The 57,671-nt window shown below is 40.9% G+C and carries 49 protein-coding genes and 2 tRNA genes (2 of these 51 cut by a window edge); 19 read left to right on the top strand and 32 right to left on the bottom strand.

All coding sequences use genetic code 11. The features are described 5' to 3' along the window. The 4 genes from tuf to nusG form a co-directional block, all read left to right on the top strand. Positions 1-1,090, top strand: the 3' portion of a protein-coding gene (gene tuf / locus IQ13_RS17125) for an elongation factor Tu (protein WP_144887863.1). It extends 98 nt beyond the left edge of the window; only the last 1,090 of its 1,188 coding nucleotides appear in the window; its start codon lies beyond the left edge, outside the window; it ends in the stop codon at positions 1,088-1,090. Between the two features lie 92 nt (positions 1,091-1,182). Then, positions 1,183-1,253 (top strand) — tRNA-Trp (locus IQ13_RS17120). Between the two features lie 93 nt (positions 1,254-1,346). Continuing rightward, positions 1,347-1,544, top strand: coding sequence for a preprotein translocase subunit SecE (gene secE, locus IQ13_RS17115; protein ID WP_129129814.1), 198 nt, complete (start codon positions 1,347-1,349; stop codon positions 1,542-1,544). A 3-nt stretch (positions 1,545-1,547) separates the two neighbouring features. Then, the gene (nusG, locus tag IQ13_RS17110; RefSeq protein ID WP_129129813.1) at positions 1,548-2,114 is read left to right on the top strand and encodes a transcription termination/antitermination protein NusG; all 567 of its coding nucleotides are present in this window, start codon (positions 1,548-1,550) and stop codon (positions 2,112-2,114) included. A 71-nt stretch (positions 2,115-2,185) separates the two neighbouring features. On the opposite strand, the gene IQ13_RS17105 is transcribed toward nusG, so the two are convergent. Then, positions 2,186-2,674, bottom strand: a complete 489-nt coding sequence (locus IQ13_RS17105; protein ID WP_199758302.1) for a hypothetical protein — start codon at positions 2,672-2,674, stop codon at positions 2,186-2,188. A 292-nt stretch (positions 2,675-2,966) separates the two neighbouring features. Between IQ13_RS17105 and rplK the strand changes: the two genes are divergently transcribed. The 11 genes from rplK to IQ13_RS17050 all read left to right on the top strand — a co-directional run bounded on the left by rplK (position 2,967) and on the right by IQ13_RS17050 (position 19,938). After that, the gene (gene rplK / locus IQ13_RS17100; protein WP_144887862.1) at positions 2,967-3,410 is read left to right on the top strand and encodes a 50S ribosomal protein L11; all 444 of its coding nucleotides are present in this window, start codon (positions 2,967-2,969) and stop codon (positions 3,408-3,410) included. Positions 3,411-3,435: 25 nt separating this feature from the next. Next, positions 3,436-4,128, top strand: a complete 693-nt coding sequence (gene rplA / locus IQ13_RS17095) for a 50S ribosomal protein L1 (RefSeq protein WP_144887861.1) — start codon at positions 3,436-3,438, stop codon at positions 4,126-4,128. A 28-nt stretch (positions 4,129-4,156) separates the two neighbouring features. Beyond that, on the top strand, positions 4,157-4,684 hold the full coding sequence (gene rplJ / locus IQ13_RS17090) for a 50S ribosomal protein L10 (protein ID WP_144887860.1): 528 nt from the start codon (positions 4,157-4,159) through the stop codon (positions 4,682-4,684). A gap of 150 nt (positions 4,685-4,834) precedes the next feature. Beyond that, complete coding sequence (gene rplL / locus IQ13_RS17085) at positions 4,835-5,209, top strand: 50S ribosomal protein L7/L12 (RefSeq protein ID WP_144887859.1); 375 nt, start codon at positions 4,835-4,837, stop codon at positions 5,207-5,209. Positions 5,210-5,329: 120 nt separating this feature from the next. Then, a complete protein-coding gene (locus tag IQ13_RS17080) occupies positions 5,330-7,378 on the top strand; it encodes a T9SS type B sorting domain-containing protein (protein ID WP_144887858.1) in 2,049 nt (682 codons plus the stop codon). A 246-nt stretch (positions 7,379-7,624) separates the two neighbouring features. Further along, on the top strand, positions 7,625-11,437 hold the full coding sequence (gene rpoB, locus IQ13_RS17075; protein ID WP_144887857.1) for a DNA-directed RNA polymerase subunit beta: 3,813 nt from the start codon (positions 7,625-7,627) through the stop codon (positions 11,435-11,437). A 121-nt stretch (positions 11,438-11,558) separates the two neighbouring features. Further along, the gene (gene rpoC, locus IQ13_RS17070) at positions 11,559-15,848 is read left to right on the top strand and encodes a DNA-directed RNA polymerase subunit beta' (RefSeq protein ID WP_144887856.1); all 4,290 of its coding nucleotides are present in this window, start codon (positions 11,559-11,561) and stop codon (positions 15,846-15,848) included. A gap of 270 nt (positions 15,849-16,118) precedes the next feature. Beyond that, positions 16,119-16,736, top strand: a complete 618-nt coding sequence (locus tag IQ13_RS17065) for an OmpH/Skp family outer membrane protein (RefSeq protein ID WP_144887855.1) — start codon at positions 16,119-16,121, stop codon at positions 16,734-16,736. A gap of 57 nt (positions 16,737-16,793) precedes the next feature. Further along, on the top strand, positions 16,794-18,227 hold the full coding sequence (locus tag IQ13_RS17060; protein ID WP_144887854.1) for an APC family permease: 1,434 nt from the start codon (positions 16,794-16,796) through the stop codon (positions 18,225-18,227). A 1-nt stretch (position 18,228) separates the two neighbouring features. Beyond that, positions 18,229-19,224 (top strand): bifunctional heptose 7-phosphate kinase/heptose 1-phosphate adenyltransferase, encoded by a 996-nt coding sequence (locus tag IQ13_RS17055; protein ID WP_144887853.1) that lies wholly within the window; start codon positions 18,229-18,231, stop codon positions 19,222-19,224. 48 nt (positions 19,225-19,272) lie between these two features. Then, entirely contained in the window at positions 19,273-19,938 is a 666-nt protein-coding gene (locus IQ13_RS17050; protein ID WP_144887852.1) for a 2-C-methyl-D-erythritol 4-phosphate cytidylyltransferase, read from the top strand. A gap of 43 nt (positions 19,939-19,981) precedes the next feature. Here the strand turns inward: IQ13_RS17050 and IQ13_RS17045 are convergent, their stop codons facing one another. From IQ13_RS17045 to IQ13_RS17025, 5 genes are read right to left on the bottom strand one after another with little or no spacing between them, the layout of a single operon-like run. After that, the gene (locus IQ13_RS17045; RefSeq protein WP_144887851.1) at positions 19,982-20,899 is read right to left on the bottom strand and encodes a GNAT family N-acetyltransferase; all 918 of its coding nucleotides are present in this window, start codon (positions 20,897-20,899) and stop codon (positions 19,982-19,984) included. Further along, a complete protein-coding gene (locus tag IQ13_RS17040; protein ID WP_144887850.1) occupies positions 20,899-23,748 on the bottom strand; it encodes a M1 family metallopeptidase in 2,850 nt (949 codons plus the stop codon). The genes IQ13_RS17045 and IQ13_RS17040 overlap by 1 nt, the downstream gene beginning before the upstream one ends. A gap of 42 nt (positions 23,749-23,790) precedes the next feature. Next, positions 23,791-25,365 carry a M1 family metallopeptidase gene (locus tag IQ13_RS17035; protein ID WP_144887849.1) on the bottom strand — a complete coding sequence of 525 codons (1,575 nt, stop codon included), beginning with the start codon at positions 25,363-25,365 and terminating at the stop codon, positions 23,791-23,793. A 10-nt stretch (positions 25,366-25,375) separates the two neighbouring features. Further along, complete coding sequence (locus IQ13_RS17030) at positions 25,376-26,791, bottom strand: sugar transferase (protein ID WP_144887848.1); 1,416 nt, start codon at positions 26,789-26,791, stop codon at positions 25,376-25,378. 5 nt (positions 26,792-26,796) lie between these two features. After that, on the bottom strand, positions 26,797-27,765 hold the full coding sequence (locus IQ13_RS17025; protein WP_144887847.1) for a Gfo/Idh/MocA family protein: 969 nt from the start codon (positions 27,763-27,765) through the stop codon (positions 26,797-26,799). 173 nt (positions 27,766-27,938) lie between these two features. Between IQ13_RS17025 and IQ13_RS17020 the strand changes: the two genes are divergently transcribed. Beyond that, positions 27,939-28,012, top strand: a tRNA-Asp gene (locus tag IQ13_RS17020). Between the two features lie 223 nt (positions 28,013-28,235). Here the strand turns inward: IQ13_RS17020 and IQ13_RS17015 are convergent. From IQ13_RS17015 to IQ13_RS16890, 26 genes are all read right to left on the bottom strand, one after another. Then, positions 28,236-28,544: a helix-turn-helix domain-containing protein gene (locus tag IQ13_RS17015; RefSeq protein WP_144887846.1), complete on the bottom strand. Its 309-nt coding sequence runs from the start codon at positions 28,542-28,544 to the stop codon at positions 28,236-28,238. A 10-nt stretch (positions 28,545-28,554) separates the two neighbouring features. After that, positions 28,555-28,848, bottom strand: coding sequence for a hypothetical protein (locus tag IQ13_RS17010; RefSeq protein WP_144887845.1), 294 nt, complete (start codon positions 28,846-28,848; stop codon positions 28,555-28,557). A 5-nt stretch (positions 28,849-28,853) separates the two neighbouring features. Next, positions 28,854-29,615 (bottom strand): hypothetical protein, encoded by a 762-nt coding sequence (locus IQ13_RS17005; RefSeq protein WP_144887844.1) that lies wholly within the window; start codon positions 29,613-29,615, stop codon positions 28,854-28,856. Between the two features lie 40 nt (positions 29,616-29,655). Continuing rightward, the gene (locus IQ13_RS17000) at positions 29,656-30,876 is read right to left on the bottom strand and encodes a hypothetical protein (protein ID WP_144887843.1); all 1,221 of its coding nucleotides are present in this window, start codon (positions 30,874-30,876) and stop codon (positions 29,656-29,658) included. Positions 30,877-30,940: 64 nt separating this feature from the next. Then, positions 30,941-31,726: a conjugative transposon protein TraN gene (gene traN, locus IQ13_RS16995; RefSeq protein WP_144887842.1), complete on the bottom strand. Its 786-nt coding sequence runs from the start codon at positions 31,724-31,726 to the stop codon at positions 30,941-30,943. Between the two features lies 1 nt (position 31,727). Then, positions 31,728-33,068 carry a conjugative transposon protein TraM gene (traM, locus tag IQ13_RS16990; protein WP_144887841.1) on the bottom strand — a complete coding sequence of 447 codons (1,341 nt, stop codon included), beginning with the start codon at positions 33,066-33,068 and terminating at the stop codon, positions 31,728-31,730. Further along, positions 33,058-33,564, bottom strand: a complete 507-nt coding sequence (locus tag IQ13_RS16985) for a hypothetical protein (protein ID WP_144887840.1) — start codon at positions 33,562-33,564, stop codon at positions 33,058-33,060. Before IQ13_RS16985 ends, traM begins: the two co-directional genes overlap by 11 nt. Positions 33,565-33,566: 2 nt before the next feature. Beyond that, on the bottom strand, positions 33,567-34,184 hold the full coding sequence (traK, locus tag IQ13_RS16980) for a conjugative transposon protein TraK (protein WP_144887839.1): 618 nt from the start codon (positions 34,182-34,184) through the stop codon (positions 33,567-33,569). Between the two features lie 67 nt (positions 34,185-34,251). After that, on the bottom strand, positions 34,252-35,370 hold the full coding sequence (traJ, locus tag IQ13_RS16975) for a conjugative transposon protein TraJ (protein WP_242009578.1): 1,119 nt from the start codon (positions 35,368-35,370) through the stop codon (positions 34,252-34,254). A 111-nt stretch (positions 35,371-35,481) separates the two neighbouring features. Further along, a complete protein-coding gene (locus IQ13_RS16970; protein ID WP_144887837.1) occupies positions 35,482-36,099 on the bottom strand; it encodes a TerB family tellurite resistance protein in 618 nt (205 codons plus the stop codon). After that, positions 36,096-36,716, bottom strand: a complete 621-nt coding sequence (locus tag IQ13_RS16965) for a hypothetical protein (protein ID WP_144887836.1) — start codon at positions 36,714-36,716, stop codon at positions 36,096-36,098. The genes IQ13_RS16970 and IQ13_RS16965 overlap by 4 nt, the downstream gene beginning before the upstream one ends. A gap of 30 nt (positions 36,717-36,746) precedes the next feature. Next, on the bottom strand, positions 36,747-37,430 hold the full coding sequence (locus IQ13_RS16960) for a conjugal transfer protein TraI (RefSeq protein WP_144887835.1): 684 nt from the start codon (positions 37,428-37,430) through the stop codon (positions 36,747-36,749). Between the two features lie 106 nt (positions 37,431-37,536). Further along, positions 37,537-37,917 (bottom strand): hypothetical protein, encoded by a 381-nt coding sequence (locus tag IQ13_RS16955; protein WP_144887834.1) that lies wholly within the window; start codon positions 37,915-37,917, stop codon positions 37,537-37,539. Between the two features lie 11 nt (positions 37,918-37,928). Next, a complete protein-coding gene (locus tag IQ13_RS16950) occupies positions 37,929-40,367 on the bottom strand; it encodes a TraG family conjugative transposon ATPase (RefSeq protein WP_144887833.1) in 2,439 nt (812 codons plus the stop codon). Beyond that, entirely contained in the window at positions 40,351-40,686 is a 336-nt protein-coding gene (locus tag IQ13_RS16945; protein ID WP_144887832.1) for a DUF4133 domain-containing protein, read from the bottom strand. Before IQ13_RS16945 ends, IQ13_RS16950 begins: the two co-directional genes overlap by 17 nt. A gap of 9 nt (positions 40,687-40,695) precedes the next feature. Next, positions 40,696-46,200 (bottom strand): helicase-like domain-containing protein, encoded by a 5,505-nt coding sequence (locus IQ13_RS16940; protein ID WP_144887831.1) that lies wholly within the window; start codon positions 46,198-46,200, stop codon positions 40,696-40,698. After that, positions 46,166-46,501 carry a hypothetical protein gene (locus IQ13_RS16935; RefSeq protein WP_144887830.1) on the bottom strand — a complete coding sequence of 112 codons (336 nt, stop codon included), beginning with the start codon at positions 46,499-46,501 and terminating at the stop codon, positions 46,166-46,168. Before IQ13_RS16935 ends, IQ13_RS16940 begins: the two co-directional genes overlap by 35 nt. A gap of 157 nt (positions 46,502-46,658) precedes the next feature. Continuing rightward, complete coding sequence (locus IQ13_RS16930) at positions 46,659-46,988, bottom strand: DUF4134 domain-containing protein (RefSeq protein ID WP_144887829.1); 330 nt, start codon at positions 46,986-46,988, stop codon at positions 46,659-46,661. A 93-nt stretch (positions 46,989-47,081) separates the two neighbouring features. Then, positions 47,082-47,543: a hypothetical protein gene (locus tag IQ13_RS16925; RefSeq protein ID WP_144887828.1), complete on the bottom strand. Its 462-nt coding sequence runs from the start codon at positions 47,541-47,543 to the stop codon at positions 47,082-47,084. A 94-nt stretch (positions 47,544-47,637) separates the two neighbouring features. Then, positions 47,638-48,516, bottom strand: a complete 879-nt coding sequence (locus IQ13_RS16920; RefSeq protein WP_199758301.1) for an RteC domain-containing protein — start codon at positions 48,514-48,516, stop codon at positions 47,638-47,640. Positions 48,517-48,756: 240 nt separating this feature from the next. After that, the gene (locus tag IQ13_RS16915) at positions 48,757-49,302 is read right to left on the bottom strand and encodes a hypothetical protein (RefSeq protein WP_144887827.1); all 546 of its coding nucleotides are present in this window, start codon (positions 49,300-49,302) and stop codon (positions 48,757-48,759) included. 15 nt (positions 49,303-49,317) lie between these two features. After that, a complete protein-coding gene (locus IQ13_RS16910; protein WP_144887826.1) occupies positions 49,318-49,788 on the bottom strand; it encodes a hypothetical protein in 471 nt (156 codons plus the stop codon). 21 nt (positions 49,789-49,809) lie between these two features. Further along, a complete protein-coding gene (locus tag IQ13_RS16905; RefSeq protein ID WP_144887825.1) occupies positions 49,810-52,728 on the bottom strand; it encodes a TrlF family AAA-like ATPase in 2,919 nt (972 codons plus the stop codon). A gap of 123 nt (positions 52,729-52,851) precedes the next feature. Further along, positions 52,852-53,109 carry a hypothetical protein gene (locus IQ13_RS16900; RefSeq protein WP_144887824.1) on the bottom strand — a complete coding sequence of 86 codons (258 nt, stop codon included), beginning with the start codon at positions 53,107-53,109 and terminating at the stop codon, positions 52,852-52,854. A 77-nt stretch (positions 53,110-53,186) separates the two neighbouring features. After that, positions 53,187-54,218, bottom strand: coding sequence for a nucleotidyl transferase AbiEii/AbiGii toxin family protein (locus IQ13_RS16895; protein ID WP_144887823.1), 1,032 nt, complete (start codon positions 54,216-54,218; stop codon positions 53,187-53,189). Position 54,219: 1 nt separating this feature from the next. After that, positions 54,220-54,822 carry a DUF6088 family protein gene (locus tag IQ13_RS16890; protein WP_144887822.1) on the bottom strand — a complete coding sequence of 201 codons (603 nt, stop codon included), beginning with the start codon at positions 54,820-54,822 and terminating at the stop codon, positions 54,220-54,222. Between the two features lie 362 nt (positions 54,823-55,184). Between IQ13_RS16890 and IQ13_RS16885 the strand changes: the two genes are divergently transcribed. The 3 genes in view from IQ13_RS16885 to IQ13_RS16875 are tightly spaced (at most 5 nt apart) and all read left to right on the top strand, a layout consistent with a single transcriptional unit that may run on beyond the window. Then, positions 55,185-55,742, top strand: coding sequence for a restriction endonuclease subunit S (locus tag IQ13_RS16885; RefSeq protein ID WP_158637429.1), 558 nt, complete (start codon positions 55,185-55,187; stop codon positions 55,740-55,742). A 5-nt stretch (positions 55,743-55,747) separates the two neighbouring features. Next, a complete protein-coding gene (locus IQ13_RS16880; protein ID WP_144887820.1) occupies positions 55,748-57,316 on the top strand; it encodes a type I restriction-modification system subunit M in 1,569 nt (522 codons plus the stop codon). Between the two features lies 1 nt (position 57,317). Further along, on the top strand, positions 57,318-57,671 hold the beginning of the coding sequence (locus tag IQ13_RS16875; RefSeq protein ID WP_144887819.1) for a nucleotidyltransferase domain-containing protein. Its footprint extends 870 nt past the window's final position; 354 of the gene's 1,224 nt are visible here — the first part of the coding sequence; it begins with the start codon at positions 57,318-57,320; its stop codon lies beyond the right edge, outside the window.

The raw sequence follows: 57,671 nt of genomic DNA, 5'->3' as shown, positions 1-57,671 counted from the left end.
AGACATCCTTTCTAAGAAAGGTCTGGCTCAGGCAAAGAAATATGATGAAATTGATGGTGCGCCTGAAGAAAAAGAGCGTGGTATCACTATCAATACTGCACACGTAGAATACCAAACAGCAAACCGTCACTACGCACACGTAGATTGTCCTGGTCACGCTGACTACGTAAAAAACATGATCACTGGTGCTGCGCAGATGGATGGTGCTATCCTCGTAGTAGCTGCAACTGATGGTCCTATGCCTCAAACAAAAGAACACATCCTTTTGGCACGCCAGGTAGGTGTACCTAAGATTGTTGTGTTTATGAATAAAGTAGATCTGGTTGAAGATGCTGAACTTCTTGAACTGGTTGAAATGGAAATCCGTGACCTGTTAAGCTCTTATGGCTTTGATGGTGACAATACTCCAATCATCCAAGGTTCTGCTACCGGCGCTTTGGCTGGCGAAGCTAAGTGGGTTGCTAAAGTAGAAGAATTGATGGAAGCTGTAGATACTTACATTCCTCTGCCTCCCCGTCCGGTTGATATGCCATTCCTGATGAGTGTTGAAGACGTGTTCTCAATCACTGGTCGTGGTACTGTAGCTACTGGTCGTATCGAGCGTGGTATCATTAAAGTAGGTGAAGCTGTTGAAATCGTTGGTTTGATGGAAGCTCCAATGAGTTCTACTGTTACCGGTGTTGAAATGTTCAAGAAACTCTTAGATCAAGGTCAGGCTGGTGACAACGCAGGTCTCCTCCTCCGTGGTATTGAGAAGAAAGATATCCGTCGTGGTATGGTTATCTGTGCTCCTAAATCTATCACTCCTCATACTGAGTTTAAAGGTGAAGTTTACGTATTGAGCAAAGAAGAAGGTGGTCGTCACACTCCGTTCTTCCAAAAATACCGTCCTCAGTTCTACTTCCGTACAACAGACGTTACTGGTGAAGTAGAATTACCAGCAGGTACTGAAATGGTTATGCCTGGCGATAACACAAACCTTACTGTAAAACTTATCCAGCCAATTGCGATGGAAAAAGGTTTGAAGTTTGCGATTCGTGAAGGTGGCCGTACAGTAGGTGCAGGTCAGGTAACTGAAATTTTAAAATAAGCTAAGGCAGGGCTTTTAGCTTTAGTAAATGATGTACATTTGCAACATATAACTAAAAGCTGTTCCGTTAAAGGAATAGCTTTTAGTTTTCTACGGGCATGGTGCAACGGTAGCATACGGGTCTCCAAAACCTTTGATCTGGGTTCGAATCCTAGTGCCCGTGCGAAGTAAATCTGAAAATTCATCAACAGTCCGGTTGTTTTAACCGGGTTGTTGGTGAATTTGGTTTTCAACTTCACAAAATCAAATTACACTGATGAACAAAGTATCCGCTTATTTCAGAGACTCTTACAGGGAGTTGCTCGAAAAAGTAACCTGGCCTACCTGGCAGCAATTACAACAATCTACAATGATTGTGCTTATTGCTACACTCATCATTACCGCTATTGTTTGGGTAATGGATCTTGGTATTGCCAGCGCACTTCAATTCTTTTATTCATTCTTCAAATCGTAATCTATGTCAGAAACCGCCAATGTGGAAACCAGCAAGTGGTATGTGCTTCGTGTCGTGAGCGGCAAAGAGAAGAAGGTGAAAGAGTACCTTGATAAAGAAATTTCACGAAATGGATGGAGCCATATCGTAAAACAAGTCTTTCTTCCGGTTGAAAAAGTGTATAAAGTTGCTAACGGTAAAAAAGTTGTTCGTGAGCGCAACTTCTATCCCGGCTATGTAATGATTGAGGTTGAAAATGGTAAAATGGGTGACGACATCCGTGAAACCATCAGCAACACCAGTAATGTTATTCATTTCCTTGGTAAAGAAAATCCCATTGCTTTACGTAAAGCAGAAGTAAATAAAATGCTGGGTAAAGTGGATGAAATGGCTGATGCAACCGGTATGACGATGAGTGAGCCATTTATTGTTGGCGAAACCATCAAGATCATTGACGGACCATTCAACGACTTTAACGGTGTAATTGAAGAAGTAAACGACGAGAAGAAAAAGCTCAAAGTTGCAGTAAAAGTATTCGGACGTGCAACACCGGTTGAACTCAATTATATGCAGGTTGAGAAATTAGCTTAAGAAATACTATTTGATTCTAATAAAAAACCCACTCATTTGAGCGGGTTTTTTTATGCGTTAACATGTAGCTTTTATGCCTGTGCTTCTGAACCGTTTGATTCTTCTGCTGCAGGAGCTTCTGCTAATGGAAGTTCTGCCTGAACAGGTTCCGGAGCTGGTGCGGGAGCAGGAGCTTCAACAGCTGGTGCTGCTGCTACTTTTGCTTTAGCCGCTTTTTTCTTTGGAGCTGCTTTTTTAGCTGCTGGCTTTTTGGCTACTGCTTTTTTGGGAGTTGCTTTTTTTACAGCTTTTTTAGGAGCTGCTTTCTTTACTGCCTTTTTAGGAGCAGCTTTTTTAGCCGTTTTTTTCTTAGCGGCTTTCTTTACAACTTTCTTAATTGCTTTTTTAGGAGCCGCCTTTTTAGCTACTTTCTTTTTTGGGGCTGCCGCTTTTTTTGCTTTTTTAGCAGCTTTTTTGGGGGCTGCTTTTTTTGCTGCTTTTTTAGGAGCAGCTTTTTTAGCCACCTTCTTTACTGCTTTTTTAATGGCTTTTTTTGCAGCTTTTTTCTTTGCTTTTGCCATGTGTGTTACGTTTTTAGAGTTGTTTTTGGGAGTAATTGTGAATTGAATTGAAAAATTAAAGTAAAATAATCAGTCAGTAAAAAAATCATCTCTTTTTTTTATAACTAATTCTTAGAGCAAACATGCTGCAGCGCTTACTTTTGTTACAAAAGCAGCGTAAAATTCTTCTTCAAACCCTTTGCTGGTAAGGAAATGCGCCTTACCTTTGCCGTCCCAAAAAGTTCTTTAGAAGAATTATTTGTTTGGGAGTTCCGATCGGTTTCGGAACGTTATCACCAAAAAAACTTTTACAATGGCAAAAGAAATCACAGGATTTGTGAAGCTGCAGGTAAAAGGTGGTCAGGCAAACCCTGCGCCTCCTGTAGGTCCGGCCCTTGGTTCGAAGGGTCTTAACATCATGGAGTTCTGCAAGCAGTTTAATGCAAGAACTCAAGACAAAATGGGTAAAGTACTTCCCGTTTTGATCACCGTTTACTCCGACAAGTCGTTCGACTTCGTTATTAAAACTGCACCTGCTTCAATTCAATTAATGGAAGCAGCAAAAATCCAGAAAGGTTCAAAAGAATCAAATCGTGCAAAAGTGGGTAAAGTTACCTGGGCTCAAATCGAAGCAATTGCTAAAGATAAGATGCCTGACCTCAACTGCTTTACACTGGAAAGTGCTATGAGCATGGTTGCCGGTACTGCACGCAGCATGGGTTTAACTGTTGACGGTAAAGCTCCTTGGGAAAACTAAATTATTCACCTCAAATTTTTGAAACATGTCTTTGACTAAGAAAAGAAAAGTAGCAGAAGCAAAGGTGGATAACAATAAAGTTTATTCCCTGAAAGATGCTTCAACACTCGTAAAAGAAATTAACTGCACTAAGTTCGATAGCTCTGTTGACGTTCACGTTCGCTTAGGTGTTGATCCTAAGAAAGCAGACCAGGCTATCCGTGGTACAGTAACATTACCACACGGTACTGGTAAAACAAAACGTGTACTCGTTCTTTGTACTCCTGATAAGGAAGCTGATGCGAAAGCAGCAGGTGCTGATCATGTAGGATTGGATGAGTTCATTACTAAAATTGAAGGCGGCTGGACAGATATCGATGTAATCATTGCTACTCCTGCTGTAATGCCTAAGATTGGTAAACTCGGTAAAGTGTTAGGTCCTCGTAACTTAATGCCAAACCCCAAAACTGGTACTGTTACAAACGATGTAGCAGCAGCAGTAAACGAAGTAAAAGGTGGTAAGATTGCATTTAAGGTTGATAAAGCGGGTATCGTTCACGCTTCTATTGGCCGAGTAAGTTTTGCTCCGGAAAAAATTGCTGAGAACACACAAGAGTTCCTCAATGCACTGGTAAAAGCAAAACCTTCTACTGCAAAAGGTACCTACCTGAAAAGCGTTTACATGGCAAGTACAATGAGCCCTGCCATTAATGTTGACACAAAATCATTCATGAACTAATCCTTTCAGGGTTATTAAAACTAAAATCATGACAAAAGATCAAAAAAATGAAGTGATTGAAGTGCTGAAAGGCAAGTTCAGTCAATACAATAACTTCTACATTACCGATACAGAATCGTTAACTGTAGAGCAAGTGAGCAAACTGCGCCGTGCTTGTTTCGATAAAAATGTTGAAATGAAAGTGGCTAAGAACACACTTATTAAAAAAGCATTGGAATCTTTGGATGCTGAGCGTTACACTGGTGTATTTGATGCATTGAATAATGTAACAGCTTTGTTGTTTTCAGAAAATCCAAAAGAACCAGCTTTGATCATCAGCTCATTCCGTAAGGAAAGCAACGGTGAAAAGCCAGTGTTGAAAGCTGCATTTATCAATGGTGATGTTTATGCCGGCGATAATCAGTTGAAAGCGCTGACACAGATCAAGACGAAGAACGAGCTCATCGGCGAAGTTATCGGCTTGCTCCAGTCTCCTGCAAAACGTGTTATTGCTGCATTGCTGCATAACGCTGAAACAAAGGGAGAAGCAACTGCTGAAGCTGCACCTGCAGAATAAGTATGAAGAACGAAGTTGGAAGTACGTACTTCGTACATCTAATTTTGTACTGAAAAATAGTAACCAATGCCTCTGAGGTTCAAATGGGGTACAATTAATAACCATCCGCCGGACTCCTGAAGAGAATGAAGGCGGTTAAAAAGTAAAACAATGGCAGATATTAAAGCATTAGCTGAATCATTAGTAAGCTTAACAGTTAAAGAAGTTCAGGAATTAGCAGACGTTCTGAAAGCAGATTACGGTATTGAACCAGCTGCTGCAGCTGTAGTAGTTGCTGCAGGCGACGGTGGTGGCGCTGCTGCTGCTGAAGAAAAAACTTCATTCGATGTAATCCTGAAGAGCGGTGGTGCTTCTAAACTGAACGTAGTTAAGATCGTTAAAGACTTAACTGGTCTCGGTCTGAAAGAAGCAAAAGACCTCGTTGACGGTGCACCAAAACCAGTTAAAGAAGGTGTTTCTAAAGCAGAAGCTGAAGATATCGCAGCTAAGCTGAAAGAAGCAGGTGCTGATGTTGAGATTGCTTAATGCATTTCTTACAATAAGTTGAACCCCGACCAATGTGTCGGGGTTTTTTGTGCGCAACGTTTTACAAATGGCGATTGTCTACAGTCAAACACGGCTATTTTTGTAGCCGCAAGCAAGTACATGAATAATAAGCAACACTTATCTCAGTTTTTTCTTCTTACCATTTTCCTGTTTTGTTTCTGTGCCGGATTTACAGGCAAATTACAGGCACAATGCACAACACTTGGGCAAACACCTGCAACTGCATTTCCGGTTTGTGGTACCGGTGTGTTTTTGCAAAACAATGTTCCAAGCTGTCAAAACAATGAGATTATTGTTCCCGGATGTAATCCCAATCAAAACAGGTATTACGATGTCAATCCATTCTGGTACAAGTTCACTTGCTTTACATCGGGTAGTCTTGGTTTTTTAATTGATCCCATTAATACAAGCGATGATTATGACTGGCAGATATGGGATGTTACCGGTATTGATCCGAATACAGTTTACAGTAATACAGGTCGTGTAGTAGCGGCTAACTGGTCGGGGTTGACTGGGCAGACAGGTACAGCTTCAAACGCAAGTTCTTTGATTGAGTGTGGTTCGTATGGAGGCAATAATCCCCCCAAGTACAGTCGCTTGCCAAATATTGTTGCGGGCAAAACATATTTGCTGATGATCAGCAATTTCTCTAACTCGCAAAAAGGATACAAGCTTTCATTCGGTGGAGGAACGGCAGTAATTACCGATCCGAAAGAACCACTGATGCAGCAAGTCCGCACCAATTGTGCGGCTAATGAACTTCGCCTGAAACTTAACAAGAAAATGAAATGCAGCTCCATTGCAGCGAATGGAAGTGACGTTGTTGCATTTCCCGGTAATATAACGGCAACGAATATGCGCCCGATCGGCTGTAACAGCAGTTTCGAAACCGATTCGGTAGTAATCACCTTATCGCAACCGTTACCTCCCGGCAATTATGCGCTGCAATTGAAAAACGGAAGCGATGGCAACACTATCCTTGATGTATGCGATCGGTCAATACCAACAACCAATACCGTCCCGTTTACTGTAATAGCATTGCAACCAACAGCATTCGATAGTATTGCTCCGGTAAGCTGTGCACCAAATAGTGTTCGTTTTGTATTTAAAAAATTGATTCGCTGCAGTTCAATTGATGCATCCGGTTCAGACTTTAGTATTACGGGCACCTATCCTGTAACAATAACCGGTGCCAGAGGTAATTGCAATGCAGATGGATTAACGGGTGACATTATTGTAACATTTGCCCAGCCTTTGCAACAAGCAGGAAATTTTACCATTGCACTTCGCTCTGGGTTTGATGGCAATACCATTGTTGACGAATGCAGCCAGGCAACGCCTCCATCACAATTAAGTTTTTCTGTTTTAGATACTGTAAACGCCTCGTTCACCTACAACATTGCTTACGGTTGCCAGGCAGATACGGTCTTATATACGCATCCCGGTGGTAATGGCATTAACAGCTGGCAATGGAATTTTGCAGCAAGCGGATCAGGTAATCAACAACAGGAGCAAATTATTTATAACAGTTTTGGAACCAAGAAAGCTACGTTGATTGTATCGAACGGTTTCTGCAGCGATACAAGTGCGCAGGATGTTCGTCTTAATAATTTCCTGCAGGCGGAATTTGATGTAAACCGGTTTATTTGCCCTGATAGCTTATTGTTGGTAAATCCGGCTCCAGTTACCGAAAGACCTTTACAATTCTTGTGGCAGTTTGGCGATGGTACTACAAGTACCGATTCGCTTCCGTTGCCGCATTTGTATCCGTCGAACACAAACGAAGTAAAATACACTGTAACCTATACCATTACGAACGATCTTGGGTGCAGCAGCAGTATATCGAAAGAGGTTATCCAGTTACGCACCTGCAGAATTGATGTGCCGACTGCATTTACTCCCAACGGCGACGGGTTAAACGATTTCTTTGGTCCATTGAATGCATTAGCAGTAGAGAATTTGCAGTTTAGAATTTATAACCGCTGGGGTGGGCTGGTATTTGAAACAAACGACTGGACCAAACCATGGGATGGGAAAGTGAACGGCGTGGCACAACCTGCGGCTAATTATGTTTGGACCTTAACGTACAAAGATCTCGTAACCGGAAAAGATGTTAGCCGAAAAGGAAGTTTTATACTCATTCGATAAAGTAGATGGGGGTAGTTGGCTCTGCTAAACTGCCAACTTTTCCCAACTCTGACAAAACGGGGACAAATGCTGCCAATCAAATTTTGTTCCAACGCACAATATCATTAACTTTGCCTCCCTAAATTTAGGCTGAATAGCAAGTTGGCGCCCAATTACAGTCATAAATAACTGAAAATCAATTTACTTGTCTTTGCAAAAAGACGGTGAGCTATTCGTGTGCACAAACTTAAAAACCGGTAAGAACATATGTCTTCATCAAGAGTTGCAGCAAGCAAGAGAATTAATTTCGGAAAAGTTAAGCACCTTGCAGAAATTCCCGACCTGCTCGGCATTCAGATTCAATCTTTTAAAGAGTATTTCCAGCTGGAAACCACGCCTGATAAGCGTAACATTGAAGGGTTGTTCCGTGTATTCAAGGAAAACTTTCCTATTACCGATACACGTAACATTTTCGTTCTGGAATTCTTAGATTACTTTATTGATCCTCCCCGTTATTCTATTGAAGAATGTATGGAGCGTGGATTAACATATGCGGTTCCTCTCAAGGCCAAACTCCGTTTGAGCTGTAACGATGAGGAGCACGTTGATTTCCAGACCATCGTTCAGGATGTGTTTTTAGGAAATATCCCTTACATGACTCCCCGTGGTACATTCGTGATCAACGGTGCTGAGCGTGTAGTGGTATCTCAGTTACACCGTTCTCCTGGTGTATTCTTCGGTCAGTCTATTCACCCCAACGGAACCAAGATCTACTCGGCTCGTGTAATTCCGTTCAAAGGTGCCTGGATGGAGTTTGCTACAGACATCAACAACGTAATGTATGCGTACATCGACCGTAAGAAAAAGTTCCCTGTAACTACTTTATTACGTTCTATTGGCTTCGAAACAGACAAGGACATCCTTGAACTGTTTGGTATGGCTGATGAAGTAAAAGCAGATAAAAAAGCATTGGAAAAATACGAAGGCAAGCGTTTAGCTGCCCGTGTACTCCGTAGCTGGGTAGAAGATTTCGTAGACGAAGATACCGGTGAGGTTGTGAGCATTGAGCGTAACGAAGTGGTATTGGAGCGTGATTCTATTCTTGACGCTGAAGCGATTGAAATGATCAGCGAAATGGAAGTGAAGAGCGTATTCGTTCAGAAAGAAGAAGTGAGCGGCGATTTCGCAATCATCTACAACACATTAAACAAAGATACTTCGAACAGTGAGTTGGAAGCGGTACAGCACATCTATCGCCAGTTGCGTGGTGCTGATGCTCCTGATAACGAAACTGCACGTGGTATTATCGATAAATTATTCTTCAGCGATAAGCGTTACGATCTCGGTGAAGTTGGTCGTTACAAGATCAACCGTAAGCTTGGCTTAAACTTCCCGATTGAGAAGAAGGTATTGACGAAAGATGATATCATCGCCATCATCAAATACCTGGTGAAGTTAACCAACGCTAAAGCTGAAATTGATGATATCGATCACTTGAGCAACCGTCGTGTACGTACAGTGGGCGAGCAGTTGTATGCTCAGTTCGGCGTAGGTCTGGCACGTATGGCCCGTACCATCCGTGAGCGTATGAACGTACGTGACAACGAGGTATTTACTCCGGTTGATCTGATTAATGCAAGAACATTGTCATCAGTGATCAACTCGTTCTTCGGTACATCACAGTTATCACAGTTCCTTGATCAGACAAACCCGCTTTCTGAGATCACACACAAACGTCGTATCTCCGCACTCGGACCCGGTGGTTTGAGTCGTGAAAGAGCAGGTTTCGAGGTGCGTGACGTACACTACAGCCACTATGGTCGTTTGTGTACAATTGAAACGCCTGAAGGTCCGAACATCGGTTTGATCTCTACTCTTTGCGTACACGCTACAGTAAACGATATGGGCTTTATTGAAACGCCTTATCGTAAAGTAGAAAATGGTAAAGCCGATGTAAAAAATCTTACTTACCTGAGTGCAGAAGAAGAAGATACAGCGAAGATTGCTCAGGTAAATATCGACATCGACGATAAAGGAAACATCATTGAAGAAAAAGTTCGTTCACGTGAAAGTGGCGACTTCCCGATTCTTGAAAGAGCAGAGGTGGAATACATGGACGTTGCGCCTAACCAGATTGTTGGTTTGAGTGCGTCACTGATTCCGTTCCTTGAGCATGATGATGCCAACCGTGCATTGATGGGATCGAACATGCAACGTCAGGCAGTGCCGCTTGTACGTCCGCAGGCGCCTATCGTAGGTACAGGTTTGGAAGCAATGGCAGCTCGTGACAGCCGTATTCAGTTAAACGCTGAAGGTAAAGGTGTAGTTGAGTATGTTGATGCAATTGAAATTCACGTTCGTTACGAAAGAAGCGAAGAGCAACGTTTGGTAAGCTTTGAAGATGATCTGAAAATCTACAAGCTCACGAAGTTTATCAAAACAAACCAAAGCACTTGTATTAACCTGAAACCTTGCGTTAAGAAAGGACAGGCAGTAAAAGAAGGCGACTTCCTTACTGAAGGTTATGCAGTGAAAGATGGCGAACTGGCATTGGGTCGCAACCTGAAGGTAGCGTTCATGCCATGGAAAGGTTACAACTTCGAGGATGCCATCGTAATCAACGAAAAAGTTGTGAAAGAAGATCTCTTTACTTCTGTACACGTTGAAGAATACGAACTCGAAGTACGTGATACGAAATTGGGTGAAGAAGAATTAACTCCGGATATTCCAAACGTAAGTGAGGAAGCAACAAAAGATCTCGATCAGAACGGTATCATCCGTATTGGTGCAGCTATCAAAGAAGGTGATATCCTCATTGGTAAGATCACACCTAAAGGAGAAAGCGATCCAACTCCTGAAGAGAAATTGTTGCGTGCCATCTTTGGTGATAAAGCAGGTGATGCAAAAGATGCTTCACTGAAAGCTCCAAGTGGTACAGAAGGTGTGGTAATTGATAAGAAACTTTTCCAACGTGCGAAGAAAGATAAGAATGGTAAGATCCGTGAAAAAGCATTGCTGGAAAAAGTAGAAAAGATTCACGAAAAGAATACAGCGGATTTACTGGATGTATTGCTGAGCAAATTGTTATCGTTGCTGAAGGATAAAACTTCTGCAGGCGTTAACAACAACTTCGGCGAATCATTAATTGGTAAAGGCGCTAAGTTTAACCAAAAGAACCTTGCTGGTATTGACTATGCAAACGTTAATCCTTTAGGTTGGACAGGTGATGCAGTAACTGACGAATGGATCAACCAATTGTTGCACAACTACAACATCAAATACAACGAGGAACTCGGCCGTTACAAGCGTGAGAAGTTCAACATCTCTATTGGTGATGAATTGCCAGCCGGTGTATTGAAACTTGCTAAAGTTTACTTGGCTGTTAAGCGTAAACTGAAAGTGGGTGATAAGATGGCGGGTCGTCACGGTAACAAAGGTATCGTTGCAAAAATCGTTCGCCAGGAAGATATGCCGTTCCTTGAAGACGGTACTCCGGTTGACATCGTATTGAACCCGCTTGGTGTACCTAGCCGTATGAACCTTGGACAGATTTACGAAACTGTACTTGGTTGGGCTGGTGAAAAATTAGGTGTGAAGTTCGCTACACCAATCTTCGATGGTGCTACGGTTGAAGAAATTGCAGGACATATTGCTGAAGCAGGTTTACCAACCTTCGGTCATACATTCCTTTACGATGGCGAAACAGGTGAGCGTTTCCACCAGAAGGCAACAGTTGGTATCATTTACATGATCAAACTGCACCACATGGTTGATGATAAGATGCACGCCCGTTCAATCGGACCATACAGCTTAATCACACAACAACCGTTGGGTGGTAAGGCACAGTTCGGTGGTCAGCGTTTTGGTGAAATGGAGGTATGGGCATTGGAAGCATACGGTGCGTCTAACATCCTGCAGGAGTTACTTACAATCAAATCGGATGACATCATGGGTCGTGCAAAAACTTATGAGGCCATCGTTAAAGGTGATAACGTTCCAAGACCAGGTGTTCCTGAATCATTCAACGTATTGGTTCATGAATTAAGAGGCTTGGGCTTAGACCTGAAATTTGAAGAGTAATTCCGGTTACCGGTTGCCAGTTACTGGTTACCGGTTTCCTGTTGTTCCGGCGAACAGTTGAAGTACAATAACCGGAATGTAGCAAATGGTACTTCGTAAATCTAAAATCGAAAATAAACATATGGCATTCAGAAAAGATAATCGTCAGAGGCCAACGTTTTCTAAAATCACCATCGGACTTGCATCTCCCGATACCATCCTGGAACGCAGTTTTGGTGAAGTATTAAAGCCCGAAACAATCAACTATCGTACATACAAACCTGAGCGTGATGGTTTGTTCTGCGAAAGAATTTTCGGACCGGTAAAAGATTTCGAATGTGCTTGTGGTAAGTACAAGCGAATCCGTTACAAAGGCATTGTGTGCGACCGTTGCGGTGTAGAAGTAACAGAAAAGAAAGTACGTCGTGAGCGTATGGGCCACATCAAACTGGTGGTGCCTGTAGTACACATCTGGTACTTTAAATCGTTGCCAAACAAAATCGGTTACTTACTCGGTGTTAGCTCTAAGAAATTAGAGACCATCGTTTACTACGAACGCTATGTGGTTATTCAAGCCGGCGTTAAAGAAAATCTCAACACAGGTGATTTGTTAACAGAAGAGGAATACCTCGATCTGTTGGATACATTGCCAAAAGATAACCAGTACCTGCCCGATGAAGATCCTCAGAAATTCATTGCGAAGATGGGTGCTGAAGCTGTACACGATCTGTTAGCCCGCATTGATCTCGATCAATTGAGCTACGATCTGCGTAACGCAGCTGCAACTGAAACTTCACAACAACGTCGTGCAGATGCGTTGAAGCGTTTAAGTGTTGTGGAAGCTTTCCGTGATGCAAACCAACGTATCACTAACCGTCCTGAATGGATGGTGATGCAATACATCCCCGTTATTCCGCCGGAACTGCGTCCGCTTGTTCCTTTGGATGGTGGTCGTTTCGCATCATCTGATCTGAATGACTTATACCGTCGTGTAATTATCCGTAACAACCGTTTGAAGCGTCTCCTCGAGATTAAAGCTCCTGAGGTAATCCTTCGTAACGAAAAACGTATGTTACAGGAAGCCATCGATTCATTGTTCGATAACAGCCGTAAATCAAATGCGGTGAAAGCGGAAGGTGGTCGTGCATTGAAATCGTTGAGTGATGTATTGAAAGGTAAACAAGGTCGTTTCCGTCAGAACTTGCTCGGTAAGCGTGTTGACTATTCTGGTCGTTCGGTTATCGTTGTAGGTCCTGAAATGAAACTGCATGAGTGCGGTTTACCAAAAGATATGGCTGCTGAATTGTTTAAACCATTCATCATCCGTAAACTGATTGAAAGAGGTATCGTAAAAACAGTGAAGTCTGCACGTAAACTGGTAGACAAGAAGGAAGCTGTAGTTTGGGATATCCTTGAAAATATTCTGAAAGGTCACCCGATCATGTTGAACCGTGCCCCCACGCTTCACCGTTTGTCGATCCAGGCGTTCCAGCCAAAGTTGATTGAAGGTAAAGCCATTCAATTGCACCCGCTCGTATGTTCTGCGTTTAACGCCGACTTTGATGGTGACCAGATGGCGGTACACGTTCCGTTAAGCAATGCTGCGATTCTTGAAGCACAATTGTTGATGCTTGCTTCGCACAACATTCTTAACCCGCAGAACGGTCAGCCGATCACCCTTCCTTCACAGGACATGGTACTCGGTTTGTACTACATTTCAAAAGGAAAGAAAACAACCGATACAGAAATTGTAAAAGGACAGGGTAAAGCTTTCTATTCTGCAGAAGAAGTAATCATTGCTTACAACGAAAAGCAGGTTGATCTTCATGCATGGATTAAAGTTAAAGCCAACGTACGTAATGCCGAAACAGGAGAGTTGACTTACAAGTTGATTGAAACAACTGTAGGTCGTGTCATCTTTAACCAGTTTGTACCGAAAGAAGTTGGTTTCGTAAACGCATTGTTAACAAAGAAAAACCTTCGTGAAATCATTGGCGATATCATCGAAATCACCAACGTTCCAAAAACTGCGAAGTTCCTTGATGATATCAAGACGCTCGGTTTCCGCACAGCCTTCCAGGGTGGTCTGTCGTTCAACATCAATGACCTGATTATTCCTGAAATCAAAGCTGAGCTCGTAGAAAACGCACAAGGTGAAGTAAACGAAGTTTGGGACAGCTATAATATGGGTCTTATCACCAACAACGAACGTTACAACCAGATCATCGATATCTGGAGCCGTGTGGATACACGTGTAACTGAAACGTTGATTCGTGAAATGGCTTCTGATAAGCAAGGTTTCAATTCGGTGTACATGATGCTTGACTCAGGTGCACGTGGTAGTAAGCAGCAGGTAAAACAGCTCGCTGGTATCCGTGGTCTGATGGCGAAACCTCGTAAGAGTGGTTCTACAGGAAGCGAGATCATCGAAAACCCTGTATTGAGTAACTTTAAAGATGGCCTGAGCGTATTGGATTACTTCATCTCTACGCACGGTGCCCGTAAAGGTCTTGCCGATACGGCGTTGAAAACAGCGGATGCGGGTTATTTGACTCGTCGTCTCGTAGACGTTGCACAAGACGTTGTAATCAACGATGAGGATTGCGGTACACTCCGTGGTATTGCTACAAGTGCATTAAAAGATAACGAAGATATTATTGAACCATTGAGCGATCGTATTGAAGGCCGTACATCATTACACGATGTGTATGATCCGCAAAGCGAAGAGCTGATTGTTGCAGCCGGCGAACAAATTTCTGCAGCCATTGCAAGAAAGATTGAAGAAGCAGGTATTGAAACAGTTGAAATCCGCTCGGTATTGACTTGCGAAAGCAAGCGTGGTGTGTGTGTAAGATGTTATGGCCGTAACCTTGCAACTGGTGCTACGGCACAGAAAGGTGATGCGGTTGGTATCATCGCTGCGCAGTCAATTGGTGAGCCTGGTACACAGCTTACATTGCGTACCTTCCACGTGGGTGGTGTTGCGGGTTCTGCATCAGTAGAATCTTCATTGCCGGCTAAATTTGATGGTACCATTCAGTTCGATGGATTACGTACTGTAACTGCTACCAACAACGAAGGTGAGAAAGTACAGATGGTAATCGGTCGTACAGGTGAGGTGCGTATCATGGATGTGAAGAATGACCGCTTATTGATCACGAATAACATTCCTTACGGTGCTACACTTACAGTGAAAGATGGTCAGCAAATCAAGAAAGGCGAACCGATCTGTACATGGGATCCGTTCAACAACGTTGTAATTGCTGAGATCGCCGGTACAATCAAATTCGAAAACATCATCGACGGTATTACCTTCCGTGAAGAAGCGGATGAACAAACAGGTCACCGTGAGAAAGTGGTTATCGAAACAAAAGATAAAACGAAGATCCCTGCATTGCTGGTTGAAGGCAAAGAGATCAAGTCTTATAACTTACCTGTAGGCTCACACATTGTGATCGAAGAAGGTGAAGAAGTAGTTGCCGGTCAGGTGTTGGTGAAAATCCCACGTGTACTTGGTAAGCTCCGTGATATCACCGGTGGTCTTCCTCGTGTAACTGAATTGTTTGAAGCACGTAACCCTGGTAACCCTGCTATCGTTTCTGAAATTGATGGTGTGGTTGCTTTCGGTAACATCAAACGTGGTAACCGTGAGATCATCGTAACAAGTAAGGATGATGTAACTAAGAAATATCTTGTTCCTTTAACTCGTCAGATCCTTGCACAAGAAGGTGACTTCATTAAGGCAGGTGCTCCGTTGAGTGATGGTCAGATCGCTCCTGGTGATATCCTCACCATCAAAGGTCCTTTCGCAGTACAGGAGTACGTTGTGAATGAGATCCAGGAGGTTTATCGTTTACAGGGTGTGAAGATCAACGACAAGCATATTGAAACAATCGTGCGCCAGATGATGAAGAAAGTAGAAATCATCGACGCTGGTGATACGAAGTTCCTGGAAGAAGACCTTGTTGACCGTTTCGAATTTAACGATGAGAACGATCGCATCTTCGACAAGAAAGTTGTTACAGAACCTGGCGATAGCAATAAGTTCCGTCCCGGACAGATCGTTACACTGCGTGAACTTCGTGAAGAGAACAGCATCCTCCGTCGTGCAGATAAGAAACTGGTAGAAGTAAGAGATGCACATCCTGCAACAGCACAACCGGTATTGCTTGGTATTACCAAAGCATCTCTGGGTGTACAAAGCTGGATCTCTGCTGCATCGTTCCAGGAAACAACGAAGGTGTTAAGCACTGCTGCAATTGAAGGTAAAACCGATGATTTATTAGGCTTGAAAGAGAACGTAATCACCGGTCACCCAATACCTGCAGGTACAGGCTTGCGTGAGTTCGAAAACATGATCGTTGGTAGCAAAGAAGAGTATGAATTACTCCTTACTACCAAAGAAGCCATGAGTTTCGATGAAGAAGAGTAAGCAACAGCTGAAGAATAATCAAAAGTCCTCCGGTAACGGAGGACTTTTTTATTTGCGAAATGAGAAGTACGAGGTACGAAAAGAGGCAAGAAAGATAAATGGGCTTTCTTAGTAATTGAGTGGTAGACTTATTGTTTGAATTTTGGGTTTTCCTTCTTGTGCCTTGGATTCTCTTGCTTGTTTTTTGAGCCTTCTTCTTGTTAACGCTTTCTTAAAAACCACTTCGTTTTTTTACAGTCAAACGAAATCCTTTACTTTGCCCACCTAGTTATGAAAAGTTTACAAAGTATTTTATTGTGGGTATTATTAGCAGCTGTTGCTGTATTGTATGTATTGCATTTCAGTGGTGGAAAAAAAGCAACTGAAACAAAAGCCAACATTGTTGTAAAAGACAGTGCTGGTAATGAACTTCCACAACACATTAAAGTGGCCTATATCGATCTGGATACCGTGCAGAAGTATTACGAATTCTTCAAGCTGAAGAATGAAGAACTGGAACGTGAAAAGAACCGTTACGATAACCAGATTCAAAGTGACTTAAATAAACTGGAACGTGACCGTGTTGAATTCTTAAAGAAAGGACAAGCTATTACACAGGTTGAAGCAGAAAAGTTTCAGCAGGAGTATCAAACACGCTATCAGCAAATTGGCCAGCGCCAACAAACATATCAGGGCCAGCATCTCGAAAACCAGTCGAGAGCTATTGATGAAATTCAGAAGAAGATCAATGAATACCTGAAAGAATACAATAAAACAGGTAAGTATAATTTTATTTTCTCTACGCAGGAAGGCAACCCTACGTTGTATTACAAAGACACCGCATTCAACATTACAACAGATGTTGTGAAGGGCCTGAACGACGCCTACAAGCAGTCTAAGAAGCAGTAAGCAGTTACAAATTAATCCTTATCTTCCGTTTCATTATTTTGAAACGAAACCTCTGCTATGTCTGCAACACAACAGGAATTTAAACCAACGCTAAGTTTACTCGATGCCACAATGATTGTGGCAGGCTCTATGATCGGCTCCGGTATTTTTATTGTGAGCGCTGATATTACCCGCAACGTAGGTAGTGCCGGATGGCTTTTATTTGTTTGGCTCATTACCGGGTTTATGACGTTGACAGCAGCATTGAGCTATGGCGAGTTAAGTGCCATGTTCCCGAAAGCAGGCGGACAGTATGTGTATTTAAAAGAGGCATTCAATAAACTCGCAGGCTTTCTTTACGGCTGGAGTTTTTTTACAGTCATTCAAACGGCAACGATTGCCGCAGTAGGTGTAGCGTTTTCAAAGTTTACCGGTTATTTTATTCCTGCGTTGGATATCAACGATGAGAATATTCTTTTTCAACTTGGTTTCTTTAAGCTGTATCCTGCACAGCTTGTATCTATAGCTGTTATTGCGTTGTTGACGTACATCAACACAAAAGGTGTGCAAGGTGGTAAAATCATTCAAACCATCTTCACCATTACAAAACTTGTTTCATTGTTTGGTTTAATTGTGTTTGGTTTGTTATTAGCAGCGAAAGCAGATGTGTGGAATGCCAACTGGGAAAATGCCTGGCAAATGAGCAAGATACAGGAAGGCGGGATGATGGCCGGTATTGCAGGCAGTGCGGTATTAGGAGCCATTGCTGCATCCATGACGGGTTCAATCTTCAGCAGCGATGCATGGAATAACGTAACCTTTATTGCAGGCGAAATTAAAAATCCTAAACGCAATATTGGTTTAAGTCTGTTCCTCGGTACGTTGATCGTTACCATCATTTACATTGCTGCAAATATTATGTACATCAGTGTACTGCCGTTGAATGGTGGTGAGCAGAGTATAGCATTTGCCAAACAGGATCGTGTAGCCGTTGCAGCTGCTAATGAAATATTTGGTAGTATTGGTATGTATGTAATTGCTGTAATGATCATGATCTCCACATTCGGTTGCATCAATGGTCTTGTGTTATCGGGTGCAAGAGTATATTACACGATGGCACAGGATGGATTGTTCTTTAAACAAGCGGGCACATTAAATGAAAATGCAGTACCACAATGGGCGTTGTGGGCGCAATGCGTGTGGGCTTCTTTACTTTGTTTAAGCGGACAGTATGGCGATTTGCTTGATATGATTTCTTTTGTAGTGGTACTCTTCTATGTACTTACCATCATGGGTATTTTTGTATTGCGTGCCAAACGTCCGGATATGGAAAGGCCATACAAAGCATTTGCATATCCTGTACTCCCCATCATTTATATTGTACTTGGTTTAACGTTTTGCTTCTTTCTCATTACCATGAAGCCGCTTTATGCAGGTATTGGTTTGGGAATTGTTTTATTAGGTATTCCTGTTTATTATATTGCAGTCGCAAATCAAAAGAAGGCGGTTTAGTATGGGTGCGGTTAATTTCGATGCGTTATTTCAAAAGTTTACACAATTAAAAGCAGGTGTTATCGGCGATGTTATGCTTGATACCTACATGTGGGGACATGTAGATCGTATTTCGCCGGAAGCTCCTGTGCCTGTTGTGTCGCTCGATAAAAAAGAATACCGTATTGGTGGTGCTGCAAACGTAGCATTAAACCTTGCCTCGCTTGGTGCAACTGTTTCGATGCTGAGTGTAATTGGAGCCGATGATGATGGCAAACAATTACAGCAACTGTTGGAGCAAAAAGATATCCGAACAGATTTTTTGCTTGCCAGTGCTAAACGCATTACTACCAGTAAAACACGCATCATCAGCCGTAACCAGCAAATGATGCGGCTCGATAATGAAATTACCAACGATCTTGGCTATGAAGATGAACAACGGATGATCCTTGCCATACAAATGTTTATTGCGCAGGAGAAACCCGATGTGATCATTTTCGAAGATTACAATAAAGGGGTACTTACCGAAACGGTTATTCAGAAAGCAATTGATTTGTGCAGGCATAATGGGATTATAACAACAGTTGATCCCAAGCGTAAAAACTTTTTTGCGTACAAAGCTGTTGATGTGTTTAAACCCAACCTGAAAGAAGTAAAAGACGGATTGAATCTTTTGCTTGAAAATGTAAACGAAGAGAGCCTTCGTTCCATTCATACACAGCTGCAGGAAAAACTCAATCATTCGATTTCGTTTATAACGCTTTCTGAAAAAGGCGTGTTCTATCAAAAAGAAAATGAAGCAGCTGTTATTCCTTCGCACCTGCGTTATATTGCCGATGTAAGTGGTGCCGGCGATACGGTGATTGCTGTTGCATCGCTGGTATATGCTGCTACAAACAACGTGCAGCTGATGGCTGAAATGGCCAATATTGCAGGCGGACTTGTGTGCGAAGAAGTAGGCACCGCTGCCATTAAAAAAGACCGGCTTTTACAGGAATGTAAACATTTGCTCGGTTAAACCTGTTATCATTTACGATAATCATTCCTCTCTCTTATCTTTGATTTTATGCAAACGTATGTAGTTATTGTGGCCGGCGGATCCGGTAAGCGAATGGGTTCTGTGCTTCCAAAACAATTTCTTTTACTGAAAAATAAACCGGTGCTGTATTACACTATCAATGCTTTTCTTACGGCATTGCCGGAGTGCAAAGTAATTGTAGTGTTACCGGAAGAGCACCTGGAGCTGGGTAAAGAAATTATTGATGGTTTTTTTGATGAACAGCGTATACAGTTAACTGTTGGTGGCGAAACCCGTTTTCATTCGGTACAGAACGGGTTGAAACTGATAGAAGAGGAATCGATCATTTTTGTACACGATGGTGTGCGTTGCCTGGTAAGTGAAGAATTGATTAAGCGTTGCTATGAAACAGCATTGGAAACAGGAAGCGCTGTGCCTGCAGTTGAATGCAGAGACAGTGTGCGGATGATTACGGAAGATGGGAATGATCCTGTAGACAGAAGCAAACTGCGGTTGGTACAAACGCCGCAAACCTTCCATAGTAAAATTTTATTACCTGCATTTGCCATCGACTACAAAGCATGGTTTACCGATGAAGCCACAGTTGTAGAAGCCTTCGGTTTAAAAATAACATTGGTACAAGGCGAAGAAAAAAACATCAAGATCACTAATCCGATTGATCTGGTAATAGCCGAAAAGATATTAGAAGGATAGAGACTTTATACTCATCATTGATCATTCATCACTCATTATTCAGCTACTCTTTCAACCATCGTAACAATCTCGGCAACCGGTTCATCCGTAAAGCAGGATAATGTTCTTCTGCAGCACCGTAACTGCTGTAAAAGAACGCAAGGTTGCGGATATCACTTCCCTCAAAATCGAGCAATGCATCGGTTTCTGCATGTAATGCAATAAACCGGTCAATTAAATAATGCGAAGCGCCAAGTGTTTTGCCGTTTGGATGATTACCAACAAGAATATAGTACCAACGTTTGTGTGAGTATAAAAACACAGCAGAAGCCAACAGTTGATTATTGGCAGCATAAATACCGAGTGTTTCTGCCTGTTGAAATTGTTTGGCATGTGCAACAACTTTTTTAAACCGGTCGATCTGGTCGTCGGTTATTGCCGACACACGTTGCATGGTTTCTTTTGCAAGGGCGATGATAGCATCAAGCTCAATGTGCTGCTTGACCTGCAATTTACTCTGCTCTGCTTTTTTAATATTCCGCTTCAGGTTGTTGCGGTAAGCGTCGGTAATTGTGTTATACGGTTTATTTAAGGACAATACATAGTTGATCCGTTCTGTTAAAGGGAAACCTTCAACTGGAAAAAGATTGTCTTTATTGAGATAAATATCGATGTAACGAAAACGTGGAGGAATGCTCTTGAGAAATTGTTCTGTTACTGCAGCAGTTACAGGTTGTTTAGCAAAAACACCCAGCGATGCACAGAAATAGGGTTGATACAGATAACTGATGCCATATTTTTTATTATAGGTTAATGGCATTACAGCTTCGTAATCGTTCAGCACCAATGCATCCCATTCGCCAGCCATCGCATCGAGATACCAACTGTAACCATAAATCAATCCATTTACTGCATTATCAATACAGTCGTTCCATTTTTGTTTATCAACGGATGCTGCCGGTATGTACTTGATGGCTTCCATTAAAAAGGTAAACGACGATCGAACTTTTTTAAGCTGAGGTATTGCAGATCAATTGTAAATGCAATGTTCTTTAAAAAGCGTTTTTCTGTAATAGTCGATTGGAAATAATCTTTGTACGGTTTGCTGTACAGCAAAGGCGCATAAATATTGATTGTATTTTTTAACAACGACAACTGCAAACCTGCGTTGTACAACAGCCTGCTTCCTTCGGCATTGGGCTGCCATGCCTCGGCATACGTACCAAAATCAACATATACTTTTAGCGGAACCGTAAAGGGCAAAAGACGCAGGATGTTGATTTGATCGGGAATATCGGTAGAGAAATTTACAGCAACCAACCAGTTGTCTGTCTTGCCAATTTTGTTTGCAAGGAAATCGGTACGTACTTTAAAACCACCATCACGCATCATCATCTGTTGTGCAGCAAAGCCATCCTGTTCGCTGCGGCCATAAAAGTAATTACTGTATGTATAATCTTCCGAACCTTTTGGTGCAGATAAGTTTAAATGATAGGGATCTGTTGCAAATACTTTACTTGTAGTACGATCGCCCAGGTACATGAACTTGCCGGCGAAGAAGCGTATATCTGCACCCAGCCGTTCGTTGTAGTTAAAATAGTAATTACCGGTAAAGGCAAGCCGCACAAAATCCTTTGCCTGTTCGGCCATTAACTCACCACGATAAGGATAAAGTGCTCTTGTATCCTGTATAACAAAACGTAGTTGGTTTAAATAACGGCTGCCTGTTTCTTTATTGATAATGGTGTAACGATCGCCATTCGGAAACGTATCCGACTTAAAGCGGAGATTATCTTCGGAAATGAAAAATGTTTTCCATTGTATAAAGCGTTCTCTTGTACTACGTGGATTATCTTCTTTCAATACCAATTTGAGCGTAGGAGATAGTTTACGAAAACCTGTTACAAAAGTTTGATTGGCAGTATCGGTAAAATTATCTGTATTAAACTTCAAGGCATTTACAGCAACTGTAATCCGCTGAAAGGTGCGCTTGGGATAAAGGGTATAACTCGCTCTTGCAAAACCATTCAACTCTTTGCTCTTGGTTGCATACATCGGTGCAATAATAAACTGAAGTGCTCTTGGTTCAAGGGTATAATTGGTTAAAGCACCTCCAATCATAAATCCATCGTACTTATTAATGCCTAAGACCGGTGTAACGATGAGTGTATTTGTAGATGAATTATTTACACCTGCAAAAGGTTTAATGCTGAGTGTCTTTTTCGGCGCCGGCTGTAACGGGCCTGTCTTGTTCAATAGTGCAAACTCCTGATCTAAATTTTGTCCTGAGCTTTGTTCTAAGGAAAGTTTTAAATCGGCAGGTGAGGGGTGCTTTCCTTTCCATTGCTGAAAATAGAATTGCATGGCTGCATCAAAAGCTGTGCGGCCTAATTTCTTTTCGAGCAAATGCATAAAGTCTGCGCCTTTTTCATAGGCAATCAATCCGTAATTCATCTCCGTTAAACTGTCGGCACTTGTATTCATTGGTTGATCGAGATGCCACTGTTCAAAACTGTTGAGGAATAATTTTTCACCAGCATTGAAACTGATCAGTTGCTTCTTTTTAACAGTGGTATCACGGTAACGGCTCAGCTCTTTATCAAAGCGTTCATCGTAGTAACTGTTAACCCCTTCATCTAACCAAGGGTATTTGCGTTCGTTGCTTGCAAGCATTGCCTGGAACCAATTGTGCCCTACTTCATGTTCAATAACGCTTTCAAGTTCTTGTGCAGATGACATGGCTGTTATAGAAGTAATGCACGGATATTCCATGCCCCCCGGGAAACCCATCTTTGCTTCAACTGCAGAAACAACCGTGTAAGGGTACTCGCCAACTGCATTGCTTCGGTATACAACAGCATCCTTCACCATCTGTACGCTGTTTTTCCAAACGGCTTTGTTGTTTTCTGTAAAAGCAGTGAAGACGTTTACAATACGTCCACTTTTTAATTGCAAGGTATCAAATTGAACGAGGTATTTCTTATCGGCAAACCATGCAAAGTCGTGTACATTGGTTTGTTTATAGAGAAGTGTTTTTGTTTCTTCCTGTACCGGAGCAGTTGTTACAACAGGGTTCTTGCTGACAGTTTTTTTTGCTGTTGTTTTTTTGGCAACAGGCTTTTGTGCTGCCACAACCGGTGTAGGCGTGCTACGTTGCTTCAACCATTCGAGTTCTTCTTTATTCTGCAATTCGCCTGTACTTAATACAACATAACTTTTCGGCACGGTAATCTTCACTTCATAATTACCAAAGTTGTTGTAAAATTCTCCCTGGTCTAAATATGGCATGGGATGCCAACCGTTACGATCGTAGACAGCGGGCTTGGGGTACCATTGGGTAACCTGGTAGCTTTTACCAACATGGCCGCCACGTGAAAAATTCTTTGGCAGCTGCACATGAAACGGAGTGGTAATAAACGCTCTTGCACCCGGTGCTAATGGTTGCGGTAATACTACTTTAATGATATCGATGTGCTGCGGATGATCTTCTGTTTTTGCAAGTACATTGTTTACACGAAAGTCGAGGCGATTGATGTAGCCACGATCTTTCGCATCTGCAAAATAAAAGTCGGTGCGGCCGTTTTCCAGCAGCTGATCGCTGAAGGCTGTTCTGTCTGTACGATAAGCATTCGGCCATACATGAAACCAGATATAGGTTAATGTATCGGGCGAATGATTGATGTATTCAATCTTTGCAAAACCATCTAACGTATGATCGTTGTCGTTCAGTTTTACATCGATGGAAAAATTTACCTGTTGCTGCCAATAGGCTTGCTGCGCATACAAAGCAGATGAAACTATGAGAAAAAGGAAAGCAAATAGATACTTCACTCAATGGGTTTTCTCAAAAATAACACCTTCTTTCCGATAGACCTACAGTAGTTTACCTTTCTCTTTGAGGCGGGCAAAAAGTTCATCTAAGTTGCGGTTGCTTACACGTTCCATCACCTCTTTAAAATCTTCAGGATAGGGGTGGCGGAATTTCCATTGGTCGTAGTAAGTGTGAATGGCTTTATCGAAAACAGGACGACCCAATTCCTGTTCGAGCAAAAAGGCCCAGATGGCAGTTTTCAGATAAATGACAATGCCATATTCATCTTTATTTTTAAAATCTTCTGAAGGCGTTTCAATGGCATCCTTCATGGGTATTTCGTTCATGGCGTTATAAATGATGGCAAGAAATTCTGAAGGGCCACGTTGCTTTAATTCTGCAGGTAATGCACTACCGAAAATAGAATTGCTTCTGTATTTCTCTGCTTCATAACGAAACTGGAAAAAGCTGTTGAGGCCTTCATCCATCCACGCATGTGCACGCTCGTTACTGCCGAGAATACCATAAAACCAGTTGTGCCCAACTTCATGTGTAATCACAGCATCCAGTGTTTCTGTATTGGCATCGGGGCTTGTAATGAGTGTAACCATCGGGTATTCCATGCCACCACTTGAAACATTACCCGGGCCTTCCACTGCACTTACAGCAGGGTAGGGATATTCGCCAATCCAGTTGGAATAATTTCTTACCGCATCTTCTACGTGGCTCACACTTTTACTCCATTCTGTATTTGCTTTATTTGAAAAGAAGGTAAATGCATCGATGATTTTTCCTGAAGGAAGTGCTAATGTATCGTACTGCACTACAAAATCGTTATCGGTAAACCATGCAAAGTCGTGTACGTTTTCGGCTTTGTATTGTAATGTTTTGAATGCTGCGTTTGATAACGGCGTATACGCTGTAAAGTTTGCTGTTTTTGTTTTGTTGATCGCACCTGCGGCTTTCAATGCCTGTAACTCATCCGGATTCTGCAGTGCTCCTGTTGAAGCAACCACATAATTTGCAGGCACAGTAATGTTAACTGTAAAATTGCCAAACTCACTGTAATACTCACCCATATTTAAGTAAGGCATGGGGTGCCATCCTTTACGGTCGTACACGGCAGGTTTGGGATACCATTGGCAAACAGCAAAGGCATCATCAATAAATCCGCTTCTGGAAAAGTAGGTAGGAAACTTAACATAGAAAGGTGTGCTGATGTTGATTTTGCCACCGGGTAATAATGGTTGTGGTAAAATGATCTTTACAATGTCGATATTCTTTTTATCGGCTTCAACAGTTACAGCTACATTGTTTACTTTAAAATTCAAACTGTCGATATAACCCTTCTCTGCCTGCTTAAATTTTTTGGCGCCTTCTTTGTCGCCTTCTTTGTATTGGGCATACAGTGCCGTTTTTTCATTCTTATACGCATTCGGCCAAAGATGGAACCAGATAAATGTTAAGGTGTCGGGTGAGTTGTTGCTGTACTCTATTTGCTCAAACGCTTTAATGGATTTGTCATTTACATTCAGCTTTACATCAATGCTGTAATTCACTTCCTGTTGCCAGTATTGTTGTTGTGCTTTTACCTGGGCAGATGTAAAAATGGCAAGAAACAGAATAATCTTCTTCATTGTGTTATTGTTAGCGACCCTTTCCCATAAAGATCAAGCGTATGGTATGGATCATGATTTTAATATCGAGTGCCAGTGAAATATTTTCAATATAAATTAAATCGTACTTGCTGCGTTCAACCATTTCATCTACATTTTCTGCATAGCCAAACTTTACCATACCCCAGGATGTAAGTCCGGGTTTTACACGTAACAGGTAACGATAGTACGGTGCTTTTTCCACCACCTGGTCAATATAAAATTTACGTTCGGGGCGTGGGCCAACTAAACTCATTTCACCTTTCAGAATATTCCACAGCTGCGGCAATTCATCCAAACGCCATTTGCGCATTACTTTGCCCCAAGCAGTAATCCGCTGATCGGTTTCGGATGATAATGCAGGTCCGTTCTTTTCTGCATCGGTGTACATCGAACGGAATTTATGAATGTAGAACGGTTTGCCTTTTAACCCGATGCGTTCCTGCGAATAAAAAACCGGTCCTGCAGAAGAAAGTTTCACACGGATAGCAATGAAGATGTATAACGGCAGTAACAACGTTATGGCAACAAGCGCAGCTGTAACATCGATCAGCCGTTTAATATTTTGCTGCCATTCACTCATCATGCCCGTGTGCAGATCGATGAGCATTGCGCCCAATACATTGCTTGTACGCACAGAACCTGAAAGAATGTCGATGGTATTGGGTAACAGTTTAATGCTTACATCCAGTTCACTTAAAATACTCAATGCATGTTCCATTGCAGGCCGTTCTTTCTCTTCTGTAGCAATAATTACCTGTTCAATTTTCTTCTCACGAACGATACTTGCGAGTGAATGGATGTTGCCCAACGATGGCATATAATTGCTCAGGCCGTTTGCAGTGCTTTCGGTTGGATAGATAAAACCTGCGAAATGAAAACCCTGTGTTTCGCCCGACTGGCGGATGTCTTTATATAATTTGATTGCACTTTGCTGTGCACCAATAATGAGTGTGTTGATTTGTACTTTTCCTGCGAGGAACTGCCGTTTAATAGCGGAGAGAATGAGCCAGCGGAAAAACCAGGTAAAACCAAAATGAAGTGCAAGCAACAATGCTGATTCTTTGTAATAATAGGTATACACATGAATCTGATCATCGAGCAGCAACGTGAAGAATACAATTAAACAGCCCACTAACGAACAGAAGAACGTAGCTGTTAATTCCTGCAACCTGGATTTGCTGTAAAGATTTTTATAGGCTCCGAATAAGTGATAGAGTATGATCCAGCAAACAGGAATAACAATGATGCCAAGAAAAAATGTTCTGTCGAAGGGTTGATTGAAAATAGCCGTTGCTTCGCCCAGCAGTACTCTTCGTAAGAGGTAAAACAGGCCCCAGCTTACTGTTGCCGAAAACCAATCGGCAACAACGTACCAGCTAATATGTAAACGGGTGTTTTCTTGCATGCAGGTTAAACGGTTGTGCGCTGAATTTTCTGCAGAATCTGGTGTGCTACTTCCATGGCCCGTAAGCCATCCACTTCGCTTACCGGTACATGCTGGTTGTGCAGAATGGCATCCCTGAATTGCTCGAGTTCCATTTTAATGGCATTTACTTCCTGAACGGCAGGGTTTGAAATAGCGATTGTTTTTTTGCCTTTGTTGGTATCAATGTCGAAGGTGAAAGCATCTTTATCTTCACTGCCTTTCATGCGAATGATTTCCGATTTCTTTTCGAGGAAATCGATGCCGATATAAGCATCCCGTTGAAACAACCGGATCTTCCGCATTTTTTTCATGCTGATGCGGCTGCTGGTAAGATTGGCTACACAGCCATTATCAAATTCAATACGAACGTTGGCAATATCGGGTGTATCGGTCATAACAGCTACGCCGTTTGCATACACATTCTTTACATCACTTTTTACCATACTCATAATGATGTCGATATCATGGATCATCAGATCCAGAATTACGCTTACCTCTGTACCCCGTGGGTTAAACTGCGATAAACGATGCACTTCGATAAACATTGGGTTCAGCTGCAAATCTTTCACTGCCAGGAAAGCCGGGTTAAACCGCTCCACATGACCTACCTGTAGTTTTACATTGGCTTCACGTACCAGTTTTACCAGTTCGTTGGCTTCTTCCATGGTGTTACACATGGGCTTTTCCACAAACACGTGTTTGCCCTTACGCACCGCCATTTCGCATAACTCAAAATGATAATTGGTAGGTGCCACAATATCGGCTGCATCGCAAAGACTCATCAGTTCTTCTGCATCGGTATAACGTTGCAGCTGGTATTTTTCAGCAACAGCTTTTGCTGCTTTTTCGTTGGGGTCGTAAAACCCAACCAATTCTACTCCTTCTATTTCCTTCCAGTTGTTGAGATGAAACTTTCCAAGATGTCCGGTACCAAATACGGCTACTTTCAGCATTGCGATTATTTAAGTAGCAGCAAATATAAATGATGGAAAGCCAGCAGGTAAGGAGTATCTTTTTTTCGAAAAAAAGGGAAAAACTTTTTTGCTGAAATAGTGAAACCCCTATCTTTGCACTCCCGAAAACGAGCGGATGATTGCAAAAGAATCTGATCAGGTGTAGGGAAGCTGGATCGGTAGTTCAGTTGGTTAGAATGCCGCCCTGTCACGGCGGAGGTCGCGGGTTCGAGTCCCGTCCGGTCCGCTTGTATTTGGCTAAAACCCGCTCTGGTAGCGGGTTTTCCTTTTTTGGGTCTATTTTTGGGTCTATAAAAACCCATTTTTACGAAGAACTTTACTATACTTTATCTCACTTTATTCAGCTTGATAAATATCACTCTAAAGGTAGTTTTTAGCACTGGAATTGCCCTGAATTTAAAGACTTATTTGTGCACAAAAAAGGCAGTGAAACCCACTGCCATCATAGGCTAAGCCTGCATCAACTGTCTAATATCACTGCCTAAAAAATAGACCCTTGACCTGATCTTTACACGCTTTAGTTTTCCATGTTTTATCCAGTCGTAAATAGTGGGCTTTGTAACTTTGAACAGACTGCAAACTTCCTCTATTTTGAAGAGCGGTTTTTCATTCAACCCTGGTGTTTCTAAAATGCCAAGCTCCTGGGGTTGTGCTTTTTTATTTCGTTCCACTTCTTCCCGAATGATCAGCCGGATTTGAGACCAGAATTCCTCTGGCTCAAAAGGGATCAAAATCGGTACTGCTGAATTTCCTGCCATAAACTCACTTTTACATTTCACACTTATTTAAAAATACCCGGCTATTTATAGAACCGTTTGGTGCCGGTTCATATAAAATATACCCGAACTCATGCAATTCATTAATACATTTATTGTATGTATGCCGGGCATTTATTTTAGCGGCTTTCATGATTAAGATCCTTTCAATTTCCACAGGATTATTTCCACCATTTATATTCCACTGTTGCAGTAAAGCCATATAGATACTTATATGAGTACTGCCTATTCTTGCATCATCTGCAATGGCCTGGTAAAACTCTGATAATGGCGGAAAGAGTTCCATGCTGGTTAATCCTGGTTAGCCTTGTTTCGTTTCCCTTTCAAAGAAGGATTTATCCGGCGTTTCTTTAACAAGCCGCTCCCTGTTGTACCGTTTGTTTCGTCGATTTCGCTTTCAGAATTTGAATCTGCTTGTTTCTTTTTCAACTGAAGTTGTTTTTCAAGCCACTTATTTTGCAAAAAGCGATAGGCTTCATCAACAGTTATTCCGCTACTATTTTCAGAAAAATAAAACCGCTGACTAATATCTGACTTATTCTTTACAGCGGGAATACTCCCAAAGATTTCATGATATGGAGTTCCAAGCCAAAACTTCACTTTAAGTGCAGCTGCAACGGCTTTACCTTTTTCATCTTGCTCAAGTGATGCTAAACTTTCAACAACAGTTTCAACTTTTGCCTCCACCTCCCAGGTTGTTTTATCATTTGGGTCCAATTTCTTTCTTTCATCGAGATTAAATGCGGACATCCAGCTTATGGTTGTCATTTGTTTTTCAAGGTCTGCTATGTTAATCCCGGCAATCATTAACTCTTCAAAGACATCTTTCTGTTGTAATGTTATATCATAATACAGCAACATATAAGCATCGCTTTTCCTTTGCCTCTCAAAATAAAACCTGAACTCCAATAGCTCCTTATCCTTTGCTATTTTGTGGTTCAAATAAAAATTATCAGGTTTAAAACAAATTCTTTTCAAGACCAAACTTCCCAAATTGTCAAACCCTAAAGACTGTAATTGGCTTGCCAATGCCGTTATATTCTGAATATTCATGGTACTGCTGTTGTATATTAAAAAATGGTTTAGGGATGTACTATGACACTCCCAAACCTTTGCCTTTGCTTTCCCTTTTTTTAGGCAGCAGGCTTTGTCCATTCTTTTTCTCCAGCTTTTCCTTTTCAATTTTTGTTACTGGCTTCAAATCTTTTTTTTTATCATTTTCCTGGCCTTCCTTTACTTCTTTGCTGCCTTTATCTATTCCAGATTTGTATTGCTCCAGGGATTCCTTTGCAACCATCTTCATGTTGGAATCGTATAGTGTGACCTTTTTGTACTGCGGATCAGCTTCCATAAACATTTTATGGCTGCTGCCATCTTTTTCAATGGTTACAGATTGTACATTCCCTTTTTCCAGTGATTGCATAAGCGCCTTAGATTTATCAGGGTCATTTAACTCGGCCACTGCAAATTTTTCTACAGCGGCTTTCAAATCATAGCCATAGTTTTCATGGAATTGTCTTACCTCGAAATTGTTGTGTTTGTCTTTGTTTTCAAAGTCAAGCTGCAACCATGCTTTGTATGGTTGTCCTTCTTTGTCTAAGAGCTCTTTGTGTACTGCCCGGCCATCCAGCAGATTAAAAGCTTCCTTTGCCGTAACGCCTTTGCCTTTATTTAAATAAAAAGTTTGATTGACTTCTTCTCCATTGCTGCGATGCAGGGAGGCCTGGTAATTGTTGAAGAAGTACATGTCTGTTGATTCAGACTTGCGGAAATTCAGCGAGGCCTCAAAGCCTTTGTTGCCGATTTCATTGAAGAATTCCAGCTTAAATTCTGGCTTACCTTCCTGTAGATTTTTTTCGAGATCGGCTTTGAGTGCATCGCCAAAGCCCATGTACTTGAGATTGTCACTCAGGTACTGAAGATTTTCCTGATTCATAAGTTTAAAATTTAATTGTTGTGAAATAGTTGTTGATTCAAAATGCTCGATCAAGGCATCCGTAAATGCGTTGCCATCCCTGTTGTATAGCCCGTTTTGATCCGGATCATTGATAGGCGTTTGATTAAATTGTTCGCCATAGGGAATCTTTGCAAGCAGATCAGCAATGGAATTAAATGGAAGTACATGAAAACGATCATGATCGCTGATATTATCGGCAGCAAAGCTGTTGGCTTCAATACGGGTAGCAAAAAAGTACACATCTGTTTTGTCCAGATAATAGATACTGTTGTTGTACACCATGTATTGTTTACCTGCACGAAGCGCAAGTTCAGCCAGTGCCAGTACTTCGTCAGAAAGTGGATGTTCGTTCTGCATGTTCATTTATTTAATCCTGTCGATCTGCTATTAGAGGTGATACAATTCTAGAGGTTCTATATTTTTATGGAGTATTCTTTTCTTTAGAAGCATAATCCGGCAGCAGAATCGATTGCATCAGCTTTTTATTGCTGATCTTTAATTGCAGATGGCGACCGCCGTTTTTTTCCATCAGCTGCATCAGCATTTGTTTGGCGTCGGGAATAGTAAACTTTTGCACAGCAATTACCAGTGTATGTGATGTCATTGCTTTGATCACTCCGGGATTTGCAGTAACCAGCAGAGGAGAGAGTTCCTGTTCCTGGACAGCTGTGCGGTTTGCTTTTTTTCTATCACGTATAAACAGTCGAATCAGTTCCGGTTCAAAATCAATCGGGCTGTTATTGGTTAAGTGCAACTGAAAGTATAGAACATCACTTTGTATGTAGATACCCGTTACTTCTGCAACCATATCCCACTTTCTGTCACGAATACCTTTAATCGTTTGGGGATTATCCAGTATACCGGTTGCATAATTTTGAAGCGGTGAGTTTTTTTTGACAGCTACATGATACACCTGCTCTTCAGGTTGTGATAGATAGCGAACAGCAAAGGAATACACAGTTCCGTCAATGGTTACTACACTCAGGTTGGTCTCGGAAAAGTTTTTTGCTGCTGCTTTGACCAGGAGTACATGTGGTGCGTCCTTGATTCCCTGCACGAGAATTGCTTTTGCTCCACGATCCACATGCAGGATGGGATTCGGAAAAACAAGACTGCTGGTTTTATCAGTTGTAATGTTGATAGTAGTTTGTGCTGTTGCCTGAAAAAATGCTATGCACATAATGAAAAAGAAAATGAGCTGTTTCATGTCAATTATTATTAGATGATAATTGTTGTTCTCTTTTTTTATCCCGGAGTAAAAGCCGGTGACCTTCTTTCACCACTACTTTTACCTGTTTTACTTTTCTGCCAAGCAATTGCTTTAAAGTGTTCACGCCAGCAGTAGCAGCTTGTGCACGGAAAGAAGGATCGAGTGTCAGAATATCCATTTGTTGGAGACTGCTTTGTGCAGATTCCTTTGCCACATCACGGCTGATCGCCCCCGGGATATAGATACCTGCCATACCATCCATATCAAAGACCTCCAACTCGATAGGAAAAATGTGTTTACCATAACGAAGACTGCTGATATTAATTTCCAGACGTTCATCATTCAGAGAGACTTTGCCATTTAGTTTTGTTCCTTTTGGTATCAGCGTGCCATTGATAAAAATATCAGTCGCAACCCGCATCTGGATAATCGAACCATTCACCAAAGTTTGCGTCGTATGTACAACAGCTTCGATGGCGGTTGATTCTTCTTCTACTTTATTTGTTTCATCGATGCCAAAGAAACCTACTTGAAATTGCTGTTCATTTGTAGTGCTGTCCAGTAAACTTGTAACAGTTGTTTTTTTATTCGCTGTTACCGGAAAGACAACATTGCGTTGTTTTGTGGATTGCTCTTTGAGTTTTTCTTTCACCCGTTCGGGGTGCTGGATGTCAATAATTTTTTCCAGTGTTCCCTGTATTGCTTTCAGTTCAGGATTTTCCTGACCGCTGTTTTGCATTTGTTGCATGATCAGATTCAGACGGTCAATTTCTGTATTGAATGATGACTCCTTTTCATTGCTGGTAAAGGGAGATGCATTCTTTTCCGGTGAGGGAGTATTCCCTAATTGCTCCTGTAATAAAGCAAGTTTACGCATCAACTCATCTTCGCTGCTTATTCCTTTGTTACTGTACGGCGAACTGTTCAGCCCATAGTTGTATTTAGAAGCTGTTTCTTGCGTCAGCAGTTGCAGTTCATTGGTTGAACTGTGATTACTGTCAAGTCGTTGCCGGTAATAAGGGTCTGTACGCATCCACTCTTCCAGTTTCAGAGAATCTTTTTCTGCCTGCTCATAAAAACGCAGCTTGTCAGTCGGGTCCGCTTCTTTCAGTTTTGAATCAGGCAGATTGAGCAATAATCCGGCTGTCGTTGTTTGCGGGTTATCAGCAGTTTCTTTTCCACCACCCAAGGCCCAGAAAGCAAGACTGATAAAAGGCAGACAGATCAGGGGCAGCATCACCAGCATTTTGCGTTTACGTTTAAACGCTGCGGAATGCTGAACGGTTTCCTTTTTTGCTGCAGGTGCCTGTGGTACTGCATTCGTGGCATCACTTTTCATACGCTTCTTGTTTTTGTTGTGAAGAATAAAATTGTGCAAGCATCCTGATGCTGTCCATCAAACCCGGCCGGGATTGCAGGATGCTGTCGTATTGTTTCGGTTGTTTTTTTTGAAGGCTATCGAAATAGGTCATTAAGTGCCTGATTTTTTCAGCAGTGATTGAGTCGGCAATTGTTAACTGCTGATGATTGTTCCGGTCATCCTGATAAATGATTTCCGGTTGCTGTATCGCAGCGGGCTTGAATAACTGTATTCCTTTTTTTGGATACAGCAATGCTGCCCCGATGATGTAAAGACTGTAGAACCCGGCTGCAGACAAGATCATAGCAAACAGAATCTTTGATTGAGCTACACCCAGCTTGTTGACGATTCCTTTCATGAGTTCCACAAAGCGTTCCTGCAATTGTTGAATAAGCCGAACGATCATGGCAGCAATACGGTCTGTTGTTGTGCTGCTGCTTTTGTTTGTTGTATCGGCTTGTTTTTTTCTGAACATGGTTAGCGGTTTTGCGATTGTAAATCCTGGTTAGAAACTGTTCGCCATTTTTCAATCAGAAATCCATGAGGGTTATGATCGGAGCGTGCTACATTGCGCAGGTATCCTTCTGTGATCAACAGGCGTGTAACAATACTTGCCGGGCGAATGATTCGTTGTTTACCTGTATAGCGGAAATAAAAGGGATATTGATCGATATTGACGGCAATACTGTCGGCTTCGATTTCCTGGCTGATGTTACCCGAGATAACACTTGCGAAATAGCCATTTTCTTTGAGGTTATCATATTGTTCTTTTGCTGAACGGTCGGCCAGATAAAGCGCTTTTGATATATGTTCCTGAATCACCTTGTCATCGGGATCAAGTGAAAAGAAATAATGATGAAACATTTTTACATGATCTCTTGCTTCAACAGGAATATTTTCTTTGCGTTCTGCAGCGAAGGCTTCAATGGCTTTGCCGTTTGCAAGAATAAAAATTCGTTGTTGTGACTGCTGACTTGCCTCATAACTTTTGGCAACAACAAATACACATAACAGTAGTGTACCTGTAATAAACACTACCGATACAAGCCGTATATAACGGAAAGCCGTATCAATATTTTTCATTTTCTGAAACATCTTTCACTCATTTTCATTCACACTAATTGTTTCACAAATCTTAAAGGTTCGAAGTACATCCAATCTGTTAAGTCTTACCACTTAACTTGTCATGCTGGTAACCGTTGCCTCCTCCACCAGCGGTATCTTTAAAATAACCACCGGAAAGTCCTGCGTCAGCCATTGAGCTGGTCATTTTATTATAACCGCCACTGATCGCATCTTTTGCCATCGAAGCACCACCGCTTGCAACGGCCATTGTGGAGCTGCTCATCATGGTAGTTACCTTCTGCATGAGTGTATTACCGCCGCCTGCATTGATGATATAATTGGCTACGGAAGGAACGGTGAAATAACCAACGATACCGATGATGAGAAAGATCAGGTAAGCAGTATCTGTTGCACTAAAAAACGTGTCGCCTGAGTTGCTGATCTGCTGCAGATCAACTTTGAGCATATTCTCCTGGATCTTACCAATGATTCCTCCAAAAATATTTGCAACCGGTAACCACAGAAAAATATTGAGGTAGCGGGCAATCCACACCGTTAGTGTATGCTGAAACCCGTCAAATACTGCAATGCCGAATACCAGAGGTCCAAGAATTGCCAGTACAATCAGGTAAAAGGTTCGGATGGTATTGATACAAAGCGCAGCTGCTTCAAATAAAATCTGTAATACTTCAGCCATCCATTGTTTAACAGAGTTGCGGAATTGATACGAGAACTTTGCAGCAGCAAATTTTACATCATTGCCTATTGTTTCCATCCAGCCTTCTTCCTGGTCTTTGTAATAATATTTGTACCAGCGTTCACGATCCCCAAGTCCCGATGGTCCGACATACATTTGCCAATATGCTGTTTGTTTGATCGCTTGCTCTTTCATGATGAGCAGTTGCGCAATGGCTTTGTCTGAGTTCTTCACCATTGCTGCTGATGCAGTAACAGTTGGTTTCATCACGCCGTTGATCATGGCAATAACAGAAGGGAAAATGAGTATGGCAAAACCAAGCACAAATGGACGGAATAATGGATAAAAGTCAACAGGTTCGGCTCTGGCAATATGCCCCCATACTCTTGAAGCAATATACCAGGTAGCCGCAAAACCTGCGATGCCTCGTCCGACACCAATCAGTTGGCTGCAAAGGGGTATCATGTCATCATACAATTGCTCAAGCACCGATTGCAGGCTTCGGATACTTCCAGCCATGGAGTTTTGTGCTATGCCCCTCATTGGAAGAAACATTCCGAATGTCATTATTATCACCCTTACACACAAATGCATATACACATTTTTAAAATGAATTATTCTATACGATCATCATCTATGAAGTAGCCGCATGCGATCAATTTGCTGTTGTTCTGATTTTCGTTGAAGTGACAGAAGTTTTGTACTGTTACTGAATTCACGGACAAAGCTGTATTGTGATTCAACAGAAACAAAAATTCGGTCTATGGCTGCTAAACGTTCATCATCACTCATGCGTAGTTTACCGGCTGTAACAACAAGCAACAGTTCTTCTACATGCTTGAGTGTTTGATGGATGAGATTGTCATAAACCGTAGCCAGGTAATTCAGTTCTGTTGTGTTGAACTGTTTATCTGATCTGAACTGCTGAAGAACTTTTTTACTGTCGTTAACGATCCGCAACTGATAATCGATGATGTCTGCAATCCGTTTGTATTTTTTAACGGCAGGACTTACGTCTGCAAGTCCGTCCAGGAAGACTTTGTGCAGTTTGAAATTTCCTTCGGAGATATCTTTTACTGCATTATACCCATTACTGATCAGTTTAAAACCGTCGTACATGTTTTGCAGTATCTTTTTAAACTGTGCCAGTTTTTCAAGGTTCAGCAACAGTTGCTGAATTTCCGCTGCCTGCGCATTACTTTGAAAACTCATGCTGCACAAGAGAAAAAACAGAATGATCTTTTTCATTGCAGGTTATTTAATTGTTTGGAATGTTGTACAGACCGTTGCTCGTTGATACGGTTACGTATCAGCAGTCGCATTTCTTCACTAAGTGAGCGAAACGAAGCTTCCAATCTGATCGTATTTTGTTTCAATTGTCCGATACGGTTAATCCGTTCATCGTCTTTCAATTCTAATGCATATGCTGTGAGCAACTGAATTAATTCATCAACATACTGTTTGCATTCGTTCATAAACATGTTAACTGAACGTTTGCAGAAATCCTGTTCCTCCTTGGTTAGAATGAGTTGTTGACTGACTTCATGAAGCAGTTTGTTACAGATAAGAATCAAATTTGCTTGCGTGACAACAAGCCCGGATAAAGCAGCATAGCGGGAGACGGCAGGAGATACCTGTTGCAAATGATCAAATTTCAGATCATGCAAAGTAAAATCGCCGTTTTTAATGCTGTTGACGGTGCGTAATCCACTGCTGACAATGTTATAACCCTGTTTGGCATATTTCAGGAACGTTTTCAGTGCAATGATTTGCTGAATCATTTCTTTAGGTGCCTGGTTCGTTTGCGCTGCCGCTTTTTGAATGATCAGCGTTATTGTGAGTAGAATTATAAAGAGTTGTTTCATGGCTATGTTTTTTTGAAGGTTAAACGACCTTTAATTTAATGGCAAAGCATAAAGTTTACGCACATGATCGATCTCACCTTTTTCCAGCCCACGCTGAATGGCGATGATTTTATTTTGTTCGTTGAAGTTTTTCAGATCTGCGTATTGTTCATCCAGCGTACCGGCAATTGCCTGGATTATTTCCAAACGTTTGCCATCACTCATTTGCGTTTCAAAGGAAGTGATGACGAGTGTTAACTGGTCAATGTTTTGGGTACTCTGTGCAAGGATACCTTCGTAAACAGAAAACATATACTGTAGTTCTTCCTTAGAGAAATGCTTGTCTTTTTGAAACACCGCCCATGCCTGTTTGTATTCTTTCACTAAGTTCATTTGGCGTTCGACAATATCTTTTACTGTTTTGAGATAAGTAATGGCTGTTTTTACTTTCCACAATTCTTCAAAATACTCTTCATATTGTTTGCGTTGTTTTTCGACCCAGTCTTTGATCTCGTTTAATTTCAACTCAGACATTTTGTTTTCAATCGTCTTCTGCACATTTTGTAACCAGATGGTTTTGTTTTGTAATCGCTGAATCTGCAGGTCGATTTCTTTAATGACTTTAATCACTGCTTCTTTGATGATCTGCAAAATGGGATCAGCAGCCTTTGTTTGTTGTACAGGTACAAACAAGCAGAATAAAATGAGTGAGAGTGTAAGAAAGATGTTTTTCATTTGTTTATTTTTTATTGCTTTTTAGCCAAATAGTATATCCATAAAAATGATCATCGCTGCTGGTGTAAATTCGCTCGGTAATTTTTATGGATATTTCATGTCGATTCTATTTGATTTTTTGAAAGATCATAGTACCGTTATACAAAACCTGCTTCTTTTCATCAAAGGAGTAGACACGCAGGTTTCGTTGGTTCTGTACTAGCTTTTTTTCTGTATCATAGATTCCCTGATCCGTGATGACTTTGTATTCAGGCTCCTGTGCAACACCATCCAGTACCCGCTCATAACGCCATCGTTGTTCAATCAGGAAGCTGTTGACATCAGGGTGTTGAATTTTGATCGTGATGGTATCCTCGATGCGTCCAAACTCCCTTACCTCGCTTCGAACATAAGTGCCCGGAATAAACGCAAGGGTGCTGTCAGGTTTGAGATCGGAACAACTCAACAGCATTACAATGAAAATATATAGCGATAGTGCCTGTTTCATGATAGCGATGTTTAAGATTGATTGAATTCACCAGCCAGTTCCTGAATGGCCCGCTCAAGGTTGCCTCCATGTTTGCGTGCATATTCTTGTACTTTGATTTTTTCCTTTTCTTCAGTTGTGTATGCGAGGTATTCTTCGGGTGAAACTTCTGTGCGATAGACTTTGCTCACCACGCCGCCAAGTGAAATAAATACTTCTTTGTATTTTCTGTTGGGATCATTCGCTTTGTTGATCGAAAGGATCAATGCCTTTTCTTTTTCTGTCAGGCCCAATAATTCCTGTATCTGATCAAACTTGTTCTGGTACTTACTCTGGTCGAGCAATATTTTGCAATCGCTGTTATTGATGATTGCCTGTTTAACCACCGGCGAAGAAATAATATCTTCAACTTCCTGGGTAACAACAATAGCTTCACCGTAAAACTTGCGCACGGTTTTAAACAGGTACTTGATGTATTCGGCCATACCTTCCTTCGCAATGGCTTTCCAGGCTTCTTCAATTAAAATGATTTTACGGATGCCTTTTAGCTTGCGCATTTTTGAAATAAATACTTCCATGATGATAATGGTTACAACCGGAAATAGGATCGGATGGTCTTTGATATTATCCAGTTCAAAGACAATAAAACGTTGTTGTAACAGATCAAGATTTTCCGTGGCATTCAACAGGTAATCAAATTCGCCACCGGCGTAGTAGGGGCGTAGTACATACAAAAAATTCGATACATCAAAATCTTTGTCCTGCACGTTGTCGTTTTTTAAAACGCTAACAAATTCATCTTTTAAGAATTCATAAAAGCTATTGAAGCAAGGAAAGATGGTTCTGTCTGCTTTCAACCGGTCAAAGTATAACTGCAATGCGTTGGAAAGGGCTACGTATTCACTCCGCTTGAAGCTTTCGGTGTCTTTTTTCCATAGTGCCAGCAACAGCGTTTTAATACTTTCTTTCTTCTCAGTGTCCAATACATCTTCATCAGTAATATAAAACGGGTTGAAGCGGATCGGCTCCTTTTCGGAGTAAGTGAAGTAGTAGCCCTTTACCAGGTCGCATAATCCTTTATACGAATGACCTACATCCACCAATACAATATGAGTACCCTGCTCGTAATAAGAGCGCAACATATGATTGGTGAAAAATGATTTACCGCTTCCCGATGGGCCGAGAATAAATTTATTCCGGTTGGTGCAGATGCCTTTGTTCATTGGTTCATCAGAGAGATCAACATGAATCGGTTTGCCCGTTAGGCGGTCGCCTAAACGGATGCCAATGGGACTTAGAGATGAACGGTAATTCGTTTCAAGGTTTAAAAAACAACAGGCCTGTGGGGAGAATGTATCAAATGTTTCATTGATCGGGAAATCTGCTGCATTCCCGGGAATACCTGCCCAGAAGATTTGTGCCGCCCCCTCGGTTTCCAGTTTTGGTTTTGCATCCATTTGCGTTAATGCCGAGGAACATAAATTCCGAATGTGTTTGATTTGTGAAGTTTCAGTTGTCCAACTGAGTAAATTAAAATGCGCTTTCACTGGTAAGCGTTGTTCACTGATGGCTTCGTTCAAAAATGCATCTGTTGCTTCCTTTGCAATAGCGTTTTCACGACTGTAAGCAGCAAGTGATTGCAGACGCAGTTTTTTACTTTCGAGTTGTTGAAACAGTTTTTGCGTATCGTTGATAAATACATATTGGCTGTAGAGATGATTACAGGACAGTAACTGTCCTATGGGTGAAGCAAAGCCTACACTGAATTTTGTTTTATCGGTAGAGTATTTATCATAGTTGATTCGGGAGCCACACATGGCTGGTACAAATTCAGCATCTGCCATGGTAAACAGCTGGCAATGAAATTCACCGATCTTCCATTCCGGCTTAAATTCAATGTCACGGATAACGCCATCGTTTTGTCCCAGGTTCACATATTGCAATACAAGATCAGCAAGTGCTTCATTACGTAAGCGTTCTAATTGTACAAAACCGCTGTCAGTCAATATTTTTTTGAACTGGCCGGTCAGGTTGAGGAATTCATGCAGGAATTTTGCATCCAGTGTCTCTTCCGGTACAATGTGTTTGCGCAGCAAAGTAGAAAAAAGGGAAGAGGCAGGCTTTCGTTTACTTGCTTTTCTTGTCAGTAGTATAAAAGCCTTGTGATCGAGATAAGGGCGCTCATCGAAAAAGCGGTTGCTGCTGCGGGAGAGAAAACTTTCCTGATCTGTTTTGTAATCCGGCTGAAAACCTGCTTCGGTAAACCAATCCTGTTTACAAAGAATACTGTTCACCGGTAATACTTTAATGGCCTTGATCCAGGCATGATGAAAAGCCTCGTATTCATCATTACTCAAGGTGAACAATTCCGGTAATGAGATTTGGTATGAAATAGTAACATCACCATACTTGGAAAGGATGGCATCATGTTCGATGGCATATACCGGTAATATATCAGATAGTTTGCGCATGGAGTAATTGCTGTTTGAGTTGAACCAATGAATTGTTTTTGATCACGGCGGGAATGGAACGTTTGGCAATTTTTTTCATCATGCCGTGTTCTCCATAGGTTCTGCTGAGTCTATAGATATGCATGAACAGGACAGAACCGAGTATAACAGTAACAGGTAAGCATACCAGTAAGACAAAACCACAGAGATAAAGAATAGCAAATAAGATCAACAGGCAAACCAGTCCACCACCGAGATACCAGATATATTGTGCCTTCAGTCCCTTAAACTCAATGGACTTGTTGATGTTTTTATTGATGCTGTAAACACTGTTTGTCATGGTTCAATTTTAAAGGCTGATTCTCTTTGATTTCTTTTTGTCGCTTTCTTTTTTCAGCAACGGTAATTTGATCTCCTGCTTTTCTTTCATGTTGATGATCTTTGCCTTTTCGGTTTTCTCTTTTTCTGGAAGTTCCTGCCCGGCCGCAGTCATATTTTTTTGAATCTTAATTGTGATCTCCCGTTCAAGTCGTTGTACATCGAGCTTCAGGGTTGCAAGTTCCTGTTCCTGTTCAAAGGGCTTTGTTCGGAGACGCTCGAACTGTGGGATATTGTTATCTAATTCTTTTAATTGTTTGTTGTATTTCTCAGCTAAAGCATCTACACGGTCAATGGCGTTGAGAAAATAACGGGCTGCCAGTTTAGGATTGTCAATATTCAGATGGCCCTGGTTCCAGTTGTATTTTATACCTGTTTCATTACGCATGGCATAAAAGACATTGGAATAACTGTATTGAAACAATCCATTCTCTTCAAATGCCTCTTTTTGCCTGCGGATATACAAGTCAAATCCATAAAGCGAACCAATATGCTGTTCATCAGTTAATGGATCTGCAGGTTTCCATGCTATGTAGAGTTGGATGAAGTGACGGCCAATCACTTCCGGATCACTGCTGCTTTTTTCTTCGAGCAAAATGGGATTTGATTTGCTGCCATCCTTTTCAAACTGTAAAACCTTGTGATAATGCGCAGCATCTGTTGCAAGATGTTCAGCAATATGCAGGACGTTCTTTTTTTCTTCTTTTAACTGATCCAGTTTAAATCCTGCATGCAGCTGCTCTTTATGATGTGCATGGCGAAGGCTTTCCAATACCGCAATCTTTTTTTCCAGTTTTGATTTTTCCAATAGCGTGGTATCGCCTGAAAGTATAGCGATGTATTCTGAAAAGTTCATTCCGCTTTTTTCATCCATCGCTCCTTCGTCAATCGTACGCACATTCAGCTCAGCATTTTTCATCTGGCTGATAAACGTCTGCTTGTTTTTCAGCAGATTGAATTTGTAATTATCAAGCGACTGTTCCACCGCATAGATATAACTCTGTACTTTGTTGCCATTATACGCTTTGGCTATTTGGTTGCCTTGCCTGGCACCTCTGCCATTGCGTTGTTCCAGTTCCGATGGTTTCCAGGGAATGTCCAGGTGATGCATCGCCACCACACGTTGCTGGACATTTAATCCGGTACCTGCTTTCTCTGTACTGCCAATCAGGATTCGTATTTCTCCATTATTCATTTTACGAAACAGTTCCGGCCGTCGGCTATCGCTCCAGTCATGAATAAAACTGATATGATCACGGGCAACCTGATGATCACGAACCAGTTTTTCTTTTAACGCATCATAAACATTGAACTCATCTGGTTTTGGCGTACCGATATCACTGAATACGATCTGAGTGGCTTTGATGCTAGTAGTATCGTGATAAATTGCTGCCAGTCTTCTTGCGCAAACATTTACTTTATTATCCGGATGATCGCTATACGTTTCGTCATTGATGAGTCGCATATCTATCGACATTTTTTTTGCATAGTTGGTGGCAAGCAGCATACGTCCCTTATCTTCTTCATCCGTCAGTTTTGGTCTGCCAATTAAAGTGCCATCACCGGTTTTGGCAAACTGCATTAATTGTTGAATGAAGAGTTGTTGTTCAGGAGTAGGACGGATGTTCACAAGCTGCTCGTCAAGCTCCGGTTTATCCAGCTGGATATGCTTTGCAGTTTTGTAATCAGTGATCTCATTATAAAATAATGCCAACTCCGGAACTTTGATAAAGTGACGGAATCGCTCTTTAGCAATAATTTCATTGGTAACCGAAAATTCAAAGTCAACGGTTTTCCGAGCAAACACTGCAGCCCATGCATCAAAGTTTTCAATGTGCTGCCGCTTCATTTCATTTGGCCGCAGGTATTTAAAGAGCAGATACATTTCTGTCAGGCTGTTGGAGATAGGCGTTCCCGATAAAAAGGTTACGCAGAGATCACGCTGTTGCTTTTCCTGCAGCGTACGTACCGCAAAAAGCATATTGAGTGCTTTCTGGCTGCCTTCTTTATTCCCTAATCCTGCAACACGGTCATGGCGGGTGGTAAACGTAAGGTTCTTGAATTTATGGGATTCATCAACAAATAAATGATCCACACCCAGCTCAGCAAAGCTGATGCCTGTATCTTTTTTTTCTTCGATGGCCTGCACAACGGCCTGCAGTTTTACCGTGAGATTGGTTTTGCGTATTTCCAAACCCTTCAACATGCTTCTGGAAATTTCTCCGCCCATGTCTTTTAAGGTTGCCAGATCTTTTTGAATATTGTCCAGTTCCGATTGAAAGATCTGCCGCATGATCTCTGGGCTTTGCGGAATCTTTGCAAACTGATCATGCGTGAGTATAATACAATCCCATTGGTTGTTTTTGATTTCATGAAAGAGCCGCAACCGTTTGGAAGGAGTGAAGTCCTGTTCGCCCGGTGCAAGTATTCTCGCTTTTGGATAAGCCTTTTTATAGGTTTCAGTAATCTGCCGTACATTGGCTTTAAGTGCCACGATCATAGGTTTGTTGGCAATCTGTAAACGCTTTAATTCATGCGAGGCAACCACCATGGTCAATGTTTTACCAAGTCCTACTTCATGATCAATGAGAGCTCCACGGTTTTGCAGGATCCGCCAAACAGAATTCTTTTGAGAAGAGTAGAGGTCATCAATCCCAAGCTTGGCTTTATTAAGTGAGGGGAATTGCAGATGGCTGCCATCATACTCCCGTAATTGATAACAATTAAAGAGATGATTATACCGTTCTTCCAATGCCTGTTTTTCTTCGGTTGATAAATTTTGTAACCAGCCTGTAAAACCATTACGGATCGATTCGATTTTCTGATGTGCCAGTTGAATGGCTTCATTGTCAGGTACACGGATTGTTTTTTCACCAAGTTCCACCGGATAGGTATAAAAGGGTGTTGTATTTTCCAGCGCATGTTCAAATAGGGTAGAAGCATAGGTTGTTTTCCCGCTTCTGGTAGTAACAGCGTACTCCTGGTTTGTTTTTGCATTGCCACCACTGATACTGACTTTAAAGGTATCTGTAGAAGGAAAATAATGTACGCTTGCTGGGAGTTCTACCAACGATGAAGCATAGCGTTCGTATAATTCAAAAGGTATCCACCGCTCACCTAAATTAAAATCAAGTAACGCAAATGGGATCCGTTCGGGTTGTACTTTTTGCAGAGCTGTTAAACTAGCACTGATATAAGTATTTTCAGGATACTGCTCGGCAATTGTTTTTAGTTGTTTCAATTTGTCAACCACATTGCCGCTGAGAAAAGCATCGGCAGTTTCCCACTCTTGCACAATTGGATTGAAATAGATTTTCTGTGAAAGCGCTGCAATACTTTCTTCTTCTGTACTGTCTGTAGCGGCTGCAATGAATTCAAGATCCACTACTCCCTTGTCACTTAAACATTTGGCAAGTGCTTCGTTTGGGTTATCTGTACGATATACTTCCTTCGCAACAATCAGTGATTGGGTCAGCACATCGGATTTTACAAAGCGGTCACTCTCTTTGCGCTCCAGTGATGAAAGCATTGTCAACCCGAATGCATCATCTCTTAAAATGCGTTGGCGATTAGCTGAAGAATTTAATATACCCCAACTGCGTATAAGCTGATCGTATTGCTCACTTAATCCGATCCGCAGTTGTTCCTTTTCTGTAAGTGATTTTACTTCACTATTCATCAGGCTGATATATCCATCACGCAATGCAGTGTATTGCTCGAAAAATGCAATATCTTTTTTACTGTTAACAGCCGGAATAAAAACTGCATACTGACTATTCGATGCAGAAAAGCTTGCATAGCCAACCTGACCCTTATGTACAAACAACGTCCCTTCTATATAAAGTGGATTTAAATCTTTTAGTTCAGTAAGCGCATCCTCGTTTGAAAAGGAAACATGAAACGCCTGCTCACCATGATTACGATAGGCATGGTCGTATGCTGCAAGTGTATCCTGCAGATTTTTTAATTCGTGCTGCATTGCTGCTGCATTCATCCAGTTTGCAGGAAACTGCAATTCTTTTGTATTGGAATACAGTTTGTAAACATATTGTTTGAACGAATGAGACCTTGCTGTCAGCAGTACAATTGTATCATGCGAAGGCTCTTCTTCAGTTCGGATAATATTGATGATAGACGCCGTCTTACTGTCCACAACGGTTTTATCCAAGTTGTTGATATAAGCAGAAGCGTTGTTGCCATTTGTTTTGCCGGGCGTATCAAATAAACCCAGCTGAAAGGATCCCTTATCTGATTTGTTTTCGGGTGCAGGTAGTAGTGTAAGCTTGGGTTTTACCTTTGCGCTTTGTTCAATTTTCTGTTCGAACAGATCTTTCCGGAACCGCTTTTCTAAGTCAGTTGAAAGAATCGCTGCAAATTGTTCTGTAATCGTACTCACTTCACCCGTTTGAATCAACTCTTCATATGCTTTGCCGTATTGATTTTTTCCGGCCTTTAATTTATTGCCGAGTAATAGTTCAGGATGAAGGTTGAGGTAATGATTAACTGAAAATGTTCCGAACTGATTGTGTTGTTCAACTGTATTAATCAACAATTGCTCTTCCTGCGATAATTCGTCTTTGCTGTTGTTTTTCTGAACAATCAACAGATGTGTCGGTGCTTCCGTATTGGCATTTGCCTTCATCATGTTGTCGGGCATTCTGCACACACTGATAAAATCTGCTTGTTGAAAAAGATGTTCTCTTACAGCTTTGTTAGATGGGCTGTTCAAAAATGCATCCGTAGAGAGAAAAGCCAAAAGTCCGCCATCCCGCAGTTTGGTCAATCCCTTTGCAAAAAAGTAATTATGAATTCTGCTTTTGATTGCAGGATCTTTAATAGAAGGATCATGCACTTTGAAATTGCCAAAGGGAATATTACTGCTGATCAGATCATATCTGTTGTTTTCTGCTTTGTCTGTTTCTTCAAATCCTTTGATCTGCACATCCACAGTTTTGTTTTCATCTTGCTGCAGTGCTGCCAATATTTTACCGGTAAGTAAATCTTTTTCGATGGCAGTGACTGTCTTAATAGAATGGAATGCATGCAATGCACTTCGGATAAAAATTCCATGACCACTACTGGGCTCGTAAAAGCGTTCAACTGCAATACCTGTTTCGTTTACTGCTTTGAACAGAATGTCTGGTACAAAGACTGGTGTATAAAAGGAAGTAAGGATACTGTTGCGTAGTGATTCGATTGCTGAGTGGTATTCTGTTTCTGATAGTTTATCTTTTAAGAGCTGGTGCAATTCCATGATCTGCGGATACAACCGTTGGTCTTCTTTGGATGCATGTAGTTCTTCCCATTGCTTCAGTGATCCTTCCGGGAAAAGAATAGCCTTTATGCCACCAAAACCGTTGTACAATTCCAGGGCTTGTCTTTCCTGTTCAGAAAGACTGGTGCCTGGTTGCAGGTTGAGTGCAATCCGGATGGCTGCAAGGTTATGCGTTAATTGTTGTTGACTGTTGTACTGCATTGCTCACTTGTTCTTGTGCACGTTCGAAATAATCACTGATGGCTGCGATCACCGCATAGCGGATGAAGGGATCATCTTCATTTGTCAGTGAAAAATTCAGTTTGTCGAAAACAGGTTTACAATGCTGGAGAAGGTTCATGCATTCATAGGGGAGCAGACCGGAGGCGAGCAGCTGTTCATGCTGCTGTTCAAATTCAGTGCTGAGTAGTTCCGTGAGATAATCAAAACGGGAGGCTGGTAATTCTGTAATTAGTTCGTTTAAACATTGCTGCAGTATATCATCCGTTTGTAACTCATCCATCGATAGTTTTTCAAGTAATGGCTTTACCTGATCAAGTTGCTGTTCAATTGTTTCATGTAATGCCTCAGAAAGATTCCATTCCAGAACAAGGTCCGGATGATGACTCTTTAAATAATCCAGGTAAAGTATTGAGAGATGTTGCAACATGGCTGTGATACTAGACTGCGAAGAAGGAACGCAGCACTGTTGCTACAATTACCAGGAACACACAGCTGCCAAACCAGGCAGAGGCTACCTTGCCGGTATCGTGATCACCACTGTTCCATTTTTGGTAAACTTTAATAGCGCCGATTAATCCTACGATAGCACCCACCGCATACATCAGGTTAACACCTGAAGCAAAATAGCTGCGTACTTTGGTATTGGCTTCGTTTATACCTGCGTTACCATCCTGTGCAAACGCAACGACAATACATAATAGGATTGTAAAAACAGTAAATAATAACTGTTTGAGAAAATGATTGTTGATGAAATGATTATTCTTCATAGTAGCAATTTTTTCAAGGTTAAAAGAATGCTTCGCTGCTATTTGTCTATACGCACTTGGTTCTCCTGCACAATGCAGCGAAGCATTACAGGACTATCCAAACCACAACTGCTCAACATCGTTTTGTGAGAGTAGACCCGGAAAATAGGTGCCCGATTCTTCCAGTATAAAGCGACTCAGATCCTGCCTTTGCTGGAGTAATCGGGAGGAATACTTGCTGAGGATGGCATTCAATGAGTCGCTTAATGTATTCGAAGAAATTGTTTCAGGGCTGTTGGCAAAGAGGGCTGTGATTTCAGCTTTTACTATTTCGCCGATTCCATCATTGTCTGCAGCTTCTGAAGTCGCCTGCTGATCGATGTAACTGCTATCTGCAATAAATTGCTGTTTGAAATCTGCATGCAGTAATTGCTTTGCAGCAGGTAATTCCCGTTGAATACCTGACAGCGCTAACAGTTCCCATTTGTAATAACGAATAGCAATAAAGGTGTAATAGAAGAACAATACGGTAATTGTAAAGACCATGTATTCGTTCCATGTAATTGAGGTGAACATAGCATTATGTTTTAAAAGAAAGATTAGCTTAACAAAGATGCTGCGAGAAAAAAGCGTTTACTCACACTGCATACCCAAGTTGGGAAAGATTTTTTTAATGCCGGATCTGTTCATCCGTCTCGTCCATCCGTTTCACTAAACGTTCAGTCAACTGTTCCATAAACTGTGTGCGGCTTCCTTTTCGTATGCGTATTTCCTGGAAGGTGCGGTAGTAATTACCCAACTCTACATTAAAGACTTCCTGCAGGTAGGTTGCAATTTGTTTTACATCGGCCGCTCCATTATTAAAAACACCTGTACTCTGTAATGCATAGAGCAGTTCAATCAGCGATGTTTTTGAACCAGTCCATGTTAGTACAGGTTTTGCAGTGAAATGATTTGTAGTTTCAGTTTGCTGAGCTGTATGTTCGAGAGCTTTATTCAGGTAAATACGCAACAACTCATTGGCAATAAGCTTAGCCACTTTATAATCATGGCTGGTGCTGAAAGAGGGATCGGTATTAAAATATTGGGGATCAAGTGTGAGGTATAGATCCTGTGAACCACGGAGAAAATATTTTTCATCCAGGTGTGTGGCACCTGTTCGGTAGTACTGGTAAAACTCCAGATTGTTATCAAAGAAATGTGTTAGCCGCTGCATCTCTTTGCGTAAGAATTTTTCTTCAGCCTTTTGCCCGCCATTAGGTCGTCTTGTTTCTATGTTGAAGACTTTCAGATAGTAAATAAGTTTACTGTAGAAGCGTGGTTTTATCTCTTTAAAGAAATGAATTTCTTCAGTAGTTGTTTCAAATTTATAACTGCTGATGTATGTTCGTAATTGTTCCATAGCAGCTTTGGTGGCATGAATACTTTTTTCTGCACGATACAGAATGTTTTCTTCTTCCTGCTCAATTACATCCAGTTGTTCCTGCAAAGTGCTGTACAGTTTGTTTAAAAACGGGGGCATGGTAATTTTTTTTCTGCTGGTTGTCATACTAAAAAATTTACAGGTTGCAGTTCGCAGAGAGTAGCAGAGATTTTGATTGACAGAATTCAATCATTTATTATGCAACTGAGCGAAGAACAAGTATAATACCTTTTTTGCGCAGATTGTTTTGCAAACAGTATTTGTAGTTATGCAATTGGTATTTTTTGTACATAATGGCTTTTGTGTTGCAGTTCAAAATTGACGTGAAAGTATATTTTCAGGTAACATACAACTGTATAATCGCTTTTATGATAAAAGCGCTTCCTTATATTGACGAAGTGATGTAAGTACAACCTGCAAAATACCTCTCATAGAATGATCTAGCGAGGAAAGGCCATTTAGTTTGAAAGTCTGAAAAGCATCCCGTAAGGGTTGGTATTTTTCTTCACCCTTATCTAAGTGAACACCTCCTCTTACATAGGCGTAGAATTTCAGTATATCTTGTACAGTGTAGGCTTGCTGTAAAAAGTACAAGCATTTAAACTTCAAAAAAGCATCCTTCTTTAAATCGACAGGATGAAGTGAAATTGAAGGATTAATTTCCTTCCATTCAAGCAATGGCAGCATTTCGTCCGTATGTTCAAGCCAGGGATCATTATTGACACGATAAGTAATAGGTAATTTCTTTTCTCTGTTCAATACGTCAATCAAAGGAGCCGCATCAAGCAACAAATAACGAAGCGTGGCACTTGCTTCAATAAGAGAGTAGTTGGATAATTCACTATGAGAATTTTCCAACTCACGCAGCTTTCTTACAAACATTGTTTTATAATATTCTATGCTGTACTCCATTCGCTAATAACAAATTTAATATTGATCGAGGAATGTCATCAAGAACGAATTAGCTGTTTCGAAATTTGTGCGCTGCTGATCTATTGTTGAAATGTCTTTTAGTCCATGAAACAAGTTGTTTCTGAATCTATATATTATAACAACAATTGCTAAGAGTATATCATTTATGCTTGTTAAATCACCTAAAAGTACACGAGTAACAAGTTTCCTTCTGTCGTTAGGACGGAAGTACAGAAATTCAAATCGCTCGGTTGTATTTCCCTCGTTGATGTAACGGTCTTGAAAATATTGTAGGTGGGGTGTAAAAGCATCTGCATTAAATATTCTTTCCCTAATCCGTTTTTGCACTTCAGCAATATTGAAATTATTGCTGCATACACGGTCTTCAAAAATATTCCAGATGAGAGAGAAGTCTTTGATTTCTGCCAAGGAAGTCTCATCCAGCGCAACACCTAAGCGTGCATTTATCCATTCAGTAACAGACATAGTAATTTTAGATTTTAGTAATTATTCGTTCAGAGAGTATCTTCTTTCTCTTTCAATAAAAGCTGTTTCTCCTCCTTCTAAAATCTCACATACATGCTCTTTGATACCCATTTGATTCAGGATGCCGGTATTACTAGCAGATCTAAATGTATTTTCAAGTGAACCTGAGATATATTCAAACCTATACGCTGCGTTGTCCTTGCCTGCATCCTGCCCTTTCTGGTTGGCCACTATTACATTTTCGGCATCGGTGGGAACTACAATATTGGCATTATGTGTTACAATTATTATTTGCCTTTCAATCTTTTTCTGCTTGATAAAATCTTTCAGTTCGGTATAAACCGTACGGTTATCGAGGTTGTCTTCAGGTTGATCTATCAGTATTGGGTAGTCGGCATTACTAAGATGGAGGATGAGGAATAGCAGAATCATCCCCTTTTTACCAGGTGACATTCTCAGAATATCTTCTTCATCTTGAGATAACTCATAGTCTACAGAAAAATAGTCTTCGAACAGACTTGTTGTTACATTTTGTATTGTCCCCCCCTGATTGAAGCGGATGTTGCTAGCCGAAGGCTCAAGAACTTTATCAAATATTTCTTTGAAGTTTGCTGCATGTGTGTCTTTGTCAAAAACATAGTTATTACTTCCATCGAAATATGTTCCAAACATATTGGAGAAATAACTCTGCTTATTAATAAAAGTCGTACAGGCCGCAGCGAACCGTTGTGTATCAAAATCAAGGTATGCTTTCAACTTGATTTTCTTTTCTATACTTATCTCTGAATATTCGGGGTTGCTGTTGATCTCATCAACAATTTTATTATAGCTCGTCAATAACTTAACATTCGCCGTATTGATTTTGTTATACTCCTCTGTAATGGCTATTTGTGTTGCCGCAAGTGACTGTTCTAACTCGTTGATCTGTTCCACGACAGTTTGTTCAGTAGCAATTTCCAGCTGTAATGACTGGAGCTTTGTTCGGTTTGATATCTTGTCCAGGTAAGGTTGAATGCTTCCGTTGTATTGATTGATCTTGTCGTTCGTAAGTCCAATAAGCCGGTCAATTTTCAGATCAAATTTTTGGGCCTGCTCAACTAGGGTTTTAAATGCAGCGTTGATTTGCTCTTTGTCTGCATTGATCTGTGAAGGGAAACGTTGCCCGATAAATGGGTGTAGCAAAAACTTAGCTGATGCAAGGCGAGCATAATTGTCCAATGAAGTTTCTACGCCTGCCCTTAGCCTTTGCAGTTCAGCCGGGTATTCAGTTTGATAGGCTGTTTTTAGTTGTTGCAAAGAAGTAAGCCTGTCCTGGTGGATTTTTTTGTTTTTTTCAAGCTGGTCAAATTTCTGTTCATCTTCTTCAGTGAAACCGGCTATGCTTCTCAATCCGGCGAGTTCATTATTTTTCTCTTCTATATTCCGAAGCCGTGCAGACTTATCGCCTTTGCCCCTGATTTCCTCTGTTATTCTTGCATAATTTCCCTTTAATTGAAAGAATTGGGTAATGGCTGTATTCAAATCAACTTTAATTTCGTCCTGTTCTTTTTGGAGTTCCTTTAAAAAGGCAGCAAAGGAATCTTTTTCTTCGAGGAAAGACTGAATTAGGGTTTTTAACCCTTCTTTACCTCTCTTCTCTGCAAGGAAATTGATATACATTTGAGGTATATAGGTGATCTGCCTGCTTTTTTCCCCGGCAACCTGTCGAAGCTTATACACGACACCGTCACACCATTTTACTTCAAAATCGAACGCAGGGTTATTATCAAAAGTGTATCCTGCTTCTATTTCAAGTTCTTCCAGTTTTCTCTTCACCTGTACCGGGTCTATTGTTTTGGCGATATAGTAAAGCAAAAGCGATTTGCCAGAGGATTTACCACCGATAATTGCGTTCAGTTTGTCGTTTACAGCAATTGCATCGGGAGAAAAGGTTTTGTCTCCTGATGCCGGAACAAACTTTACTTCGTCAATAACGAGGTAATCTTTTTTTACCTCCGGCTCGTCCTCCTGTATTCTTACCCTGGTAGTAGGTTCGTAAAGTGTTTGTCGCAGTCCGTTGAAAGTAGGGTCTGATTTTATCCAGCAATAGCGTTTGAGATCGGGTTCAAAAATCTTTGCGTTATCATGCGCATCTGATCCGTGATAACACGGCATTAACCCTAAGCATTTTCTTTTTACCTCTTTGGCTGAATCAGCACCTATTCCGGCAAAGTATTTTACATCCTTATCACTACCGGAAAAAATCGCCTCCGAAAATTGATAAATAGCCTGCCGTGTTGCATCCAATGCAGCAAATTGAACGCCCTCTATTAATTCAGAATGATCTCTAAGTCCTGAAGCCCCATCTTTTGAACTATTAGCAACTACAATTAACAGGTTGCTTCTTAATTCAGGATCGTCTTTAAATAAAATCCTTAAATCAGTTACGGAAACAGTGTATTGCTTTATAGCCTCTTCGACAGCATTATCATCAGTTAGAGATTGATCATTTTTGTATGATTTCCCTAAATCAATTAAGTCTGTTTTTGATGCTGAATATATTCTGCTTCGATAATCGAATTTCAATCTGTGCAAGAATCTTTCTTTGATTTTATGATCAAATGAGGGGTTGAAAAGACAATGAATATTAATGGGTGTGGCACTACCGGTAGCTGGCAAGATTCGTAATTCAATATTGGGGATTACTAAAGGTATTTGCTTTGTAATCGTACCATCAGCCATTAATTCTTTAAACTTAAAATAGTTCTCTATGCAAGTATAATCCGTGATACCAATAGCAGAAATTTCCCCAGCATAGGAATTAATATTGTTAATATAATTAGTCCATTTTTCCTCAATAGAACTTCCCTCAAATTGGTCGTTTTTTTTGGTTCCCGGGGTGTGAACATGTAAATCCCATCTTCTCCACTGAGAACCTTTTGAATATGGATTGGCAGACATGATGTTAGTTTGGGTTAAATCGAATGCTGATTAGAATATTGAAAAATCGATTCTCAAGCAGTCGTTCAGTAAAAAATAAAGATATAAAAGAATAGAAGTTTAAGTATAAAACTATTTGCCCATTTATTTCCTTTCTAAGCAGGCAATATCAATCCTTTCCAAATAAGGCCGCAACATTGCCGACTCCACAGAAGTAAACGTTTTTATAGCCACTCTTGCACATTCTTCCTTATGCCACATTTCGTCTACATAAAAATCGTGTAGTTTATATAAGTGATACCGGTGTTCTGCATCTTCCCGTACAGCAAGCTCTACGGCATTGTTAAAGATTTCGAGCATTTGCTCTTCGCATTCGAGTTCATGAAATTGAGAGGGAGTCATAGATTAGTTCTTTCAAGAAAAATACAAAAATTATGGAAAAGAGAGTAGGGGATTAATAGAACATTTTGATTCGCTAATTACTTTACATCCAACTTTTGCCTGATTTTTTCTTGCAGCACTTTTAACTGTTCAATGATAGCCTTGAAATCCAAACTATCTCCATAAATCATTTCGCTTAGCATTATTGCATAGTCAAATTCGTATGCATTTACAACTTCAGCTGGTGGTATAAATGAAATAGTAGAATGGTGGAGTGTATCATAGTCAGCCCACGAAACAGCAATGTATTTCCTGCGATGGTCAATCAATGAATCATATAACGCATGATCTGCTAACGCATCATTAAGTACATTGGTTTGCATCATTGTCGCCAGATCATACAAATGCCGGGACATCCGTTCAGTTCTTATTTGAGCCTTTTCTTTTTTGCTGAATTCTTCGTGCAATAAAAACACTTTTTCCAAAAACGTTTTCCTGGGCTCAACAATTGTAACATCAAAAGCGGTTTCTTCGTAGGCGTCATTGAAGAAAAATTCAGTCAATAGCGATAGTACTGGTCTTGTTGTAAAGGGTATGCTTCGTGACCGAACACTTAATTCAATTTTTACCTGGTCGGCAATATATTTGTTGGTATCATATAGAGATTTATACTTTACATAAATAGTGACGGGGTCTGCAGGTGTTTGATTTGGTGGGCTGGGTTCAAAATCCAATATGACCATAGAATCAGGAACACCCAAAACAGTAAGTTGATTGCGGAGTTCATCTAGCAACTTTGTAGTTGCAAAGTCAAATCCTTTTCTCCTTAACCTGCTTATATAACTTGGTGTTGGGTTTTCTTCATACTGCATCCCAAATGCTTCACAACCAAGTGCCAGATCAATATCTTCCGAAAAACGATTAATGAGTTTAAAACCTTTACTTAATGAGGTGCCTCCTTTAAAAACAAGATGCTCCGCATAGGCCGATTGAAATAATGCTTTTAAAACCAGTGTAACCCACCAGTCTTTTTCAATTGCTTTTACACTCTCAATAACACCCGATCTTATTTGTGCTTCTGAGATAGTAGTTTTTCGTTGTTCTTCGGTCAGCAATAACCATCCTGTCATCCTATTTCTGCTTTAAAAGTTTTACAATATAATCATGTGTACGGCCTGGTGCAAGCGACAAATCATGCTTAAGTTTTTTGGGATCTTCTTTTAACAACAGATCCTTGATTCTTGCTTCCCTCCGCTCATCCATATTTTTTAAATCCAGTTCATCAAGTGCCAGAATAATTAACTTGCTCAGGTCACCTTTCAGAGAGAGCTTTTTTGCTGTTGTAGCCTTGAACCTGATTTTCATTTTACCCACTGTAATCAGTCTTTGAGGTCCATCGGTTAAATACACTAACCTGGTAGGTACCTGTGTACTCAGTCCCAGCTTATTAAGAGCATAAGCACCCGATGGTTGAATGCGCACCCTTTCTTTCGCCGCTATTTTTTGTGCTATTTCTTCGGCAGAAGGATGTAGTTCGCCCAGCAGGGGATCTGTTTTCGGTAAATAATAGATACCATGCGCTATCCTTTTTATTCTGCCTGCCCGCACAAGCCGTGAAAGACTTTGCCTGATGGCTGCATCTGAACCTGCACCCTTGAAATCAGATAGAAAAAGCAATTCTCCCGGCTTTTTCTTTGAAAGTGAGTTGTTTATAATTGTATGAGCCTTTTCCATTTGTCACAAATTTAGTAATAATTGTGACATTTTAGTACAAATAATGTCACATATTTAGTAATAATTGTGACATGCCAATCTTAAATTGCTGCTATTCTTGAATATCGAATATCAATATCCATACTTATATTTTTCTATTAACTTTCAAAAAAAGGAGGAGTTATAAACCTTAGAGACGAACAATTCAGCAGATTTTTATTGATAAATTTGAAAAATATCCAAGCTACAAAACGCTATAATTCAATTGAATAGAATATTATGTCAATATTTGTAGAACGGCTACTTCAAAATAAATATAAAATAGCTTGGAGATTTGACAGCAATATCTCATTTTTGTAGTCCCAATACTTAAATATAAATTTGTGAGACATAAAATTAAAGATATTGCAAAACTTCAAACAGGGCTCTTTGCCAAGCCTGAACAGGCGGGGAATGTTACCTATTTGCAGGTGAAGCATTTTGATGAAAATGGACATCTTCAAGAGGCTTTGCACCCCGATCTCAAAGCAAATAAAGTTACTGAAAAACACCTGCTTAAACAAGGCGATATTCTTTTTGCTGCCAAAGGAGCAAAAAACTTTGCTGCTATCTATGAAAGCCATAATCCTCCAGCGGTAGCTTCCACTTCGTTTTTTGTAATCAGGCTTTACCAAAACGGTATTCTCCCTGCATATTTAGCTTGGTATTTAAATCATCCAACAACAATGACATTTTTGAAAGAACAGGCAATTGGTTCGTCCATTGTCTCTATTTCAAAAACTGTTTTGGACGAACTGGAAATTCCCGTGCCGAGCGTTGAACAGCAGCAAGCAATTTTACATATTGCCTCATTACAACAACGTGAAAGCTGGTTGTACAGGAAAATAGAAGCATTGCGTGAACAATTAATTCAACAACAAATTTTTAATACATTAAAATAGAAGATATGTCAAAGAAAATAACACAGAAAGATATTAACGATGCAGTTTGGAAAGCTTGCGATACATTTCGTGGCAGCATTGACCCAAGCGTTTACAAAGATTATGTGCTAACCATGCTTTTTATCAAGTACCTCAGTGATGTACATGATGATAAAATGGAAACTTACCTGAAAAAGTACAACGGTGATGTTGAACGTGCAAAACGTGCCATGCAGCATGAGCGTTTTGTAGTTCCTGAGAACAGCCATTTCAAATATTTGTACAATAACCGCAACGAAACAAATATCGGTGAGCTAATTAATATTGCTTTGGTTGATTTGGAAGAAGCAAACAGGGAGAAGCTGTACAGTGAAGATGGTGCAGGTATTTTCCAGAACATTGATTTTAACAGCAGCAAACTGGGTGAACCAAAGGACAAAAATACAAGGCTGAAAAACCTGTTGCTTGATTTCAATAAAGATGCGCTTGATCTTCGTCCATCACATTTAGATGGTGTTGACATCATTGGGGGCGCTTATATGTTCCTCATTGAAAACTTTGCCAGTGATGCGGGCAAAAAAGCTGGTGAATTTTTTACGCCAAAGGAAGTATCAACCTTGCTGGCAAAACTCACAAAATCAAAACCGGGATCACGTATATGCGACCCTACCTGCGGGTCTGCTTCCTTACTTATTAAAGCTGGTGAGGAAGTAGGTTCAGATAATTTTTCATTGTATGGTCAGGAGGCAAACGGCAGCACCTGGGCTTTGGCTGTAATGAATATGTTCCTGCATGGCTTTGATAATGCTGTAATCCGCTGGGGTGATACAATACGCAACCCAAAACTGAAAGTGGGTGATGAACTGATGAAGTTTGATACAGTTGTTGCTAACCCTCCTTTCTCATTGGATAAATGGGGAAAGGTGGAAGACAAAGACGAAGAGAAGAAAACCGTTTCGTACGACCCGGAAACAGATCGTTATAACAGGTTTTGGCGTGGCGTACCACCAAAGAGCAAAGGTGATTGGGCTTTTATCAGCCACATGATTGAAACATTGAATGAGCAAGGAAAGGCAGGTGTGGTTGTGCCACATGGCGTATTGTTTCGTGGTGCAAGTGAGGGTAAAATAAGGCAGAAAACGATTGAAGAAAACCTGCTTGAAGCTGTAATTGGTTTGCCTGCTAACCTGTTTTTTGGAACAGGCATACCTGCGGCAATAATAATTTTCAATAAAGCCAAAGGCGATAACACCAACGTGATATTTATTGATGCAAGCCAAAGGTATGATAGCGGTAAAAATCAAAATAAACTCAACACAAAGCACATTGAAGATATTGTATCTACTTATCGAAAGTTTAATCAGGGGCAACTTCCGGCTGGTGTTGTTGAAGAAAGGTTTAGCTATGTTGCTACACTGGCAGAAATTAAAGACAACGATTTTAATTTGAATATACCTCGTTACGTAGATACGTTTGAAGAAGAACCGGAAGTTGATATTGAAGAAGTGCAACGTGAGATTAACCTGCTTGAAGAGGAATTGAAAAGCGTACAGGCTGAAATGGAAAAATACCTTAAACAAATAAAAACAATATAATATGCTAACAATTGAACAAAAGCAACAATTCAGTGATATTTTGGAAGAACTGGGTAAAACACTTGACATAACAGAAACCCAATATAATGCAGCAGTAACAAGTTATACGCATGTTGCAGAATGGCTATCGCAAAAAGATTCACCATTGGCAGATTACAGCCCGGAAATTTTGCCGCAAGGATCTTTTTTATTGCAAACAATGATAAAGCCCATCCACGAGGATGATGAACTTGATATTGACCTTGTATGTAAACTTGAAAAAGTAAGGCCAGGTTTAACACAGTATGGCCTAAAGCATATGGTAGGTGATCGGTTAAAATCAAACAAGATGCTTGAACGACTACTCAAGAAGCCT

It is taken from the genome of Lacibacter cauensis (assembly GCF_007830055.1).
Classification (GTDB): Bacteria; Bacteroidota; Bacteroidia; order Chitinophagales; family Chitinophagaceae; genus Lacibacter; species Lacibacter cauensis.
Note: the sequence above shows the minus strand (reverse complement) of the source record. Positions and strands in the feature narration are given on the sequence as shown.

Bases quoted from the DNA above. Each gene is read 5' to 3' on its own strand.
- IQ13_RS16925 (WP_144887828.1), bottom strand. From the start codon at position 47,543: ATGTTCACCTCAATTACATGGAACGAATACATGGTCTTTACAATTACC.
- IQ13_RS16985 (WP_144887840.1), bottom strand. From the start codon at position 33,564: ATGTTCAGAAAAAAACAAGCCGATACAACAAACAAAAGCAGCAGCACA.
- IQ13_RS16930 (WP_144887829.1), bottom strand. From the start codon at position 46,988: ATGAAGAATAATCATTTCATCAACAATCATTTTCTCAAACAGTTATTA.
- IQ13_RS17030 (WP_144887848.1), bottom strand. From the start codon at position 26,791: ATGCAAGAAAACACCCGTTTACATATTAGCTGGTACGTTGTTGCCGAT.
- rplK (WP_144887862.1), top strand. From the start codon at position 2,967: ATGGCAAAAGAAATCACAGGATTTGTGAAGCTGCAGGTAAAAGGTGGT.
- IQ13_RS17045 (WP_144887851.1), bottom strand. From the start codon at position 20,899: ATGGAAGCCATCAAGTACATACCGGCAGCATCCGTTGATAAACAAAAA.
- rplJ (WP_144887860.1), top strand. From the start codon at position 4,157: ATGACAAAAGATCAAAAAAATGAAGTGATTGAAGTGCTGAAAGGCAAG.
- IQ13_RS17005 (WP_144887844.1), bottom strand. From the start codon at position 29,615: ATGAATATTCAGAATATAACGGCATTGGCAAGCCAATTACAGTCTTTA.
- IQ13_RS16915 (WP_144887827.1), bottom strand. From the start codon at position 49,302: ATGGAGTACAGCATAGAATATTATAAAACAATGTTTGTAAGAAAGCTG.
- rplL (WP_144887859.1), top strand. From the start codon at position 4,835: ATGGCAGATATTAAAGCATTAGCTGAATCATTAGTAAGCTTAACAGTT.
- secE (WP_129129814.1), top strand. From the start codon at position 1,347: ATGAACAAAGTATCCGCTTATTTCAGAGACTCTTACAGGGAGTTGCTC.
- nusG (WP_129129813.1), top strand. From the start codon at position 1,548: ATGTCAGAAACCGCCAATGTGGAAACCAGCAAGTGGTATGTGCTTCGT.
- IQ13_RS17080 (WP_144887858.1), top strand. From the start codon at position 5,330: ATGAATAATAAGCAACACTTATCTCAGTTTTTTCTTCTTACCATTTTC.
- traK (WP_144887839.1), bottom strand. From the start codon at position 34,184: ATGTTTCAGAAAATGAAAAATATTGATACGGCTTTCCGTTATATACGG.
- IQ13_RS17025 (WP_144887847.1), bottom strand. From the start codon at position 27,765: ATGCTGAAAGTAGCCGTATTTGGTACCGGACATCTTGGAAAGTTTCAT.
- IQ13_RS16890 (WP_144887822.1), bottom strand. From the start codon at position 54,822: ATGGAAAAGGCTCATACAATTATAAACAACTCACTTTCAAAGAAAAAG.
- IQ13_RS17050 (WP_144887852.1), top strand. From the start codon at position 19,273: ATGCAAACGTATGTAGTTATTGTGGCCGGCGGATCCGGTAAGCGAATG.
- IQ13_RS16910 (WP_144887826.1), bottom strand. From the start codon at position 49,788: ATGTCTGTTACTGAATGGATAAATGCACGCTTAGGTGTTGCGCTGGAT.
- IQ13_RS16895 (WP_144887823.1), bottom strand. From the start codon at position 54,218: ATGACAGGATGGTTATTGCTGACCGAAGAACAACGAAAAACTACTATC.
- IQ13_RS17065 (WP_144887855.1), top strand. From the start codon at position 16,119: ATGAAAAGTTTACAAAGTATTTTATTGTGGGTATTATTAGCAGCTGTT.
- IQ13_RS16880 (WP_144887820.1), top strand. From the start codon at position 55,748: ATGTCAAAGAAAATAACACAGAAAGATATTAACGATGCAGTTTGGAAA.
- traM (WP_144887841.1), bottom strand. From the start codon at position 33,068: ATGAAAAGTGATGCCACGAATGCAGTACCACAGGCACCTGCAGCAAAA.
- IQ13_RS16950 (WP_144887833.1), bottom strand. From the start codon at position 40,367: ATGCGCAAACTATCTGATATATTACCGGTATATGCCATCGAACATGAT.
- rpoB (WP_144887857.1), top strand. From the start codon at position 7,625: ATGTCTTCATCAAGAGTTGCAGCAAGCAAGAGAATTAATTTCGGAAAA.
- IQ13_RS17055 (WP_144887853.1), top strand. From the start codon at position 18,229: ATGGGTGCGGTTAATTTCGATGCGTTATTTCAAAAGTTTACACAATTA.
- traN (WP_144887842.1), bottom strand. From the start codon at position 31,726: ATGAAACAGCTCATTTTCTTTTTCATTATGTGCATAGCATTTTTTCAG.
- rplA (WP_144887861.1), top strand. From the start codon at position 3,436: ATGTCTTTGACTAAGAAAAGAAAAGTAGCAGAAGCAAAGGTGGATAAC.
- IQ13_RS17015 (WP_144887846.1), bottom strand. From the start codon at position 28,544: ATGGCAGGAAATTCAGCAGTACCGATTTTGATCCCTTTTGAGCCAGAG.
- IQ13_RS16905 (WP_144887825.1), bottom strand. From the start codon at position 52,728: ATGTCTGCCAATCCATATTCAAAAGGTTCTCAGTGGAGAAGATGGGAT.
- IQ13_RS17105 (WP_199758302.1), bottom strand. From the start codon at position 2,674: ATGGCAAAAGCAAAGAAAAAAGCTGCAAAAAAAGCCATTAAAAAAGCA.
- IQ13_RS17035 (WP_144887849.1), bottom strand. From the start codon at position 25,365: ATGAAGAAGATTATTCTGTTTCTTGCCATTTTTACATCTGCCCAGGTA.
- IQ13_RS16940 (WP_144887831.1), bottom strand. From the start codon at position 46,200: ATGCAGTACAACAGTCAACAACAATTAACGCATAACCTTGCAGCCATC.
- IQ13_RS16970 (WP_144887837.1), bottom strand. From the start codon at position 36,099: ATGAAAAAGATCATTCTGTTTTTTCTCTTGTGCAGCATGAGTTTTCAA.
- IQ13_RS17010 (WP_144887845.1), bottom strand. From the start codon at position 28,848: ATGGAACTCTTTCCGCCATTATCAGAGTTTTACCAGGCCATTGCAGAT.
- IQ13_RS17000 (WP_144887843.1), bottom strand. From the start codon at position 30,876: ATGCAGAACGAACATCCACTTTCTGACGAAGTACTGGCACTGGCTGAA.
- rpoC (WP_144887856.1), top strand. From the start codon at position 11,559: ATGGCATTCAGAAAAGATAATCGTCAGAGGCCAACGTTTTCTAAAATC.
- IQ13_RS17060 (WP_144887854.1), top strand. From the start codon at position 16,794: ATGTCTGCAACACAACAGGAATTTAAACCAACGCTAAGTTTACTCGAT.
- IQ13_RS16920 (WP_199758301.1), bottom strand. From the start codon at position 48,516: ATGACAACCAGCAGAAAAAAAATTACCATGCCCCCGTTTTTAAACAAA.
- IQ13_RS16960 (WP_144887835.1), bottom strand. From the start codon at position 37,430: ATGAAAAACATCTTTCTTACACTCTCACTCATTTTATTCTGCTTGTTT.
- IQ13_RS16900 (WP_144887824.1), bottom strand. From the start codon at position 53,109: ATGACTCCCTCTCAATTTCATGAACTCGAATGCGAAGAGCAAATGCTC.
- traJ (WP_242009578.1), bottom strand. From the start codon at position 35,370: ATGGCTGGAAGTATCCGAAGCCTGCAATCGGTGCTTGAGCAATTGTAT.
- IQ13_RS16955 (WP_144887834.1), bottom strand. From the start codon at position 37,917: ATGAAACAGGCACTATCGCTATATATTTTCATTGTAATGCTGTTGAGT.
- IQ13_RS16965 (WP_144887836.1), bottom strand. From the start codon at position 36,716: ATGAAACAACTCTTTATAATTCTACTCACAATAACGCTGATCATTCAA.
- IQ13_RS16935 (WP_144887830.1), bottom strand. From the start codon at position 46,501: ATGGATGAGTTACAAACGGATGATATACTGCAGCAATGTTTAAACGAA.
- IQ13_RS16945 (WP_144887832.1), bottom strand. From the start codon at position 40,686: ATGACAAACAGTGTTTACAGCATCAATAAAAACATCAACAAGTCCATT.